This is a genomic window from Paenibacillus sp. FSL L8-0644 (assembly GCF_038008165.1).
Lineage (GTDB): Bacteria > Bacillota > Bacilli > Paenibacillales > Paenibacillaceae > Paenibacillus > Paenibacillus polymyxa_D.
The window spans coordinates 15,001-72,671 of the sequence record NZ_JBBOYN010000001.1 but is presented as its reverse complement, the minus strand read 5'-3'; the positions used below and the strand labels follow the sequence as shown (position 1 = coordinate 72,671).

56 protein-coding genes, 2 rRNA genes and 1 riboswitch (2 of these 59 only partly in view) are annotated in these 57,671 nt (G+C 47.5%); of the genes, 3 read left to right on the top strand and 55 right to left on the bottom strand.

Annotated elements, in window-relative coordinates; translation table 11 throughout:
- The 29 genes from folP to pth form a co-directional block, all read right to left on the bottom strand.
- Nucleotides 1-211, bottom strand: partial view of a dihydropteroate synthase gene (folP, locus tag NSS94_RS00340; RefSeq protein ID WP_029514634.1) — the beginning only. The gene continues 656 nt to the left of window position 1, outside the view; 211 of the gene's 867 nt are visible here — the first part of the coding sequence; the start codon lies at nucleotides 209-211; its stop codon lies beyond the left edge, outside the window.
- The gene (locus tag NSS94_RS00335; protein ID WP_341038274.1) at nucleotides 208-1,104 is read right to left on the bottom strand and encodes an aminotransferase class IV; all 897 of its coding nucleotides are present in this window, start codon (nucleotides 1,102-1,104) and stop codon (nucleotides 208-210) included. Before NSS94_RS00335 ends, folP begins: the two co-directional genes overlap by 4 nt.
- Nucleotides 1,105-1,107: 3 nt before the next feature.
- Nucleotides 1,108-1,683, bottom strand: a complete 576-nt coding sequence (pabA, locus tag NSS94_RS00330) for an aminodeoxychorismate/anthranilate synthase component II (protein WP_165150716.1) — start codon at nucleotides 1,681-1,683, stop codon at nucleotides 1,108-1,110.
- Between the two features lie 5 nt (nucleotides 1,684-1,688).
- Complete coding sequence (locus NSS94_RS00325; RefSeq protein WP_341038273.1) at nucleotides 1,689-3,311, bottom strand: anthranilate synthase component I family protein; 1,623 nt, start codon at nucleotides 3,309-3,311, stop codon at nucleotides 1,689-1,691.
- Nucleotides 3,312-3,437: 126 nt separating this feature from the next.
- Nucleotides 3,438-4,376 carry a cysteine synthase A gene (gene cysK / locus NSS94_RS00320; RefSeq protein WP_341038272.1) on the bottom strand — a complete coding sequence of 313 codons (939 nt, stop codon included), beginning with the start codon at nucleotides 4,374-4,376 and terminating at the stop codon, nucleotides 3,438-3,440.
- A gap of 239 nt (nucleotides 4,377-4,615) precedes the next feature.
- The gene (locus NSS94_RS00315) at nucleotides 4,616-5,560 is read right to left on the bottom strand and encodes a peptidyl-prolyl cis-trans isomerase (protein ID WP_341038271.1); all 945 of its coding nucleotides are present in this window, start codon (nucleotides 5,558-5,560) and stop codon (nucleotides 4,616-4,618) included.
- 20 nt (nucleotides 5,561-5,580) lie between these two features.
- Entirely contained in the window at nucleotides 5,581-6,465 is an 885-nt protein-coding gene (gene hslO, locus NSS94_RS00310; protein WP_025718327.1) for an Hsp33 family molecular chaperone HslO, read from the bottom strand.
- A gap of 217 nt (nucleotides 6,466-6,682) precedes the next feature.
- Nucleotides 6,683-7,450: a type III pantothenate kinase gene (locus tag NSS94_RS00305; protein WP_039274025.1), complete on the bottom strand. Its 768-nt coding sequence runs from the start codon at nucleotides 7,448-7,450 to the stop codon at nucleotides 6,683-6,685.
- 6 nt (nucleotides 7,451-7,456) lie between these two features.
- Nucleotides 7,457-8,347: a carboxylating nicotinate-nucleotide diphosphorylase gene (gene nadC, locus NSS94_RS00300; RefSeq protein ID WP_039274023.1), complete on the bottom strand. Its 891-nt coding sequence runs from the start codon at nucleotides 8,345-8,347 to the stop codon at nucleotides 7,457-7,459.
- Nucleotides 8,337-9,950 carry an L-aspartate oxidase gene (nadB, locus tag NSS94_RS00295; RefSeq protein WP_341040371.1) on the bottom strand — a complete coding sequence of 538 codons (1,614 nt, stop codon included), beginning with the start codon at nucleotides 9,948-9,950 and terminating at the stop codon, nucleotides 8,337-8,339. Before nadB ends, nadC begins: the two co-directional genes overlap by 11 nt.
- A gap of 277 nt (nucleotides 9,951-10,227) precedes the next feature.
- The gene (gene ftsH, locus NSS94_RS00290; protein WP_029514626.1) at nucleotides 10,228-12,267 is read right to left on the bottom strand and encodes an ATP-dependent zinc metalloprotease FtsH; all 2,040 of its coding nucleotides are present in this window, start codon (nucleotides 12,265-12,267) and stop codon (nucleotides 10,228-10,230) included.
- A gap of 97 nt (nucleotides 12,268-12,364) precedes the next feature.
- Nucleotides 12,365-12,904, bottom strand: a complete 540-nt coding sequence (gene hpt, locus NSS94_RS00285; protein WP_023986447.1) for a hypoxanthine phosphoribosyltransferase — start codon at nucleotides 12,902-12,904, stop codon at nucleotides 12,365-12,367.
- 47 nt (nucleotides 12,905-12,951) lie between these two features.
- A complete protein-coding gene (tilS, locus tag NSS94_RS00280; protein ID WP_165150730.1) occupies nucleotides 12,952-14,400 on the bottom strand; it encodes a tRNA lysidine(34) synthetase TilS in 1,449 nt (482 codons plus the stop codon).
- Between the two features lie 66 nt (nucleotides 14,401-14,466).
- Complete coding sequence (locus NSS94_RS00275; RefSeq protein WP_023986445.1) at nucleotides 14,467-15,405, bottom strand: protein kinase domain-containing protein; 939 nt, start codon at nucleotides 15,403-15,405, stop codon at nucleotides 14,467-14,469.
- A complete protein-coding gene (locus tag NSS94_RS00270) occupies nucleotides 15,389-16,138 on the bottom strand; it encodes a VWA domain-containing protein (RefSeq protein ID WP_029514624.1) in 750 nt (249 codons plus the stop codon). The genes NSS94_RS00275 and NSS94_RS00270 overlap by 17 nt, the downstream gene beginning before the upstream one ends.
- Before the next feature lie 127 nt (nucleotides 16,139-16,265).
- Nucleotides 16,266-18,773, bottom strand: coding sequence for a stage II sporulation protein E (spoIIE, locus tag NSS94_RS00265; protein WP_080710745.1), 2,508 nt, complete (start codon nucleotides 18,771-18,773; stop codon nucleotides 16,266-16,268).
- Nucleotides 18,774-19,279: 506 nt separating this feature from the next.
- On the bottom strand, nucleotides 19,280-19,804 hold the full coding sequence (locus tag NSS94_RS00260) for a S1 domain-containing RNA-binding protein (protein ID WP_014279051.1): 525 nt from the start codon (nucleotides 19,802-19,804) through the stop codon (nucleotides 19,280-19,282).
- 123 nt (nucleotides 19,805-19,927) lie between these two features.
- Nucleotides 19,928-20,257, bottom strand: coding sequence for an FtsB family cell division protein (locus NSS94_RS00255; RefSeq protein WP_029514621.1), 330 nt, complete (start codon nucleotides 20,255-20,257; stop codon nucleotides 19,928-19,930).
- Nucleotides 20,258-20,261: 4 nt separating this feature from the next.
- Nucleotides 20,262-20,840, bottom strand: coding sequence for a spore cortex biosynthesis protein YabQ (gene yabQ, locus NSS94_RS00250; protein WP_029514620.1), 579 nt, complete (start codon nucleotides 20,838-20,840; stop codon nucleotides 20,262-20,264).
- Nucleotides 20,837-21,121: a sporulation protein YabP gene (gene yabP / locus NSS94_RS00245; protein ID WP_025721693.1), complete on the bottom strand. Its 285-nt coding sequence runs from the start codon at nucleotides 21,119-21,121 to the stop codon at nucleotides 20,837-20,839. Before yabP ends, yabQ begins: the two co-directional genes overlap by 4 nt.
- Before the next feature lie 178 nt (nucleotides 21,122-21,299).
- Complete coding sequence (locus NSS94_RS00240; RefSeq protein WP_016818913.1) at nucleotides 21,300-21,578, bottom strand: RNA-binding S4 domain-containing protein; 279 nt, start codon at nucleotides 21,576-21,578, stop codon at nucleotides 21,300-21,302.
- Nucleotides 21,578-21,850, bottom strand: a complete 273-nt coding sequence (locus NSS94_RS00235; protein WP_007428028.1) for an HU family DNA-binding protein — start codon at nucleotides 21,848-21,850, stop codon at nucleotides 21,578-21,580. Before NSS94_RS00235 ends, NSS94_RS00240 begins: the two co-directional genes overlap by 1 nt.
- Nucleotides 21,851-22,183: 333 nt before the next feature.
- Nucleotides 22,184-23,683 (bottom strand): nucleoside triphosphate pyrophosphohydrolase, encoded by a 1,500-nt coding sequence (mazG, locus tag NSS94_RS00230; RefSeq protein WP_340931145.1) that lies wholly within the window; start codon nucleotides 23,681-23,683, stop codon nucleotides 22,184-22,186.
- A gap of 156 nt (nucleotides 23,684-23,839) precedes the next feature.
- Entirely contained in the window at nucleotides 23,840-25,498 is a 1,659-nt protein-coding gene (locus NSS94_RS00225; protein WP_341038270.1) for a putative polysaccharide biosynthesis protein, read from the bottom strand.
- 141 nt (nucleotides 25,499-25,639) lie between these two features.
- A complete protein-coding gene (spoVT, locus tag NSS94_RS00220; protein WP_029519371.1) occupies nucleotides 25,640-26,182 on the bottom strand; it encodes a stage V sporulation protein T in 543 nt (180 codons plus the stop codon).
- 167 nt (nucleotides 26,183-26,349) lie between these two features.
- The gene (locus NSS94_RS00215) at nucleotides 26,350-27,468 is read right to left on the bottom strand and encodes a peptidylprolyl isomerase (RefSeq protein WP_209950314.1); all 1,119 of its coding nucleotides are present in this window, start codon (nucleotides 27,466-27,468) and stop codon (nucleotides 26,350-26,352) included.
- Nucleotides 27,452-30,979, bottom strand: coding sequence for a transcription-repair coupling factor (gene mfd / locus NSS94_RS00210; protein ID WP_029519373.1), 3,528 nt, complete (start codon nucleotides 30,977-30,979; stop codon nucleotides 27,452-27,454). Before mfd ends, NSS94_RS00215 begins: the two co-directional genes overlap by 17 nt.
- Nucleotides 30,980-31,113: 134 nt before the next feature.
- Nucleotides 31,114-31,344, bottom strand: coding sequence for an anti-sigma-F factor Fin family protein (locus tag NSS94_RS00205; RefSeq protein ID WP_007428020.1), 231 nt, complete (start codon nucleotides 31,342-31,344; stop codon nucleotides 31,114-31,116).
- Between the two features lie 86 nt (nucleotides 31,345-31,430).
- The gene (gene pth, locus NSS94_RS00200; protein WP_341038269.1) at nucleotides 31,431-31,991 is read right to left on the bottom strand and encodes an aminoacyl-tRNA hydrolase; all 561 of its coding nucleotides are present in this window, start codon (nucleotides 31,989-31,991) and stop codon (nucleotides 31,431-31,433) included.
- 196 nt (nucleotides 31,992-32,187) lie between these two features.
- On the opposite strand from pth, the gene NSS94_RS00195 reads away from it, so the two are divergent.
- Complete coding sequence (locus NSS94_RS00195) at nucleotides 32,188-32,388, top strand: hypothetical protein (RefSeq protein ID WP_029519375.1); 201 nt, start codon at nucleotides 32,188-32,190, stop codon at nucleotides 32,386-32,388.
- Between the two features lie 67 nt (nucleotides 32,389-32,455).
- Here NSS94_RS00195 and NSS94_RS00190 read toward each other — a convergent pair whose 3' ends face one another.
- From NSS94_RS00190 to NSS94_RS00130, 13 genes are all read right to left on the bottom strand, one after another.
- On the bottom strand, nucleotides 32,456-33,409 hold the full coding sequence (locus tag NSS94_RS00190) for a ribose-phosphate diphosphokinase (protein WP_013308125.1): 954 nt from the start codon (nucleotides 33,407-33,409) through the stop codon (nucleotides 32,456-32,458).
- 59 nt (nucleotides 33,410-33,468) lie between these two features.
- The gene (gene glmU, locus NSS94_RS00185; RefSeq protein ID WP_165150744.1) at nucleotides 33,469-34,866 is read right to left on the bottom strand and encodes a bifunctional UDP-N-acetylglucosamine diphosphorylase/glucosamine-1-phosphate N-acetyltransferase GlmU; all 1,398 of its coding nucleotides are present in this window, start codon (nucleotides 34,864-34,866) and stop codon (nucleotides 33,469-33,471) included.
- 345 nt (nucleotides 34,867-35,211) lie between these two features.
- Nucleotides 35,212-35,499: a septation regulator SpoVG gene (gene spoVG / locus NSS94_RS00180; protein ID WP_007428016.1), complete on the bottom strand. Its 288-nt coding sequence runs from the start codon at nucleotides 35,497-35,499 to the stop codon at nucleotides 35,212-35,214.
- 175 nt (nucleotides 35,500-35,674) lie between these two features.
- Nucleotides 35,675-36,502 (bottom strand): pur operon repressor, encoded by an 828-nt coding sequence (gene purR / locus NSS94_RS00175; protein WP_341038268.1) that lies wholly within the window; start codon nucleotides 36,500-36,502, stop codon nucleotides 35,675-35,677.
- Between the two features lie 181 nt (nucleotides 36,503-36,683).
- Complete coding sequence (ispE, locus tag NSS94_RS00170; RefSeq protein WP_341038267.1) at nucleotides 36,684-37,538, bottom strand: 4-(cytidine 5'-diphospho)-2-C-methyl-D-erythritol kinase; 855 nt, start codon at nucleotides 37,536-37,538, stop codon at nucleotides 36,684-36,686.
- Nucleotides 37,539-37,682: 144 nt separating this feature from the next.
- Nucleotides 37,683-37,862, bottom strand: coding sequence for a small, acid-soluble spore protein, alpha/beta type (locus NSS94_RS00165; protein ID WP_007428013.1), 180 nt, complete (start codon nucleotides 37,860-37,862; stop codon nucleotides 37,683-37,685).
- A 162-nt stretch (nucleotides 37,863-38,024) separates the two neighbouring features.
- On the bottom strand, nucleotides 38,025-38,306 hold the full coding sequence (gene veg, locus NSS94_RS00160; RefSeq protein ID WP_013308120.1) for a biofilm formation stimulator Veg: 282 nt from the start codon (nucleotides 38,304-38,306) through the stop codon (nucleotides 38,025-38,027).
- Nucleotides 38,307-38,507: 201 nt separating this feature from the next.
- Nucleotides 38,508-39,404 carry a sporulation peptidase YabG gene (gene yabG, locus NSS94_RS00155; RefSeq protein ID WP_023986432.1) on the bottom strand — a complete coding sequence of 299 codons (897 nt, stop codon included), beginning with the start codon at nucleotides 39,402-39,404 and terminating at the stop codon, nucleotides 38,508-38,510.
- Between the two features lie 55 nt (nucleotides 39,405-39,459).
- Nucleotides 39,460-40,344 carry a 16S rRNA (adenine(1518)-N(6)/adenine(1519)-N(6))-dimethyltransferase RsmA gene (gene rsmA, locus NSS94_RS00150; protein WP_029519379.1) on the bottom strand — a complete coding sequence of 295 codons (885 nt, stop codon included), beginning with the start codon at nucleotides 40,342-40,344 and terminating at the stop codon, nucleotides 39,460-39,462.
- Nucleotides 40,345-40,351: 7 nt separating this feature from the next.
- The gene (rnmV, locus tag NSS94_RS00145) at nucleotides 40,352-40,897 is read right to left on the bottom strand and encodes a ribonuclease M5 (RefSeq protein WP_013308117.1); all 546 of its coding nucleotides are present in this window, start codon (nucleotides 40,895-40,897) and stop codon (nucleotides 40,352-40,354) included.
- Nucleotides 40,898-41,043: 146 nt separating this feature from the next.
- Nucleotides 41,044-42,192 (bottom strand): 3D domain-containing protein, encoded by a 1,149-nt coding sequence (locus NSS94_RS00140; protein WP_029519383.1) that lies wholly within the window; start codon nucleotides 42,190-42,192, stop codon nucleotides 41,044-41,046.
- A 271-nt stretch (nucleotides 42,193-42,463) separates the two neighbouring features.
- Nucleotides 42,464-42,746, bottom strand: a riboswitch (cyclic di-AMP (ydaO/yuaA leader).
- 201 nt (nucleotides 42,747-42,947) lie between these two features.
- The gene (locus tag NSS94_RS00135; protein ID WP_340953559.1) at nucleotides 42,948-43,718 is read right to left on the bottom strand and encodes a TatD family hydrolase; all 771 of its coding nucleotides are present in this window, start codon (nucleotides 43,716-43,718) and stop codon (nucleotides 42,948-42,950) included.
- Nucleotides 43,719-43,760: 42 nt separating this feature from the next.
- The gene (locus tag NSS94_RS00130; RefSeq protein ID WP_029519386.1) at nucleotides 43,761-45,044 is read right to left on the bottom strand and encodes an HD domain-containing protein; all 1,284 of its coding nucleotides are present in this window, start codon (nucleotides 45,042-45,044) and stop codon (nucleotides 43,761-43,763) included.
- A 331-nt stretch (nucleotides 45,045-45,375) separates the two neighbouring features.
- Here NSS94_RS00130 and NSS94_RS00125 point away from each other — a divergent pair, with 331 nt between their 5' ends.
- Nucleotides 45,376-45,630, top strand: coding sequence for an AbrB/MazE/SpoVT family DNA-binding domain-containing protein (locus tag NSS94_RS00125; RefSeq protein WP_007428005.1), 255 nt, complete (start codon nucleotides 45,376-45,378; stop codon nucleotides 45,628-45,630).
- Between the two features lie 124 nt (nucleotides 45,631-45,754).
- Here the strand turns inward: NSS94_RS00125 and rsmI are convergent, their stop codons facing one another.
- The 10 genes from rsmI to NSS94_RS00075 form a co-directional block, all read right to left on the bottom strand.
- Nucleotides 45,755-46,636 carry a 16S rRNA (cytidine(1402)-2'-O)-methyltransferase gene (gene rsmI, locus NSS94_RS00120; protein WP_029519388.1) on the bottom strand — a complete coding sequence of 294 codons (882 nt, stop codon included), beginning with the start codon at nucleotides 46,634-46,636 and terminating at the stop codon, nucleotides 45,755-45,757.
- Nucleotides 46,633-47,388, bottom strand: coding sequence for a tRNA1(Val) (adenine(37)-N6)-methyltransferase (locus NSS94_RS00115; protein ID WP_029519389.1), 756 nt, complete (start codon nucleotides 47,386-47,388; stop codon nucleotides 46,633-46,635). The genes rsmI and NSS94_RS00115 overlap by 4 nt, the downstream gene beginning before the upstream one ends.
- Nucleotides 47,389-47,479: 91 nt before the next feature.
- Complete coding sequence (gene yabA, locus NSS94_RS00110) at nucleotides 47,480-47,854, bottom strand: DNA replication initiation control protein YabA (RefSeq protein ID WP_025722558.1); 375 nt, start codon at nucleotides 47,852-47,854, stop codon at nucleotides 47,480-47,482.
- A gap of 27 nt (nucleotides 47,855-47,881) precedes the next feature.
- A complete protein-coding gene (locus NSS94_RS00105) occupies nucleotides 47,882-48,682 on the bottom strand; it encodes a PSP1 domain-containing protein (protein ID WP_013308110.1) in 801 nt (266 codons plus the stop codon).
- 138 nt (nucleotides 48,683-48,820) lie between these two features.
- The gene (gene holB / locus NSS94_RS00100) at nucleotides 48,821-49,816 is read right to left on the bottom strand and encodes a DNA polymerase III subunit delta' (RefSeq protein WP_341038266.1); all 996 of its coding nucleotides are present in this window, start codon (nucleotides 49,814-49,816) and stop codon (nucleotides 48,821-48,823) included.
- 161 nt (nucleotides 49,817-49,977) lie between these two features.
- A complete protein-coding gene (locus NSS94_RS00095) occupies nucleotides 49,978-50,421 on the bottom strand; it encodes a YaaR family protein (RefSeq protein ID WP_013308108.1) in 444 nt (147 codons plus the stop codon).
- Nucleotides 50,422-50,618: 197 nt separating this feature from the next.
- The gene (locus NSS94_RS00090; protein ID WP_007427998.1) at nucleotides 50,619-50,948 is read right to left on the bottom strand and encodes a cyclic-di-AMP receptor; all 330 of its coding nucleotides are present in this window, start codon (nucleotides 50,946-50,948) and stop codon (nucleotides 50,619-50,621) included.
- A 74-nt stretch (nucleotides 50,949-51,022) separates the two neighbouring features.
- Nucleotides 51,023-51,670, bottom strand: coding sequence for a dTMP kinase (gene tmk, locus NSS94_RS00085; RefSeq protein ID WP_029519390.1), 648 nt, complete (start codon nucleotides 51,668-51,670; stop codon nucleotides 51,023-51,025).
- 103 nt (nucleotides 51,671-51,773) lie between these two features.
- On the bottom strand, nucleotides 51,774-53,357 hold the full coding sequence (locus NSS94_RS00080; protein ID WP_341038265.1) for an aminotransferase class I/II-fold pyridoxal phosphate-dependent enzyme: 1,584 nt from the start codon (nucleotides 53,355-53,357) through the stop codon (nucleotides 51,774-51,776).
- Between the two features lie 142 nt (nucleotides 53,358-53,499).
- Nucleotides 53,500-53,685 (bottom strand): sigma factor G inhibitor Gin, encoded by a 186-nt coding sequence (locus tag NSS94_RS00075; RefSeq protein WP_023986422.1) that lies wholly within the window; start codon nucleotides 53,683-53,685, stop codon nucleotides 53,500-53,502.
- Nucleotides 53,686-54,085: 400 nt separating this feature from the next.
- Here NSS94_RS00075 and NSS94_RS00070 point away from each other — a divergent pair, with 400 nt between their 5' ends.
- Nucleotides 54,086-54,613 carry a hypothetical protein gene (locus NSS94_RS00070; protein ID WP_029519392.1) on the top strand — a complete coding sequence of 176 codons (528 nt, stop codon included), beginning with the start codon at nucleotides 54,086-54,088 and terminating at the stop codon, nucleotides 54,611-54,613.
- 364 nt (nucleotides 54,614-54,977) lie between these two features.
- Here NSS94_RS00070 and NSS94_RS00065 read toward each other — a convergent pair whose 3' ends face one another.
- The 3 genes from NSS94_RS00065 to NSS94_RS00055 form a co-directional block, all read right to left on the bottom strand.
- Nucleotides 54,978-55,397 carry a hypothetical protein gene (locus NSS94_RS00065; protein WP_013308104.1) on the bottom strand — a complete coding sequence of 140 codons (420 nt, stop codon included), beginning with the start codon at nucleotides 55,395-55,397 and terminating at the stop codon, nucleotides 54,978-54,980.
- Nucleotides 55,398-55,631: 234 nt separating this feature from the next.
- A 5S ribosomal RNA gene (rrf, locus tag NSS94_RS00060) occupies nucleotides 55,632-55,748 on the bottom strand.
- Between the two features lie 145 nt (nucleotides 55,749-55,893).
- Nucleotides 55,894-57,671: ribosomal RNA gene (locus tag NSS94_RS00055) — 23S ribosomal RNA — on the bottom strand (it continues 1,150 nt past the right edge of the window).

The window sequence follows — 57,671 nt, the reverse complement described above, 5'->3', positions numbered from 1 at the left end:
TAGACTCCCCGCCAATGTCAATGATATCAGCTCCATCTTCCACCAGCTTCAATGCATGTAAAACAGCAATCTCCGGGTTATAATGTAATCCTCCATCGGAAAATGAATCCGGGGTCACATTCAGTATACCCATGATCTGTGTGGAATGTCCGAGTGTAAGCTCGGCATCCCCCATTCGGTAACTACGTTGATAAAGGGTCGGTATGTTCACTTGATCCCTGCTTTCTGTCTATAATCGTGCAACAGCAAAGCTGTTATGGACTTGGGGTGCGTCAAGAGAACCGATACATGGTTGGTTGCTCCTCCCGGCTCCAACAACAAATCCACGGGCCGTATTTCTTGTATAGAGTTGGTCATAAAAATTTCATCAGCCTGTTTCAACTCGTCCCAGCGGTACAGGCCCTGCTCACAAGGAATGTCTCGCAGATGCGCCAGCTCCAAAATGAATTCACGCGTAATGCCTGGCAGAATCCCTGTAGACAAGTCAGGGGTATACAGCGTATTATTCCGCACAAAGAACAGATTGCTGACCATTCCCTCTGCCAGGAAACCATTGGCCGTAAGCATCATTCCTTCAGCCTTATAACGGACAGCTTCGGCATACTGCTGAAGTTCCCGTTTCGCAAGAATATTATTCATATAATGCAGCGACTTTAAGCGAACCTCACCCTCTGGAGTGTTTCTGGGGATTCGCAACAACTGAAGCGCCGATGGGGAAGTCGAGTGCCCGATTTGTGTATTGGTAGAGGGCAACGGTTTGGCAAACAAAATATGGTTGGGACGCGTATAGTCACCCGTCGGCAATCCTAGCACCTCTTCACCCGCTGATACGGTGTAGCGGATGTAGGCTTCATCCAACCCATTTGCCACCATCAGATGCTGAATGTGTTTCGTAAGCTGCTCCTCATCAGGTTGAAAAGGAATGCCAAGCATTCGGCAGCCTTCCTGTAGTCGATGCAGATGCCGATCCAGCAAGAATGGGGCACCCTTGTAGGTGCGGAATGTTTCAAACAAACCCATTCCGTATAAAAAGCCGTGATCACTTACGTGAACCACGGCTTTTGCGGCTTCCGTGAGGACGCCGTTGACTCCGATATATTTCATGAATCAAACGCCTACCTTGCGTTTTAGGAAATTGCGTAACAGCTGATGCCCGTAATCCGTAATAATGGATTCTGGATGGAACTGAACTCCTTCTACGGAAAATTCTTTATGCCGCAAACCCATAATTTCACCTTCTGCGGTTTCAGCGGTAATCTCTAGACACTCAGGCAGACTCTCGCGCTCTACCAGCAATGAGTGATACCGGGTTGCTGTGAACGGAGAAGGCAAGCCTTCAAATACTGACGTATTGTGATGAAGAATCGGTGAGGTTTTACCGTGCATGAGTCGTTCAGCCCGGATAACCTTACCGCCAAAAGCCTGTCCGATGGCCTGATGGCCGAGGCAAACGCCAAAAATCGGAATGCGACCTTTAAAATGGCTGATCACATCCAGTGATATCCCCGCCTCATTCGGCGTGCATGGACCCGGCGAGATCAAAATATGCTCTGGTGCCAGCTCTTCTATGCCTTTCACATCAATCTCATCGTTCCGTTTTACGGTTACTTCTTCGCCAAGTTCACCCAAATACTGAACAAGATTGTACGTAAACGAATCATAATTATCAATCACCAAAATCATACGACTCACCCTCCTGTGATACCGCTTCTGCTCAAAGCGGCTTCTTCTTCACCACATTGTACCGCCTTCATGACAGCTCTGGCCTTGTTCCGACATTCCCGATATTCCCTGTACGGGTCTGAATCAATGACGATCCCCGCACCTGTCTGTAAATAGGCAGTGCTGCCTTTAACAGCTAGTGTTCTTATTATAATATTTAATTCCATATTGCCGTTATAGTCAATCCATCCAAGGGACCCAGTATAAGGCCCCCGCCGGACAGGCTCTAATTCTTCGATGATTTCCATCGTGCGCACCTTGGGTGCCCCGGTAATGGTTCCGCCTGGAAAAGTAGCCGCAATTACATCTATAGCTGTACGACCTGAGGCTAACTTCCCCTCCACCTGAGAAACCAAATGCATAACGTGCGAATAATACTCGACAGTCAGCAGTTCAGGTACATGCACCGATCCGTATTCGGCAATCCGTCCGATATCGTTACGCTCCAGATCGACGAGCATAATATGCTCGGCGCGTTCTTTTTCGCTTGATAGAAGCTCTGCTGCCATAGCGGCATCTTCGTCCGGTGTTAGCCCCCTTCTTCTCGTACCTGCAATAGGTCGGGCGCTCACACGTCCATCCTCCAGCTTCACCAACAATTCTGGCGAGCCACTGACGATCCGTAAATCCGGCATACGCAGCATACCCATATAAGGGGATGGATTCAGCAGACGAAGCCATTCATATATATTCTCAGGAAGGGCTGCAAGCGTACGTTGCTGACGAATCGACAAGTTAACCTGGAATACATCCCCTTGGGCAATATATTCCTGCACACGTCTTACGGCCTGTTCAAAATCTTGTTGGCTGAATGCCGCTGTCCAACCTTCAGATTCTTGATGAGCAGCCTCTAATCCTTTTTCGGACAGCCGAGCACAACGGCGAGGATGAGCTGGATCAGTCTCTCCCGCATGTATGATGTTCTTCCACTGAGTCAGCATGCGTTCTGCACGTTGGACCGCTTCGGCATAAAGTTTGCCAAGTATCGATATGGTCTCATCCACCATAAGCTCATTAGCCAAATCAGTCTGGCTACTGAATTCACCGGAGCGGGCAGGATTGGGCATATGAACAGCACAATATATGCAGGATTTTTCGTGATCATAAATCCATAACTCATTCACCCTCATCCATACATAATCAGGTATGCCCGTATCGTCTGCAGCTTGAGATGGCAAACGCTCCAACGAGCGAGCTACATCGTATCCAAGATAACCTGCAAATCCTCCAGAGAAAAAGGGCATGCCAGGTACACGCGGTGCACGGTAAGGAGCGATCCAGTTATTCATGACTTTCAAAGGTTGACCATGTATATCTCCATGCTTCCCACTTTGCAAATCGGTCCAAACTGCATGTTCTCCCTTGCCTTCCAATACAGCAACCGGATTTAAGGCCAGATAGGTGTACCTCCCACCTTTAGCGCTCTCCAGCAAAAAGGCATATGGCGACGAATCCTCCCAAGCCTTCCGCCACGATGACGGTAGCCCTCCCACGGGTAATGGGTACTCAGCGATATAGGGAAGTATGCTCCAGCCTTCCTCCTGCCAAACCTGCCACTGCGCCTCCGTCACTCTAGCTGTCGATTTCATCCGTGTGTGCTTCCCCTTCCCTACTTTTCAATAAGTCTACATTCTCTCCTTAAAAAGAAACCCCCACTCCCCTGCAACAGGGAAATGAGGGAATCCTTACGTATAGTATACACAATTACGACATAATTACAGCTCGAAATTGTATAGTGGTGTACTCAGGTAACGTTCTCCATTACTTGGAATAATGACAACGATCCGTTTACCCTTGCCCAATTGCTTAGCAAGTTTCAAAGCCGCATGGACAGCCGCGCCAGATGAAATACCGGACAAAATGCCCTCTTCCTTGGCCACTTTACGTGCTACCTCGAAAGCTTCGTCGTTTTCTACATGAATAATTTCATCATAGATATCACGGTTTAAAATTTCAGGAATAAAGTTGGCACCCAACCCTTGGATCTTGTGGGGTCCTGGCTTACCGCCTGCTAACAGCGGGGAAGAGGCAGGTTCTACGGCCACAACTTTAATATCAGGGAATTCTTTCTTAAGCACTTCACCGGCTCCAGAAATGGTTCCGCCAGTACCTATTCCCGCTATAAAAGCGTCCAGAGTTCCGCCAATGGAACGAATGGCTTCCACAATCTCAGGACCGGTCGTTTCACGGTGAATTTTGATATTAGCTTTGTTCTTGAACTGCTCAGCAGCAAAATAATCCGGATTTTCACTCAGCAATTCTTCCATTTTCTTAACAGACCCGTTCATGCCTTCTGATCCTGGTGTTAACACAAGTTCGGCTCCATAAGCGCGCAACAAATTACGACGCTCTATGCTCATCGTTTCTGGCATAACGATGACTGCCTTATAGCCCTTCGCAGCAGCAACCATAGCCAAGCCGATTCCTGTGTTACCGCTAGTTGCTTCAATAATGGTACCGCCTGGCTTAAGCAGACCTTCACGTTCAGCTTCTTCTACCATACTAATCGCAATACGGTCTTTTACACTGGAGCCTGGGTTCTGATATTCCAGTTTCAAATAGATTTCGGCGCTATCTTCCGGTACGATCCGGTTGAGGCGAACGAGGGGGGTTTCCCCGATAAGTTCGGTGATGTTATTAACAACTTTAGCCATGATAATTCCTCCCTGACTGTAGATGATATATTAAAAAATGCGAAATCATATTGTAGATCATTCTTAGTCAATCAATTTAATTTTGTACCGTTCATTTAATTTCCGATAAAAATAGTGGGTTTTATACGCTAATCATAACAATCTTCAATTCCAATGTCAATACAAGTGAGTAAGCTGCGATGCTGTCAACCCGCGTTATCAGCATCGCGCTTCCTTCAAACCAATATTCTTTCACTACGTTACAGAGAAGCGGAGGATGCATTCTTTTCAGATAAAATACGCGCTCCATACTTATCACGCAGACTCTTCTCAACCTCTTCCAAAGGAGCGGCTTGTGCAAGCGCAAGAGATCGACGAATTTGCTGCCGGATCTGCTGCTTATCCGGAGAATTCTTCAACCGGACATCCTGTACATAAATGACAGCATAGCCATCGTTAACAGAGATTGGACCCGCAACATCCCCAGAGCTTAGCTCTCTCGCCGCCTTCATAATCGCCTCCGGTTGAAATGGATCATATTCATCCACCCATCCCAGCTGTCCACTGCTATCTTTGTCGAAAGGCTTACGTGAATGCTCTTGAATCAGCACATCGAAGCTCTCCCCCTGCTTAACCCGGTCTAGCAGCGCTTCTGCCTCCTCCGCATTATCCACATAAAGAGCTGCCAATTGGATCTGCTTACCGACGGCAAATTCCTCGGGATGCTGCTCCCAATACTCGTCAATCTCAGCTTCCCGAACTTGAATACCCTGCGTAGCTATTTTCTCCAAACCAATCCGGTATTCCGCTTCATTCCGCAAGTCAACCGGATCTAAGCCAAACTGTCGCTGCATTTCATCAAAGTAGGTATGATCTGAGTCATACCCTTTACTATCCTGCTCCAGCACCTGCTGTAAGTCCTCTTGGGTGATCTTGATACCGAGACGCTTGGTTTCAGCCTGCACGGCTTTACGATTCAACATTTGCAACAGCGTATTGGTTCCATATCGCTTTTTCAGTTCCGCTACCCACTGTTCCTCCGATATGCCTTCCTGACCCATCTCCGCCACAGTATGATCGCCGTCATCCTTGCTTACATCACCCGGCTTTGACAGCCCCCGAAGCATGATAAGACCACCCAAGGCGGCGACGCTAACGGTCAGAATAATGACAGCTGTCCATAATCCCTTTTCCCGTGTAGTCATCGCTTGCACCGCCCATCCGGTTAGGCTTTGGCTTGATCTAACAGATTTTGCAGCTCATCTTTATTAAACTGATAAGCCTCATTACAAAAGTGACATACGACCTCAGCCTGTCCTTCTTCCTCAATTAACTGCTCTAATTCGCTTTCTCCCAAACTGATCAATGTTTTTTCCACGCGCTCACGTGAACACTCACATTGAAAATGGATATCCAATTCATCGAGAATCCGAACGTCCGGCAACATCCAGCGCAGCATTTCATCAAGTTCCAACCCTTGATCCAGCAAAGCGGTAACGGGCGGAATGGAGCTGACTGCATTTTCGATCGCAGTTATCTCATCATCATTCAAGCCTGGAAGCAATTGAATAATAAATCCACCGGCCACAATAACCGAGTTATCAGTATCTACCAGCACACCCAAGCCCACCGCTGACGGGGTCTGCTCCGATTTGGCAAAATAATAGGTAAAGTCCTCACCCAGTTCACCGGAAATAATCGGAGTACTGCCGCGATACGGTTCTTTTAACCCCAAATCCTTGATGATATGAATGAACCCCTCTGTACCTACAGCACCCGCTACATCCAGTTTGCCCATACTATTGCTCGGCAAATGCACATGTGGTTCAGTAACATAACCTCGCACTTCCCCTACAGCATTGGCATCAACGACGATTTGCCCAATCGGTCCATCACCTTTAACTTGAATGGTTAATCGCTCTTTGCCTTTTAGCATAGAACCCATAATAGCTCCTGCTGTGAGGGTTCGCCCCAAAGCAGCGGTAGCCGTTGGATACGTATCATGTCTTCTCCGCAATTCCTCTACCAATTGAGTTGTCCGAACAGCAAAAGCTCTAACCCTCCCATCCATGGCTGTGCCACGAATAAGTCGATCCTGCTTATTTTCCATATTTATATCCTCCCCTATTCTCCAGGACAGCTATGCTGCTTATTTTCGTTGTATTGCTCATCATTGAAGCATAATTTCCTACTATATAAACAACCTGCATCGACAGATCACGCGAATTGTTCAAAAACGTAACATATTTCAGTATAGACGAAAAACGCCGCTAATCCAAACCGATAAGATCATCGGTTGGACGCAGCGGCAGCTTATATCCACTTTTTTATTCAGCGTTACGTTGGTAAATGATACGTAATCCTTCAAGCGTCAACATCGGCAACACTTTCTGAATGCTCTCTGTCTCTGATGCGATTAGCTCTGCAAGACCTCCGGTAGCAATAACCGTAGGCTCCGCCTGCATTTCTTCCTTAATGCGCCTCACAATGCCATCCACTTGCCCAGCATAACCGAAGATAATCCCAGCTTGCATGGCATGAACCGTATTACGACCAATAACCTTTTTGGGTTTCTCCAACTCGATACGGGGCAGCTTGGAAGCCCGTTGATACAGTGCCTCTGTCGAAATTCCGATACCCGGCACTATTACACCACCCAAGTAGTTCCCCTTATCGTCAATACAATCAAACGTCGTCGCGGTTCCAAAATCCACCACAACCAGCGGCCCGCCGAACCGTTCGACAGCCGCAACAGCGTTCACGATCCGATCCGCACCTACTTCACGCGGATTCTCATAACGCAGGTTAAGACCGGTCTTGATTCCCGGTCCGACGATTAACGGCGTTTTGCCTATGTATTTATCGCACATTTCTTCTAATACACGGACCAATGGCGGAACGACAGAGGAAATAATAACTCCATGGATGTCATCCTTTAATACGCCACCCATACTAAAAAGATTATGTATGAGTACGCCGTATTCATCTGCGGTTGCCTGTCTGGAGGTACTTATCCGGTAATGGTGCAACAGCTCCCGCCCTTCGTACATCCCCAGAACAATATTGGTATTACCTACATCCACTACAAGAATCAATGGGTGTCACCTATCTTTCTTTGCGTTAAGGTCAAGGCTGATATCCAGACTATGAAAGGAGTATGTCAGCCTGCCTACAGAAATCACATCTACGCCACTCTCAGCCATCTCACGCACTGTATCCAGCGATACATTGCCCGAGGCTTCTGTTTTGACATGTGGTGCCCGTTCCCGAATGAACCGAACGGCTTCCTTCATATCTGGGGCAGACATGTTATCCAGCATAATGATATCCGCCCCAGCTTCCAGGGCTTCCTGCACTTGTTTCATGTTTTCCGTCTCTACTTCAATCGTCATCGTATGCGGTATATTAGCACGCGCTCGACTCACAGCTTGTTCAATCCCACCTGCGCCCTTAATATGATTATCCTTAATCATAACAGCATCGTACAGGCCAAAGCGATGATTCGAGCCACCGCCTACACGAACAGCATACTTCTCCAGCAGCCGATGTCCCGGTGTTGTTTTGCGTGTATCCACCAAGCGGGTGGACAAACCATGCAATTGATCTATAAAAGCTCGAGTCCGCGTGGCAATGCCAGACATTCGTTGGAGCAAATTTAACGCCAGTCGCTCTCCAGTCAGAATCGCATGGGTACTTCCATTTACTTCAGCCAAAACGCTTCCCTTTTCAATCCACTGTCCATCGGTCACCAGCGGAGTGAACGACAAGGAAGGGTCCACTACCTGAAATACAAGGGCAGCCACGGGTAAACCCGCAACTACGCCGCTCTCCTTGGCATGAATGACAGCCTTGGATTGGTGGCCCTGCTCAATCGTCCAGCGCGTGGTCACATCGCCAGAGCCCGTATCTTCTCGCAGCCAGCTGCGAATTTGTGCCGTCAGTTCCTCCTGATATCCACTAAACTCTCCATAAAGCTCGCTGTTAGATGTCATGAACGTACTCCTCCGTTATCCCTTGATCACGTCGCTGCTGGACATGCTTTCGCCAGGCGCTATCATCTGTCTCAGGAAAATCCTCGCGATAATGCGCTCCCCGGCTCTCCTCACGCAGTAGCGCACCATCTGTTACTAATAAAGCACATGTGAGCAAATTGGCAAATTCGATCTCTTCCCGGCTAGCGATCACAGCCTTGAAAATAGGCAATTGCCCTTGCAGCTCATCTAATGCTGCTTGCAGCCCCTCGCCGTGCCGACGAACTCCAGCATAACGAACCATTGCTTCTTGCAGCTTATGCCGTTGCTCCGTGACGGATGAAGCCGGGAACTCTGTGCGGTTATCGCTATAAGATATCAACGTATGGCCGACCAGCGGTGGCAATGAATGCAGTCGCTCAATAATCCTGCTGGCGAATACAATAGCTTCAGATAATGAATTGCTCGCAAGACGATTAGCTCCGTGAACACCTGTAGAAGAGGTCTCTCCGCAGGCGAATAAACGCGCAATGGAGCTTTCCCCGTGTAAATTGGTCTGAACACCACCCATCATATAATGGGCAGCAGGCGCAATGGGAATCCAGTCTGTCGTCATATCCAAACCAAATGACAGACATGTCCGATAAATGGTTGGAAAACGTCGCTTCACCCGCTCAGGCGGCTCATGCGTAATATCCAAGTATACAAACGCAGCTTGGGTGCGTTCCATCTCATGAATGATAGCACGAGCTACGATATCTCTGGGTGCAAGCTCCTGCCGTGAATCATACTTGTCCATGAAGCGTTCTCCGTGAATATTGCGTAACACGGCTCCTTCTCCCCGTACAGCTTCGGAAATTAGAAACCTTGGAGCGCCCGGATGGCACAACGCCGTAGGATGAAACTGTATGAATTCCATATCCCGGACAATCGCCCCAGCACGATACGCCATAGCAATACCATCCCCGGTTGCAATATCCGGGTTGGTCGTATAACGGTATAATTGCCCGCTACCTCCTGAGCACAAAATCGTTGCATTAGCAGTGATATACGACCTTTCCCCACCTGGCTTTTGGACGAGGGCCCCAATACACTCACCATGCTCAGTCAGCAGGTCGACGACCATGCACTCTTCCCACACTTCGATACCGGGATGAGCAGCAACCTGCTTTGACAACGCACGAACAATTTCATAACCCGTAGCGTCCCCATTCGCATGCAAAATACGCCGATGGCTATGCGCTCCTTCCCGTGTCAATGCTAGTTCACCATCCACACGATCAAAAGCCGTTCCCATACGTATTAACTCTTGAATACCACCTGGACCTTCATGGACAAGCGTTCTGACCGCCTCTGGTTCGCACAAACCTGCACCAGCAATCAGGGTGTCCTGCATATGATAAGCAGGTGTATCCTCATCCGATGTGACAGCAGCAATACCGCCTTGAGCATAACGTGTGTTGCTTTCCATCAAAGTCTTCTTGGTGATCAGCAACACTTTCCGATTCTCTGCAGCCTTAATGGCTGTATATAAGCCCGCAATGCCCGAGCCGATAATTAACACGTCGGCTTCCAATCGGGTCAATTCCGCTACATCAAAATCAACTAGATATCTTGGAATCATGCCTTCACCTGATTTCACAGAAGAATAGCGCACACCATAGGTTCTACAGTATGCGCTCACGTATATGTTCAAAATAATAGAAAGTCGATTGCAGCAGCTGTTGGCTTTTATAAGCTAAGAAGACGACAGCCGTTTATTTAACAATAAATGTACACAACGTTCCGGTGTCTGTCAAATCACGTTAGCAATAATCTTCCATTTAAAAAGCTCCGGAAAACCAATAATACCTGGTTCCCCGGAGCTTGCATATAAGCTTATTCAACTATCCATTGAATGATTAGGTTGTTGTCGGTGGAGTACCACCGGAGTTGCCCGAATTGTTATCATCCTCTGGCTTTTGCAGATTAGGGATATCATTCGGTTGATCTGTTGTATTCTTAGGCTCTTCATCCTTACCTTGAATACGTACACGGACGTCTCCAATGTTGTCGATCACAGGCTCACCGTTTTCCGGTGTTCCTTCTCCCTCAGTCGTGCCACCATCCAAAGAACCTGTCTCAATCAAACGTTTGATTTGTTCAAGTTCCAAGGTTTCTTCTACCAGCAAGGTTTGAGCAATCAAATGAACCTCTTTGGAATACTTGGTCAGGAGTTCTCTAGCACGCTCATAAGATTCAGTGATGAAACGATTCATCTCCTGGTCAATCTGATAAGCGATCTGATCACTGTAGTTCTGCTCATGACCGATATCGCGTCCAAGAAATACTTGGCCTTGTGAAGTACCGAACTGCATCGGACCAAGTTTCTCACTCATACCATATTCTACGATCATGCTACGTGCGATGCTTGTTGCTTGTTGGAAGTCGCTATAGGCTCCTGTTCCGATTTCACCAATGAACAGTTCCTCGGATACGCGTCCACCCAACAATCCAGTGATTTTGTCCAGCAATTCCTGCTTGGTTGTCAGCATGCGGTCTTCCTTCGGAAGCATGATAACATATCCGCCTGCACGTCCACGTGGAATAATTGTTACCTTGTGAACCATATCGGCATTTTCCAAGAAGAAACCGATAATCGTATGGCCTGCTTCATGATAAGCAACAATTCGTTTCTCGCGGTCACTGATTACGCGGCTGCGTTTTTCTGTACCTACGATAACACGGTCGATGGCTTCATCTACTTCTCGCATCGAAATATCCCTGCGGTTACGACGAGCCGCCAACAAGGCAGCTTCGTTCAACAGATTTTCGAGATCAGCGCCTGTAAAGCCTGTTGTACGTTTCGCAATTACGTCCAATTTAACATCCTTCGTTAATGGCTTGTTGCGAGCATGTACATACAATACTGCTTCACGGCCTTTAACATCTGGACGGTCAACCGTAATTTGCCGGTCAAAACGTCCTGGACGAAGCAACGCCGGGTCTAGAATATCCGGACGGTTTGTAGCAGCTACGATGATAATACCTTCGTTTGCGCCGAATCCATCCATTTCTACGAGCAATTGGTTGAGCGTCTGCTCACGTTCATCATGTCCGCCACCCAATCCAGCGCCACGTTGACGTCCAACGGCATCAATCTCATCAATGAAAATGATACAAGGTGCGTTCTTCTTAGCGTTCTCGAACAAATCGCGAACACGGGAAGCACCGACCCCGACGAACATTTCTACAAAATCAGAACCTGAGATACTGAAAAACGGTACTCCAGCCTCGCCTGCAACAGCTCTTGCCAAGAGTGTTTTACCCGTACCTGGAGGGCCCACTAACAGAACACCTTTCGGGATACGAGCGCCCACAGCTGCAAACTTGCGTGGGTCCTTCAAGAATTCTACGACTTCGACAAGCTCCTGCTTCTCTTCGTCAGCCCCTGCCACGTCCTCGAACGTAACCTTCTTCTTCTCTTCGTTATACAGACGGGCTTTGCTCTTGCCGAAGTTCATAACTTTGCCGCCACCGCCCTGTGCCTGATTAAACAGGAAGAAGAACAACAGGAACATGATCACCAAAGGAATGATAGAAGTCAAAAACGTCAGCCAGATGCTCTCGCCTTCCATTTTCTTCTGTACATATTCAAACCCGTTCGTTTCGCTGGCATTTACCAGTTCACTTAGTGCTTGATCCGTTGGTGGAACATATACGGAAAAATTGGTCGATTTAGCATTAGCCGGCTGCTTCTTATATGCACCGGTTACAAGATAGGCGTAACCGTCAAATTGGACCGTTACTTTAGAGATGTTATTAGCTTTAACCTCTTGCCGTAATTGGTCATATCTAGGGAGATCGGAGGCTTCGTTACTGTTACTAACAAACTGAACGATACCCACCACAACTAAAAAAAGAATCAAATAAAAACCAGAATTCCGGATGAACCGATTCATCCCCTACCTCCTCTCGAGACACTTAAGTTATTTTACCATAGCCTGTAAGTCCTTCTCAACAAAGGGCCTTATTTAGTCCTAGGACTGGAGGCTGAGATTAGCTGGTATAGATTTCCGGCTTCAAAATCCCTATGTATGGGAGGTTCCGGTAGTGCTCGGCATAGTCCAGACCATAGCCGACAACAAACGCATCTGGAAGCGTAAATCCAGTATAATCTGCTTCAAGATTAACCGTCCGGCGTGCAGGCTTGTCGAACAAGGTTACGACACATACCGAATTGGCATTACGATTCTTGAGCAGTTCAATCAAATGTGTCAGCGTCAGGCCGCTGTCGATAATATCTTCGACAATCAGAACGTCGCGTCCTTCCACAGATGCGTCCAAATCCTTAATGATTTTGATGATACCTGAGGATTTTGTGGACGCTCCATAACTTGATACAGCCATGAAATCAAGCTCCAATGGCACTGTAATGGATTTAACCAAATCAGCCATAAAGATAAACGCACCTTTCAGTACGCAAATCACCAATGGATTTTTCCCTTCATATTTTACGCTGAGCTGTGCACCCAATTCCTTAATTTTACTCTGAATTTCTTCTTCGCTGATCAATATTTCCTGAATATCATTTTGCAACGGTGTAAACCTCCTAAGTTTATACTATGAAAGCCGTTCCTGTGCAATTACCGGTGCCCCGGACTCTCTCGTCTTTGCCATGACATATATATAACCGAAGACGTGTGCTCTTGCACCGCGGCATGTACAGAACGTCGTACGCCCGGAATCCAGAGAATAGCTCCAGAGTGGTCGCAGACGATGGGAATAACGGAACGCATTGAAGGAGGTATTTTTTCATTAATAAAAATATCTTTAACCTTTTTTCTTCCGTTTAATCCCATTACATACATGGTATCTCCAGGTAATCGCGAGCGTACAGTCAAAGGCAGACTCAATTGATCTGCGTCGAACCACGCTTCCTCCTTATTGGCCGGATGATCCCCATCCAAATAGGAAGCCCTTCGCCACCGAAGTATACCACCTGCCTCAGGCAACTCTAGCTCACCGGAAATAGGCAATACACTTAGTCCATAGCACCATTCGCCCATAACGACTTGCGTACGGTCAAACAAAACCGCTTGGTCATATTCGCGGACTCCAACCGCACCGCCTCCCAAATCCAAACTCCATGTAGACGATGCCTCTTGGAGAAGTCTTAGTCGAACGGTCTCAATTTTACGAAAATCAAAATTTTCACTGTCCGAAGGCAGATAATTTAATATTAGTTTAATCAACCTCCGTTGTAAAGCAACGGGTAGCTTACGGTATGAAGCGATGGGAAACATGTACCTGCCATTATCCAAGCTCACCATTTTCTCGTATACTGACAGCGTAGATGCCTCCATAAAGTCATTTTCGTCAGCCATCGTTTCGGCCAGCCGGTTCAGAGATGGTGTCAGTCGCTCATTATATTGCCCCAAAAAAGGAAGCACATCCATGCGGATGGCGTTACGGCGGTATTTGGACGATAAATTAGTGCTGTCTATCACGTAGGAAAGACCATACAAGTTACAAAACTCAATCAGGTCAGCCTTGTACATACGTAGCAGCGGGCGAATGAGTTGCACATTTTTTTCATTGCGTGCCAAACGCATACCCGCCAAACCTGCTGGGCCGCTACCACGCAGCAAGTGCAAGAGAACCGTTTCGGCTTGATCGTCGCCATGGTGAGCCATTGCAATATGCTGTGCTTCCCACTTTGTAGCCATATCATGTAAAAAGCTGTAGCGCAGCTCGCGTGCTGCTTCCTGTGGTCCCTTACCACTCTCCTTCATATAAGCGGGTACATCGACCCGAGTCATTTCAAATGGAAGTTCAAGCTTTCGGGCAATATTGCGTACCACTTCAGCCTCCGCATCCGATTCCTCTGGTCTGAATCCATGATGAACGTGAGCGCAGACGAGTTGTAAAGGCATATGTATAACGGATATTTCATGTAAAATGTGCAAAAGGGCCACCGAATCCGGCCCACCGGATACAGCAACCACAATGCAGTCTCCGGGGCTCCACAGTGAATGATCTCGCGCCAAGGCGAGCACTTCCTGTACAACACCGGTCGGTTTTGTTGTTCCCATTCCCGACCCTCTTTTCTTCCGACCGTAAAAATGATGATCATCTGTTATCTTATGTAAGTCATGCTGCTACCTTAACGCAATCCAGAGCGCTCCGGCAAGCAGCAAAAGCGATACCGTGAAAGCATATCCCAGCCAGCGTGGATTCCCTCTTTTGACCGACGATTGCCTGACATGTGCGGAAGCCAAACGTGACCAAGATCGGGCCGCTGCACGAGTATCGGAATATTCTCCACGCACTGCACCCAGTAGCCATTCGGCATAGGGGCGTAATACACGGCTGCGGCGAATGATGACCGTCAATTCTGCCGTATTACGCAACTGTGGCAGCCTGCTGGCAGCCGCCTTTAACGATTCGCTCTCCAATATATGAATCGTTAGAAGAGCGAAGGCAAACAGGTCATACTGGGAATCGGCATTTCGGCTGCCAGCATTCCAAAATCCCCTGTCATACCATTCTGTAAATTGTTTAACACTCCGGCCAGCAAGAGACACCCCACCGTAGTCAATTAATTCAGCCTCTCCATAGGCATTGACCAAAATATTCTGCGGCTTCAGGTCGCCAAACACCCACCCTGCCTGATGGAGATCCGCCAGACGATTCAGTATACCGGTTCCAGCCACGCCATACCATTCCGGCCCTTTGGCTGCCACAAAGCGATGAAGTGGATCACCCTTAACGTACCGCATAACATAAAAGGGTATCTCTCCGCTGCGTAACACTACATCATCCACCTCAAACAAAAAGGAAGGATTTCCATTTCGCTGGAGGGCGGCCTGAGTGCCCTGAGACTGCAATGTGGTCAGCACATTAATCTCCGATTGCAGATCAAGCGTGTTCTTCCCCATTTTCAGAGCAAATTGCCGATCGGCCTGTGCTTCTTTTACCAAATATACAGTTCCGTTCGCTCCCCGGCCCAGCAAGCGCTGGATGACATAGCTGCTCCGCTTCCACTTGCCCTTGATGACCGTTCCGGGTGCAAGAACGGGATCAGACGACGTAGTCACCGAGCATCCCTTCTCCTTTGCCATAGGATTCTTCCAGATCTTTCTGTTCCCCTAGTGTAACATATCGGTAATAATCAATCACTTGTAAAATGGCAGGACCTGTCGGCGTCGCCCCTTTCATCCGCAAGCGTCCAAATATCGATTTGATCTGGTTAAGCTCAGAGGTCCAACCGATATCCATGACTGCGTCTTCTCCCATTTTGCCGCCCGGAAAATGAAATACCGATAGACGGCTGTGTCCGCTTCTCGACTGCAAGCTGAGCAGCAAATCGCGAATGCTGTCCTCTACAGCAGGCAGCTTGGGCTTCATGCTCGCACTTGCATCAATGAGCAAGGCAATCTCCAGGGTGCTTGTTTCTGTCAGCTCGTCCATCACCTCAACTACTTGGGCTCGTTTTGCCGGAGGAAGTTCACCGATATGTTTGGCGCCACCCTCGCCCAAAATGTGCGTTAACTCTCTATTAACCGCCTGCTGAATGGTTTGAACCACCGTTTTGCGCGTCATCATCTGCATGGTCTGTGCCAACTGCTTCGTCCCAACGATTTGGCTAAACCCTCCCCCTGCTTTAGCAATTTCTTGAATCTCCGCGCTGCCAAGCTCGCCAATAGTTCCATAATCTATGACTCCGGCGACATTCACTGTAATACCTTCCCGTAGAGCTTGGGCAGCCGCCATGACTGGACTAACACCTACATTTGAGCACCCGTCTGTAATGATCAAAATTTGCTTCATCGTTTTTTGACCTCCGCTTCCTCTTAATCTATTCCGATAGATTCTATCTTTGCCTAATCCGGAACGATTCAAACGAAGGATGCGGATTTTTAAAAAACGAATAAGGAATTTCCCGGGCAATGTCGGATTAGCTCACCGTCCGTGGACGTTCCAACCACCTCATGCCAGGTACATGGAGAGTTGCCCATTCTGGGCGGAAGTGATCTATTTTACTAACGACTACTGTCATATCGTCATAGATTTGATTTTGTTGGTATCGAATAACCCGTTCTAGCAAACAGTCGGCCAACTGCTGAGGATCTTCGCTTTCAATTTCCTGAATCATGCGTTTCATCCATATTTCCTTATTAACCGCGTAACCCGGTGAGTCGTATATACCGTCTGTAATCATAATGAGAATATCACCCGGCTGGAGCTGCAGGGATACCAAATCAATTTCAATATCCTGTATAATGCCAATCGGCAAATTGCTGGCAGATACGGGAATGACCTCCTCTCCTCTTTTAATAAAGCTTGGCGTAGACCCAATTTTCATAAAGGTTGTCTGGGCCGTATACTGATCAATCAGCGCCATATCGACCGTAGCATACATTTCCTCAGGTGATCGCAGCATCAGGACAGAGTTAACCGACTTGATCGCCAATTTTTCGTCCATACCCGATTGCAGTAATTCCTCTAAAATGTTAAGTGCTGCACTGCTCTCTTGCTGCGCGCGCTCTCCGTTCCCCATACCATCGCTTAACGAGACTGCAAAAGTCCCGTTCCCTAGCTCCATCATGCTGTAGCTGTCTCCTGAGAAAAAATCGCCTCCTTTGGCGGCGCTAGCTACCCCTGTAGCAATCTCATACGTTTTAGCAGAGCCGAACATGACTGTAGCTAAGCCTTGGCGGCGATCTGCCTCCGTTTCGCGCATCACAGCTATATGCTCGTCCAGTATGTCCGACAGCAGTGGAGCAATGATTTTCCGACATTCATCAAATCCCCTTGTATAGGCATGGACAATCTCTATTTCTACCTGACCTGCATCCAGGTTAATAATCTCAATAGATTGGATGGACAATCCCAGTCTATCAAGAGCCTCTCGTATTTGCTCCTCCTGCCGATGCATGGTCTGCCCTTCCCGCTGAATTTCTCGCGCTAAATCCTCCATAATTTGTGATACACCCGATAGCTGGTCAGCAACAAGCTGACGACTATCGTATACTTGGCGCTTCCATTGCATATTATGTTGGTAGAGGCTATACTGCTGCTTCATCACTTGCAGGACAGCGCCCGTTTTAGCACATGCCTTGCTCCATTGCGGGGGAATCTGTTCCGGCTCCAAATCCGGGTTATCCTCAATGGCGCTCATCATTTCAGTCATATACTGATGGGTTTGCATGAACTTGCCGTCCCAGCACTGCTCACACTTGAAGCAGGAGGCACATGTCCCTTCCGCCACCGCATTCATAAAGTGTTCGATTTCACCATCCGACTTCGCGCCCTCACTTGCAGATATCTGGTGAAAGCTGCGGGATAGCTGACTGAATACACGGGAAAACTTCGTTACTCGCTCTGCGGTAAGATCGCGGACCCTTTTGGCATATTCATGCTGAGATTTAGCATGGTCCTGCGTACCGGGAACATAGGTAGAAACCGCTTTAAAGAAACTTTTTGGGGTCATTAAAAATAATAGAATCGCCGCACAGCTCTCCCAGGTTGATGTCAGCACGTCTCCGGTCCCATCCAAATAGATCGTCAGAATGGAGGAGCCTAGCAGCATCCCAAGCGCAACAGCACCCTTTTTCCCTTCACGCAGCATCCCTGCCAGCAAACCTGCAAAAGCGAGTAAACTCATCTGCACAATTGCAGACATATTGGCCAAGCTTAAAATTAAACCGGTAATGACACCGACCGATGCACCCAGCGAAGCACCTCCCACCAAAGCAAACACCAAGACCAAATATCGCGACAATACATGATCGACAGACAATGAATGAACAGTCCATCCTACTGCTCCTGTCATCACAGAGGCTAATAAAATAATAAGACATAAAATTTCCTCATTTTTGAGCTGGCTTGTCTTCTTGCGGTACGTAAACAACGGTATGGCCTGTGTGAATACCAGCGTAAGCATAAAGCTGAGAACCGCATCCGTTCCCACAATGATAAGTTCATACCATGTGAAAGTTGGAGCCATCACGGCGTTAAATAAATTGACCATAAACACAGACAAGAAAACCATAAGCGGAGCATAGGATAGTTCCAGACGATCGAAGGTTCGTAACCCGCGATACAGGAAATAAAATACCAGTAGCTCACCACCAATCATAAATAACGATGGGTAAGGAGCTAACAGGCTGCCTAACACAACGGATACAGCTACAGGCAGCATCAGGTCACGCCGAAGAAACGTAATGACCGCAAAATAAGCGAGGGCAAAAGGAGAAAGCTCGTCCAAAATAGTGGCGCGTCCCAGTAGAACTCCCATAGCCGACAATAGCAGCATCCATCTTTGCGCTGTTACCCATTGCACCACTTTATGTGAATCCAGCCGTTTTCTGAGTCTGGAAGACCAACCTTCCGTACGCTCTTTGGATTTGGACTTTCTAGATTTTAACCCCGGAAAATGTACCACGTTCCATTTCTCCATCATGCGTCAGGCACCCCATTCATCAATTTGATGTTCCCATCTTAAACCGGAACGACTGAGAAAGTTTGTCAGAACCCCACGTCTTATTCCAAGAAATTTCCGACAAAAAAACGTTCTGCGCGAAAGGACAGAGCATCACCTTGAACATCAAGCTACGCCCGTATGGAAGCAGATGGAAGTTGTGTCTCTTAACTCCTTGCTTGACCTCTCTATGTCGTCCATCACTATGACCAAGACTAGCGATTTGCACAGAAGATAGACGGAAAACCGTTGGAGTTTGTCGGACGATTATGTCCTCACGACAAAAAAAACATTCGCTTTCCAGCACGAATGCTTTCCTCGTCTTCATCAAAATTGCGAATCTCATAAAATGCATGTATAACGATAACCGGATTTATCGTCCACACCCATTGCATGTCGCATCTATTGTCGGTAGAACGCAAAAAAACCGTAGCAGTCTTTCGACTGTACGGTTTTCCGTGTATGGTTGATACGGTTGTCAAAGTGAATTAAACACGCTTCGCGCCGCGTCCTCCGCGTTTACCTTCGGTGTTCTTTTTCAGCGACGAAATGCGTTCCTCACTATCTTTCAGGAAGCGTGACATTTTATCCTCAAATGAAGGTTTACCCGGTGCAGGCTTGAAAGAACGGCCTCCACGATCGCGGTTGAAACCACCGCCACCACCACCGCGTCCTTGACTTGGACCTGAACCTCCACCGCCGAAACGGTCGCCTCCGCCTGGTCCTCCCGTACGCTCCGGTCTTGGAGCTCTTGGGGGACGGGCTTCACTTGCCGGCTTGTCAATCGTTTGCTTAATGGAAAGTCCGATTTTGCCATCTTTGTCAACATTAATGACTTTCACCGTCACGACATCATTAATCTTCAGGTGGTCGTTAACATCCTTAACATAGTTATCGGCGATTTCCGAGATGTGAACGAGACCCGTGACACCTCCAGACAAATCCACAAATGCTCCAAAATGCGTGATGCCTGTCACTTTGCCCTCTAACTTGGTGCCCACTTCAATTGCCATAGAATAAAATGATCCTCCCTTAAAATATACAACCGATTTTTTTGCAAAAAAATCCCGCTGTGGTGATTTGATTATACAAAATGGCGGAACCAAGGTCAACTAAGCATTGGCCCGATAATGTTCCTATTTCTGATCTCCGATGATTGGCGTCTCTTCCGGTTTGTAAAGACCGTACTTACTTCTGGCAATCTCGCCAATGTACTCAGGGTCCTTGAGACGATTCACTTCGGTTTGAAGCTGTTGTTCCGTTTGTGTAGCAGCTTGCTTCTGCTTTTCCTTCTGGATGAGCTGTTCATTTCGATCGGCCATAATCATGCCTTGAGAAAAAAAGGTAAAAATTGCCCAACTACCAAAGGCGGCAAGCGATAGCAACCAAATCATGATTCGCCTGCGCCCGCCCGCGTTGGACTTGGACGTAGAAGATGAATGGCGATCTACAGACGAATTACGCATGATACTACCTCCTTCCAAACCATCTTTTCGCTGTGTTTTTCAGTCTGATACCCAGCTTTACGAGCGACTCTGGAGTCCTCCAGCGCGCTTTAAGTGGACCGATCAGCCATAGGATCGGCTTCCAAACCGGCATCAGGATGTATATCAGCATCCTTCCCAGGAACACAATAAGTGCCCATGTCCATCCGACTAGCTTGCGTAACAGCCGATACAGCGCTAACACCGGAAGAACAATCAGGATGCGCAGTATGCTGTTCACGATCAACGTCAGTCTGCGAACTATCTCTAATAACATTACCACAAAACGTTGGGTTGTAACACTAAAGGCCCAAAAATAGAGCCAAACCCCCAAAAGTAGTCCTAAAAAGACATAAAACCGCAGCTCACCGCGATTACTCGCGTATAGCACACGGAAAATAAACAAAGCCGAGGCCACCCAGTACAGCACGTCCAATATATGAACGCTCCAGCGGGCAAAATGAAAGCGGATGGACAGCACCCGGTAGCTGTCAAACACCACTCCCATGGCTATGCCCGACACCAGCATCCACGTTAACGTCAGCCATTGCGTGTAAGGGTTCATTTGAAGATCTTGCCGAATAGGCTTTTTCCGTTTTTAGCCGGGGCCCCGGGCTCCAGGTAGACGAGGGAAGTAATCAGACCTTCAATGGACAACAGTCCCTCTTCTAGGCTGAGGTTTTTGATATGTAAATGTTGTCCGCGAATGGTGAGATGGCCCAGCTCGGTCTGAAGCAAAAATTCTTCACTGTCAAAGCTCTCCACATTGCTGACGCCTGAAATATCGAGTTGCTTGCGGCTTTGCATGCGCAGATCATGGTGCTTTGACTTCCCTTGTTCAATCATGGCATGTACCCCTCCTTCTGTTCTTAGCTTATGAAGGGGGCCGTATGATTTAGAACCGCTTTTGCTGTTAATCAGCATATGGTGGACGAAAACTCGTCATCTAAAGAAAAAAAGCACTCCTTCATAAAATAATGAAGGAATGCTTTCATGTACAGTTGTGAGAAAATCAGATGTCTGCTTACCAGTTTAAACCATTGTCCCTGGCAATAGGCTCTTCCTTTACCAACGTGTACATACTTGCAGCCTCGTCCTTGCGTGTAGTGTCGGCGAGCCGTTCCACTCGCACGGTCACCAGCTTCTGGCCAAACTGGACGGTAATTTCATCGCCTACTTTGACCGCACTGCTCGGCTTGGCTTCGCGTCCGTTCACCAGCACTCTCCCTTGTTCGGAGACGTCCTTGGCTACCGTACGCCGCTTAATCAGCCGCGAGACTTTCAAGAATTTATCAAGACGCATTAGTTAACGGCTTCTTTAAGCTTATTACCGGCTTTAAAAGCAGGAACGGTCGATTCTGGAATTTCAATCGTGTTACCGGTTTGTGGATTGCGGCCTGTACGGCTGGAACGCTTGCGTGTTTCGAAAGTACCAAAGCCGATCAGTTGCACTTTGTCACCGCTAGCGAGTGCATCTGTAATTTCACCAAGAACGCCATTCAATACAGCTTCAACGTCACGTTTGCTCAAACCGCTTTTGCTGGAAATATTGTTGATCAGATCTGTCTTGTTCATAAGATAAAAGCCTCCCAAATGTCAAAAAATAATCATCACGCTGCATGTCCATTGATGGAGCAGACGTGAGGTCCAACTGTGGCCGAAGCCCTTCTGAATGTCACTGTAACACGCTTAACTATAAGCTACAGTTATTTTCAGAATTACTACAAGTTATTCTGGCTTGTCCGTAAAAATCCTGCAATGACAGGCGTTTTTTTATTCGACCCCAGTTAAGCCAACATCCTACTACAAAACTCTGCCCATTGGCAAGTCCTCTCAAACTGGGCCTTCTTTCAACCCTGCATATGTCTCATTTTACTGTTCTGTGCAGCCAAAAGCGAATATGTGGAATCACGCTTTACCAAGGAGCTTTTTCGCTTCCTGCCAGTAAGTCTCCATTTCATCTACGCTGCTTTCTTCGGGACGACGCCCCTGCTCGCGTAATTTCTGCTCAATATACTGGAAACGGTCGACAAATTTGCGATTGGTAGCCGACAATGCCTCTTCCGGGTCTACTCCCATAAACCGGGCTGCATTCACGGCAACAAATAGCACATCGCCTAACTCCAGCAACTGGGCTTCCGCAGCATGCCCTTCACGAACCGCTTCCTTCAGCTCAGCCACTTCTTCGTCCAATTTATCGAATACGCCCTCAATGCTATCCCAGTTAAAGCCCACTTTAGCTGCTTTCTTCTGGAGCTTGTACGATTTCATAAGAGCAGGCAGATCTCGGGGAACCCCGTCCAGTACAGAAGGGTATGCCGCCGTCGTGCCTTTAAGCCGTTTTTCCTCAGCCTTCATCTGCTCCCAGTTTTGCAGCGCTTCTTCCGCATCATTCGCTTGATTGTCACCAAATACATGTGGATGACGGAAAATAAGCTTATCATTCAGCCCCTGGATAACATCATACACATTGAAGGTTCCGACTTCCTCTTCCATTTGGGCATGCAGCAAAATTTGCAACAACAGATCGCCCAGCTCTTCCTTCATATGCTCAGGGTCGTCCTCATCTATCGTTTCGATGACTTCATACGTTTCTTCGATCAGATTTTTGCGAATCGACTGATGTGTCTGTTCACGATCCCAAGGACAGCCTTCCGGGCTGCGCAAAATATCGACAATCTCGTGTAGACGGTCAAAAGAACGCCGTTTCAGCGCTTCATCTTCACTGCGAGGTATGTATACCAAGGATAGGTTCCCGTAGCCCTCTACTCGATCCAGCTCGTACAGCGGTACCTTGTGCACCGTTTCCTCCCCTTCTACCCCAAGGGCGTGACCGACATATACCTCATAATCGTCAGGATACCGCTCCATCAGGCACAGCTTCACATCAGAAGCCGTAAAGGTGTCATACACCTGTCCGATCAGTGTATGCAGCTGAGGCTGGAGCCAGCTGGCATCCAGTGTACCTGCGTCCAACAACTGAAAACCCTCAATCGGATCAAAACCAAGACGCACAAAAGCTTCATCCAGGAAACTTTCGCCGCCCAGAATATTCAGTTCAATCCCTTGCGCAGGACAACGCTCCTTAAGCAACTGCACCGCTGCTTCTGCCACCATAGGGTGGCCGGGAACCGCATAGACGATTTCGCTTCCGTCTGCCGCCTTAGCAGCCGTCGTAATCAATTGGCTGGTAATTTCCTCGTATACCTCTGGGAAAGACTCCTTTGTCTCATATACCTCGTCAAACGACTCAAAAGCCACTTCAAACTCATTTAGCACTTGAACCGCAGGATGCTCCTTGGTCCGCAGATACAGCGCTGAAGCGCCCCGCATTTTGTTCAATATCCCTATCGTAAGCTGATCCGGATCCCCCGAGCCCAAACCTACGACCGTTAATGTTACGCTCATATCCCATCCTCCGTTTCGCAGAAACAAGGCTCATGCTCGAAAAAATACACGGCCTAACCCCGCTTCCGCTTCCTTTGCTTTGGCATTACTATACCACAAAGTGGTATAGGCTCATAAAATGGTTGTCCCGATTCACGCCGTAAGCCGTATGCCTGGCTAAGCCAGTACACGTAGCCTGCGCAGCACGGCTGCCAGCGGGCGTCCGAGCTTGGGCACCGCCACAAGCTCGGCTTCCGTGATCAGCCTCAAGCGTGCGAGGCCGATCACGAACACTGCGGCGCCTGCGGCTACACCCAGCAGGCTCTCCACGGCTGCCGTGGCACGACCTTCGGCAGCCCACCCCAAGACACCCAGCACAGCGCTGGTGCCCCACATCGCTGCCCCGGCCGCACCAGCCAGGGCGATAAGCAGCGCCGCCGGCTTGAGCACGCTGGCGGACCAGCTCGCGCGCAGGCCTACCAAGCGAGCCAGCAGCACGATGTTGATCACTGCCGCCAGCAGATAGGCGACAGCCCCCGCAATGGCGGCTCCAGCCGTGCCTAGCTGCGGCACGAGCAGCCAGTTTAGCAGCGCCTTGGCTGCTGCGGCCGCGAGCATCGCCAGAGCCGGCGCGCGAACTGCGCCAAGCCCTTGCAGCAGCGCAGCCGAGATAATGCTGAGCGTGCCGCCTACGGCGGTTAGCGCCATCCAGCGCATGACCCCGCTGCCGGTGTCGTCCGCATACAGCATCACATTGACGGGCACAGCCAGCACGATCAAGCCTGTCGCAGCGGCCAGTCCCAGTAGCCAAAACCAGCGTAGCGATTGCTCGCACTGGCGACGTGCCAGTTCCGTACCGCCGGTTACCCGGGCCTCAGCCAGCGATGGAATGAATAATGCCGACAGGGTGGTGGCAAACATCATGACTAGCTGTACCAGCGGCAGACCTCGGTTATACACGCCAAAGGCCACCATAACCGCAGTATCGTCCAATCCCTCCTGCTTTAACAAGCGAGGTACAGTAAATGTGTCTACCAGGCTAATTAACGGAACGGCTAGCGCTCCAAGGCAAACAGGCAGGGCATAACGCAGTATCGCCTTTAACAAGGCACCATTGCTTTCCGCTGGGTGTAGCTCTCCAGCTTGTGCTTGCACTGTCGCCATGACCGTCCCTTGCCTTCTAAGCCTCTTCCTGTGATTTCGCCAATATAGCAACATGACGACCAAGCCCGCTGCTCCACCTGCTGCTGAACCAAACACGGCTCCGGCAGCAATCATATCTGCTCCCGCTCCTTGTGACAGCATGAGCAGCAACAGTATAATCATCACGCTTACCCTTATCGCCTGCTCCGTCACTTGGGAAACAGCAGTCGGAAGCATATTTTGCAAACCTTGAAAATATCCTCTCAGTCCCGCCATAACCGGCACGAACAAAAAGGCAAACGCCGCCGCCCTCACCGACGGAATGACGTGAGCATTGTCGATCCATTGACCAATGAGCGGCGCACACGTATACATCAGCACGCCCAGGATTAATCCGAAGACACCCAAGACAAGCGAAGATAACCGAGCAACACGTTGCCCCGCTGCTCGGTTTCCCACTGCCTCAAACTCAGCTACAAATTTGGATATTGCAGCCGGAAATCCAGCAGCTGCAATGGTAATGAACAGCGTATAAAAAGGATAAACCGTATTATAAATGCCAAACACGCCGTCGCCGCCGATATTCTGCAGCGGGATTTTTTGCACTGTGCCGATCAGCTTGCTCGCTACCGCTGCCAGTGTCAAAATGACAGCACCTCGTAGCAGCCGCGAAGCGGCGCGATTTTCCTGCATTCTCCGTCTCCACTCCCACCTGAAATATGCATCTTACCCGAGTCCTATTATACCGCCTCTTCTCACGGAAAGAAAAAAAACCCTGTGCAACGTAGGACGGCTTTCGCCATTCTGTACGTCATACAGGGGTGAAACGGGATGTTACTGTTCCATTTGTTTGCCCAGGAAGCCAGCGGCTGTTTCAGCCATTTTGACCTCCATTTCGGACATTTTTACATTTTCGTCCTTGTTCAACAATACAACGGAACCAATGGGATCACCACCGGAAACAATGGGAGCCGCCACAAAGGACGAGAGTGTTTCTTCGTGGTCTCGCGTTAGCTCATAAGAGCCGCTGGCTGTCTCCAGCACAGTTTTGCGATTATCCATACTACCTTCGATAATGCTACCGATTGGCTTGTCCAGAAACTCTTTTTTAGAGCCTCCAGCCACCGTAATAATGGTGTCCCGATCGGTAATCATTGTAATATGGCCCGTGCTTTCAAACAGGGACTCAGCATATTCTTTGGCGAAATCACCAAGTTCACCAATAGGTGAATACTTTTTCAAAATGACTTCTCCGTCACGATCCACAAAAATCTCAAGCGGATCTCCTTCACGAATTCTCAAGGTGCGGCGAATTTCCTTTGGAATAACTACCCGCCCAAGGTCATCAATACGGCGAACTATACCAGTAGCTTTCATTTCACATGTTGCCCCACTTTCTCAAGAAGAATTTAGTAAACTACTGACGGTATCGAAAGACGCTTCCACTCCCCCAGAAGCGGTCACGAAGAACGTCACGGTCATGGTGTTTATGGTGATATCTGACCATAGTATTCATCTGTTCCCAATTCCTTATGCATGTTCAGTTATTTACCTTCGTTTGTAGCTCCATCTTTGGCTGTTCCTGCCTTGGCATCGCCCGTACCGTTTGTTGTTGCGCCCGGTGTAGTTGTGCTACCGGCACCAGAAGTTGCACCGCTTTTCTCTTGCGTAGCTGGTACCTTCGGCAGATTGATTTTCAAATCAAGTTTCGTCAAATCATTTTCGGTAAAGTTTTGGATACTTTCCCCGGCCAATTTATTTTTCAGGGCAGCCTTTTCGTTGTCTTTCAATTTATCAAACGTTGGCTCATTGCGGGACTCCACTTTGATCACGTGATATCCGTATTCCGTTTCCACCGGCTCACCGATTTTGTTAATCGGTTGGGTCTCAGCGGCCTCTTTAAAGGCAGGTACCCATTGCGCTACGGATGCATTCTCATACAGACCTCCGTTAGACGCAGAACCTGGGTCTTCTGAATATTTCTTGGCAATCGTCGCAAAATCCGCTCCTCCGTCCAGCTTCGCCTTCACTTCTTTCGCCAGCTTGAGGGCATCCTCTTTTTTGCGCTGTTTCTTTGTTTTAGGATCTTGGAAGTTAATCAATACATGACGCACGGTTGCTGTCGTGAATTGATCTTTATTTTTCTCAAATTCCTGTTTTAGCTGATCATCTGTTACTTTGTTAGTTTCGCTGTTGATTACCGTCATTACACGCGTGAAGTAATCTTTCACACCTTGTTCAGTCAGTTTCTTATCACTCAGAAATGTCTTGAACTTATCTTCTCCGACTGACTTTTTATACTGCTCCAGTTGTTCGTTCCCTTCTTTGGCACCCTGCTCCTTGGCTTTGTCGTCCGCTTTAGCCGCCAGAAGCTTGTACACCACTTCCTGCTTTACAATTTGCTCTCGTACCTGATCCGAAGCTAACGCAGCCTCATACTCTGGGTACAGGAATTTCATCATACTGATTTCTTGGTTGAACTCATTTTCGGTAATCGTTCCACCCTTATAGGTCACGACAACCTTGCTGTTGTCCTTCGGTTCATCCTTGACCTTGTTCTCATCCGGTTGCTTCGTACATGCTGCCAGAACCGATATAGCTAGCAGCGCTGCCATTCCCAAGGAGAGCATTCTCCAAGGTTTTCTTTTATTTAGTTGTGGCATTTTGCAGTTCCTCCTTCAATGTGAATGCTTCTTTCAATGCACTCAAAAATTGTTCCAGCAGTTCTAGCAACTGTGGATCATTTAGACCTTTGCCCTTTATGCGTGCGCTCATAGATGTGCCCTGTTCAAATTGTACACGTCTTTCAAAGCGATTGCCAATCTCGGCAAGTTTGGCGGTCTGTACCGCCTGCTGACGCCCTTCATGGAATTTCAACACGATATTGTCATCCCGTTGCACTATGGACTCGATGCCATACATGCGTCCATATACCTTGAGGCGAGCCACGGCTAGCAAATGACGCACAGCCTCTGGCAGATCGCCAAATCGGTCGACCAGTTCATCCTCCAGTTCAGAAGCCTCGTCAAAGGTACTGACCGCTGCAACCTTTTTATAAATCTCAATTTTCTGGATGCTGTCATAAATATAGTCACCCGGCAGGTAAGCATCGACGCCTAAATCAATCGACGTACTCCAATTCCGATTGGACTGATCCTCTTCTCCAAGTACGCTGACTTTACGTTTATTAATTTCCTCAGCCAGCATCTGCGAGTAAAGATCAAAGCCGACGGATGCGATGAATCCATGCTGCTCAGCGCCAAGCAAGTTACCCGCGCCGCGGATGGACAAATCGCGCATTGCAATCTTGAAGCCGGAGCCCAGCTCCGTAAATTCTTTAATCGACTGAAGGCGCTTCTCCGCCACTTCCGTGAGCACCTTATCCCGCTGGTACGTGAAATAAGCATAGGCAATCCGATTGGAACGACCTACACGCCCACGCAGCTGATAAAGCTGGGATAGCCCCATTTTATCGGCATCATGCACAATGAGTGTATTCACATTGGGAATATCCACGCCGGTTTCAATAATGCTGGTGCTGACCAGCACATCATATTCGCCATCCAGGAAATCCAAAATAGTTTTCTCCAGTTCGGTTTCGGACATTTGTCCGTGACCCACGCCCACCTTGGCCTCCGGTACGAGCGCATTGATCTCTGCAGCCATCTCCTGAATGCCCTGCACACGATTATACAGATAGTACACCTGCCCTCCGCGTGCCATCTCGCGTTCAATGGCCTCACGGACTAGAGTCTGGCTATGCTCAACCACATACGTTTGCACTGGAAAACGGTTTTCCGGTGGCGTCTCAATGACTGACAAGTCACGTACACCCAGCATGGACATATGCAACGTACGCGGAATAGGTGTTGCCGTTAACGTCAGCACATCTACGTTCGTTTTCAGCTTCTTCAGCTTTTCCTTGTGGGTTACGCCAAATCGCTGTTCTTCATCGACAATCAGCATTCCCAGGTCCTTAAATACCAGATCCTGCGACAACAGACGATGGGTACCAATGACAATATCGACCGTGCCTTGCCGGACCCCTTTAATCGTTTCATTCTGCTCTTTGCGCGAGCGGAAACGGCTCAATACCTGAATATTGAACGGATACCCTGAAAAACGTTCACGGAACGTCTCATAGTGTTGCTGTGCCAAAATCGTCGTCGGTACCAGCACCGCTACTTGTTTGCCTTCAATAGCAGACTTAAAAGCAGCACGAATCGCAACTTCAGTTTTGCCGTAACCTACATCACCGCATAGCAAACGATCCATCGGGCGGCTCTGCTCCATGTCCTTCTTAATCTCTTCGATGGCCCGAATCTGGTCACGTGTCTCATCATACGGGAACATATCCTCAAACTCTTGTTGCTCCGGTGAATCCTTTTCAAAAGCAAACCCTGGTGCCGACTGTCGTTCTGCATATAGCTTGATCAAGTCATCCGCAATATCCTGAACCGAGCTGCGCACCTTACTTTTAACCCGTGTCCACTCATTGCCACCCAGTTTATAAATCTTGGGTTCCTTGTCCTCTGAGCCAACATATTTCTGAATCAGATCAATTTGTTCAATCGGCACTGACAGCTTATCTCCACCCGCGTAGAGGACATGCATGTAATCCTTATGGATACCGCCAACCTCCAGCGTGCCGATCCCCATGTACTTCCCGATCCCGTGATTTTGGTGTACGACGTAGTCGCCCACCTTCAGCTCGCTATAGCTCTTAATTCGTTCTGCATTGTCCACATGGCGGCCCTGCTTACGAGCTTTCCGCTGCTTCTGAGAAAACATTTCACCCTCGGTAATGACCGCCAGGTGAATAGATGGCATTTCAAAACCGCTTTGCAGATTGCCGATAGCCATCGTCGGCTCATCAATACCATAATCCTCAAGCACTCGGCGCATCCGGTCCAGACGTTCATCTCCACTCGCCAGCATCATAACCTGTGTGCCAGCTTTGCGCCAACGATCCATCTCCGCCTTGAGCACATTCATTTGGCCATGGAAATCCTGCATGCCTCGGCAGATGAAGTTCAAAATATTTTGCGGCTGGGTATGAGGAACCTGACGGAGGAAAATCGACAGGAACAACGTCTGAAATCTCCGGTTGTACAGCAGATTGTCCGCGTCGTCTGACAGTTCTAGCTGCGGTAACGTTTTACCGTTTTGAAGCAAATGCAGATTCCATTCTGACTCATCCCGTTCCAGTTGCTTGGCTGTTTCCAGCATACGCGCCGGTTCGTCAATAATCAGAATCGTATCTTCCGGCATATAATCTGCCAGGGTTTTACGTTCAGGATACAGCAGGGAGATATATTTATAGATTTCGTCAAAATACACATGCTCTCGCAGCAACTCAATTTCACGATGGATCTCTTCTTTCAGATGCTGCTTAGCTTGACGATCCGTCATTTTGCCCAGCTGCTCCTCCAACAAAATAGCAGCGGCATCTGCCGCCTGATCCATACGCTGGTTATTCGCAATAACTTCCTTACACGGCGTTACAGTAACGGCCTGAACCTTTTCCACCGAGCGCTGATCTTGCGGATCAAACTTACGGATCGAATCAATTTCATCGTCAAACAGCTCCACACGATAGCCCCAACGGGTTGTCATTGGATAAAAATCAATAATTCCTCCACGTACGCTCATCTCTCCACGTGATTCCACACGCTCTACACGCTGGTATCCCATCTCGACCATATGTAGCAAAAACGCTTCCAGCTGAATTGTTTCGCCTTCTTTCAGCTCAATACGAGCCTCACGCCATGTTTCCGCCATTGGCAATAAACGTCGAACACCAGAAAACGGCACGACAACAATCCCACGAAAACCCTGGGCGCAGCGTATCAATACATCAATTCGTTGGGATAAGGTCTCTGGACTGGATATGGCTGCTTCAGCAGCTACCAGCTCATTGGCAGGATACAATAAAACCTGATCAGGGGAAAGCGCTTCCTGTAAGTCATCTGCTATTTTTTGAGCGGCAAACATATTGTGCGTCATGACCATTAACGGTCGTCCGGTATCTTCGGCAAGCGCGGCCATCAGTACCTGTCGGGAAGAGCCTGATAAACCTGATATCAGTTGTTCCTTCATCCCTGATGATATGCCTGCTGCAATGGATGCATAATCAGCATCCTTCGTAAAAGCCTGAATAAGTGCTTGTAACAAAAAAGGCACCCCTTTATGCTTATAAATAGTTACATGTAAACCGAAAAAGAAGCCTCAGCAATGCTGCCAAGGCTCCATAAGCGGAATTGCCGCTTCACCTCTCAAGCTGGTACATCGGACCAGTTGAATACCTGTTATTGGAGCGGATTAACGAGCAGACTCAGCTCTGGATTATTCTCCAGTGCCTGACTGCAATGCTCGCAAATGACTTTGACGGTCACTTCACCGCCCGAATTATACGCTATTATATCTCTACGTTCGGCAGGGGTCAAGGAATGGAAGCCTAACCTTTCTTCGGTTATTGCCGCGGAATCAATTCGTCCCAAGAAAGTTCGACAATGTCTGCATACATAATTAACAACCATGTAATGTATATGCCTCCTGAAAGTTTTCTATACCTTTCAGTATGTCCAACAATCTTCCATTTAAGCCCGTCTGCCTACGTCTAAACTTACTTGTTGAATTCAGCCATCGTCCGTTCAAACGGATGACTCAAGCTGTATTCTAAGGCGTTGCACGTGTCCTCGATCATTCCGGCCAGCAATTCTTTTTCCTTCTTTGGAAAGGTACCTAGAACATAATCGACAATAGCATGTCCAGGCTCCGGGCGGGAAATGCCCATGCGAATCCGATTGAAGGACTGCGTGCCGGTATGTTGAATGATCGATTTAATGCCGTTATGGCCGCCTGCGCTACCTTGATAACGCAATCTTATTTTACCGACTTCTGTATCCAGGTCATCGTACACGACAACCAGATCTTCCATATCGGCCTTATAATAGTCCATATAAGCACGTAGAGACTCGCCTGATAGATTCATATAGGTCATTGGCTTAATCAGTACAGTTTTCACGCCACCAATGTGGCCCTCTCCAATCAACCCCTTGCATTTGCTTTGGTTAATCTGGATGTTATGACGCGAGGCAAGAGCATCCAATGCCATAAATCCGACATTATGTCTCGTTTTCTCGTATTGGGGACCGGGGTTACCCAATCCTACAATCCACTTCATAACCTTGACACCCTCTTTCACAGTCTGGATTTTTTGGTAAAATAGTTGTATTGAGGATTTTGCAAAAATCTAATAAGCGACTTTCAATGAACAATATATAGATCGAAATGGTCTAGTTCGTCTATATATTGCACTTTGGAGCGACTGGAATCGAATTTTGCAAAATCCTGTTATGAATAGGAAGGTGCGTGCCGGTATGCTCAATCAAGGTGATATCCTCTTATATGACAGCCATTTTCTATATCATTTAAAACATTCCGTTCCTGTCCAGGTTTATGACGGGAATGTACATATCCAGATTGGCATCGTTGCGCGTTTTAATGAGCATTTCGTCGAAATAGAGGACACACTATACAATCGTCAACGTTTCACATTCATATCTCGTCCAGGCTTTTAGCCTGACATGCTGATAGGGGTTACCTTTTCCACATGGAAAAGGCAACCCCTTTTTAATGAGCCAGCGCTTATTCGATTTCAAACAGTTTGCTGATCGACAATTCTTCATGCACACGGATGATAGCTTCTCCCATTAATGGAGCCACAGACAATACCTTCAGCTTGCTTGTCGGATTCGGGTGAACGATCGGGATCGTATCCGTCACAACCACCTCTTTTAATGGCGAATTCTCCAGTCTTTCCATCGCAGGACCAGACAATACGGCATGTGTACAACACGCATACACATCTTTTACGCCGCCTTCTTTAAGCGCATTTGCACCTAATACAATCGTTCCGGCTGTATCAATGATATCATCAATTAAAATAGCCGTTTTACCCTCAATGTTCCCGATGATGTTCATCACTTCACTGACATTTGGCTCTGGACGACGCTTATCAATAATAGCGAGCGGCGCACTCAGGAAGTCCGCCAGCTTGCGCGCACGAACAACCCCGCCATGATCGGGTGAAACGACAATCGGGTTCTCAATTTGCTTGGAACGGAAATATTGGGCCAGAATTGGTGCTCCCAGCATATGATCCACTGGAATATCAAAGAATCCCTGAATCTGCATCGCATGCAAATCCATACTGATTACGCGGTGAGCCCCCGCCTTTTCAATCAAGTTAGCGACAAGTTTCGCTGTAATCGGATCGCGTGAACGAGCTTTACGATCCTGACGAGCGTAACCGTAATATGGCATAACGACATTGATACTTTTGGCAGAAGCGCGTTTAAGTGCATCAATCATAACCAATAACTCCATCAAGTTGTCGTTAACCGGCAGACAAGTTGACTGCACAATATACACATGGCAGCCGCGTACGCTTTCCGACAGCTTAACCTGGATTTCACCGTCACTAAACGATGTGGTATGGGATTCCCCCATTGGGATGCCGATGTAGTCCGCAATCTGGTGGGCTAACTTCGGATTGGAGTTACAAGTAAATATTTTGAGTTTGGAATCGCAATAAGTCATTAATAGAAACCCTCCGTGCTGGTTCATTCATTACAGATTCAACAGCTTGCTGATTAAGGTCATTCCGATCTTTTCTTCTTCGCTTTGGCACGTGCGCGGATTTTGTCCGCATATCCGACTTTGTTCTCTTGACGTGGTCTGGCAATAGCCAGATCGTTATCAGGGACAGCATGTGTTACAGTGGAGCCTGCTACAACATAAGCACCTTTTCCAATCTTAATCGGGGCGATCAGATTCACGTTGCTACCAATAAAGGCATCGTCTTCAATTTCTGTAATGGATTTATTATATCCATCATAATTGACCGTTATTGCCCCGCAGCCAATATTTACATTTGTACCCACCTTGGCATCACCGACATAGCTCAAATGAGACACCTTGGAATGATCTCCAATGGTCGCATTTTTCACCTCAACAAAGTCACCAATTTTCACATGTTCGCCAAGCTTCGCGCCTGGACGCAGATAAGCAAACGGCCCCACAGATGTACTGCTTCCCACTTCCGCTTCGTTCAACACCGAATGTTTTACCGTTGCGCCTGAATGGATAATCGTATTCTGAATCTCAGCCTGCGGACCAATCACACAATCTTCTCCGATTTGTGTTTGACCATGCAGCCATGTGTTCGGGTACAGTACCGTATCGGAACCAATAACAACCTCGCTCCCGATATAGGTAGAAGACGGATCAATGACAGTGACACCATTTAGCATATGCTTGCGAACGATGCGCTCACGCATATAGCCCTCAGCTACCGACAAAGCGACTCTGTCGTTAACACCGATGGATTCAGACACATCATCTGTCAAATACGCCTCAACCTGTTCACCTTCACCATGCAAAATACCAATGACATCTGTCAGATAATATTCCTGCTGTGCATTGGTGTTCGTTACCTTGTCCAGCGCTGCAAACAGCTTGGCATTGTCAAAGCAGTACGTTCCCGTATTGATCTCCCGGACAGCATCTTCCTCAGGTGAACAATCTTTCTGTTCCACGATCTTGAGCACGGCCCCGGAAGCATCACGGATAACTCGTCCATATCCTTTCGGGTCGTCCAACTCAGCGGTCAAAATCGTCGCAGCTGCCCCACGGCTCTCGTGCAATTGCACCAAGCCTTCCAGCGTCTCCGCTGTGATCAAAGGAGTATCCCCACAAATGACAATGGTTGTACCTTTTTCCTGACCGAGCAAGTCCTTGGCTTGCTTAACAGCATGGCCCGTTCCCAACTGCTCTGCCTGAAGCGCATATTCTGCCGACGGTCCCAAATAAGACTGTACCGCCTCTGCTCCATGACCCACGACGACTACACTTCGGGACACACCGATTTCACGAACCGTGTCGAGCACATGCCCAACCATCGGTTTTCCGCACACCGGATGCAGAACTTTATATAATTTGGATTTCATACGTTTTCCCTGCCCTGCGGCAAGAATGACTGCCAACCTTTCCAACAAGTCCAACCTCCTATCCTGAAAATAACAGTTACCCCTTGGCTAAAACGTTAATTCCCAGATCAGATTTTGCTTAACTTTTCACAATCCTCCTGAAAAATAACGGCGAACCTTTGGTTAATGGCTATTTTTTCAGGCCAGCTTGTGCTGGACATTCATCCCCGGGACGCATCGCTGCCTAGTCCCTGTCTTATGAAAAAGCCGCTTCGGCAGCCCGGATGGCTCCAAGTTGCCTTAAAACTGACTGTTAACTCACTAAAGAATATATCTCATTCCAGACAAAAAGAAAAGAGAGCCACAGTTAGTGGCTCTCTTTTTCTTTTGTTCCCCAATCCTGCTTTAGGCGAATTAAGCGCCTTCTTCAATAGCAACTTCTTCATCCACAGCCGCACGTTCGTACTCAGTCAATACAGCAGCTTGGATCTTCTCACGGGTTCCTGAAGATATCGGGTGAGCGATATCGCGAAACTCTCCGTCTGGAGTTCGTTTGCTTGGCATAGCTACGAACATCCCGTTATTACCGTCGATAACTCGGATGTCATGAACAACGAACTCGTTATCAATCGTAATGGATGCAATCGCCTTCATTCTTCCTTCTGAGTTCACTCGGCGGAGTCTAACATCCGTAATCTGCATGTGTGTTTCACCACCTTTTTCCAAATAGGACTTGGTGTATACATTCCACACAGCAGTTCGAAATCCTTCTTTTTTTCGGCAATTCGTATCCTAAATTCAGGTAATTTTTTTGAAAAGATTTCTTTTCGACATATTTAGGTATTTTATGATGGATTGTGACAATTTACAGCCCTGTTCACTCACCAAAATAATTGCCCAGCTTGACCGTAATTTGCTTGCTTCGAGAATCGACTGCGGTCAGATTCGCCAGTGAAATATAATCGTGCAGCAGGCGCTCTTCGTTCTCCACCTCGCCCGATTCTACCAGCACACCTACACCGGCCACCTCAGCATCAAACTCAGCCAGCAAGTCGACCATCCCCTGAATCGTGCCACCGGCCTTCATAAAATCATCTACGATGAGCACACGCGATTTCTCACGCATCGCACGTCTGGATAATGACATCGTATGCAGGCTCTTTTGTGATCCTGAAACATAATTAATGCTTACAGCCGAGCCTTCTGTCACCTGATGATCACGCCGTACGAGAACGACTGGCAAATTCAGCTGTGCTCCGGTTGCATAGGCAAGTGGAATACCCTTGGTCTCCACCGTCATAACCACATCAATCTGACGATTGGCAAAGGCGGTCGCGAATATTTTACCAGCTTCGTTCATCATCGCAGGTTGGCCCAGCAAATCGGACAAATACAGGTATCCTCCCGGTAATATGCGGTCAGGCTGCTCCAGTTGCGCACACAGGTCGTTCGCAAACGCAAGCGCATGCTGCTTGGAAAGCCTCGGGATCAGTTTCACGCCCCCTGCCGCTCCCGCCAGCGTCAGAAGCTCGCCAGTACCTTCATCCTCAAATACTTCCTTGATGATGGCCAGATCCTCGCTTATGGACGACTTAGCTGCCCCGTAGCGATCCGCAAAATGAGTAAGAGGCACCAGCGTATGCGGCCGTGACAATAAAAATTGCGTCATTTCCACCAATCGTGAGCTTCTTTTAAGTTTTTTCACAACAATTCCTCGCGATCTATTCTCCTGCCGCCCGCTTCGTACAGTAAAGCACCGGCGGACTGGCCGGTTGCTGGCGGAATGTAAGTGATATAGTGAAATCCGAATATTTAATAGTAAATATATCATCTTCGTACGTATTTGTACAACAATTGCCACTATAATAAGAAAGAAATATCTAAAATCAGGTCAAAAGTCGTACTGCGTACACATCTTTACAAAACCCTCTTAGTCCATTGTAAATCCGTGGCACTTTGGCTTCCTTCGATACTAGTCCGAACACCGTAGGTCCACTACCTGACATCAGCACACCGTCTGCTCCTAAGCGGATTATGGAGTTTTTAAGATGCTCTACCTCTGGATACAGCTTTAGTGTTACATCCTCCAGTACATTCCCCAGTGCGTTGCATACATCGGTAAAAGAAGCGTTACGGATCGCATGCTCCATCTGGCGTGCAGACGGGTGGTGCGTAATCTGATCCGCTTTGACACGACCGTACACTTCAGCCGTCGATACATTAATCGGCGGCTTCGCAAGGATCACCCAGCATTGTGGCGGATTCGGAAGTGGCTTGAGCAGTTCTCCGCGTCCACTCGCTAAAGCTGTACCCCCTGTAATACAGAAAGGTACATCTGAGCCCAGCTCCGCACCCAGCACCCTTAATTCGGCATCCGAGATACCAAGCTTCCATAGCTTGTTCAGTCCACGCAGCGCTGCGGCAGCATCACTACTTCCACCCGCCAACCCTGCTGCCACCGGGATATGCTTATCCAGATGGATGTGGACGCCCGTAGACACGTTATAACGTTCTTTGATCAGACGCGCAGCCTGAAAAGCCAAATTCTTTTCATCCAATGGTATGTACCCGGCTTGACTTGAAATAATAATGGTATCACGCGGTAACTCAGACATCGTCAATCGGTCAGACAGATCGACCATGGTCATAATCATTTCGACCTCGTGATAACCATCGTCCCGTTTACGTAGAACATCAAGCATTAAATTGATTTTCGCCGGTGCTTTTTCATATATTTTCAAGGCGTTCACCCACCTTCAACTTTTCCCTCAAGACAGCTTAACATATTATATCAGACTCAGCGTGTCAAGTCATGAGGTTCAAAAAAGCGGAGATGACCCGGTCTAATTCCGGATATCCCCGCTTTTCATCAGCACCACCGATGGCTACGATTTGCGAGAAGCAGCCTGCTCAGCAAGCTGGATGGCCCGCTTGACCATATTGCCCGCATCCTTGGCTTTAATGCCTCCCCAGCCTTCTTCCTTGACCGTGTCGTAAAATCCAAGATCTTTGGCCAGCTCGTACTTTAGCTCCTCCGACATGACACTCCGTCTTCTTCGGCTCATACATACGCCTCCTTCGGCAATGGAATAAGGAAGATCATTCCCGGCTTAGTATGTGCAGAGATGTCATGCTTCATCCTGCTCTGTATATACAAAACGGCCCCGTCATTTGAAATGACGAAGCCGTCGTTAAACCTGCAAAGCTGGTATAAATCACGAAATGAATTAAGGTGTTTCAAAATATTCGACTACACTTGTATGGGAGTCGGGATCATATACGCTGACTTCCACCGACTCGGTAAGGATGTCAGCATAGCTGTAGGAGACACGTTTAAACGTCTGTTGCTCCTGATCCAGCTTGACGATAAAAACAGAAGGGTACGTTTCTTCCAAGACACCAGTTCGTTCGACGGTCTTACGGCGTCCGCCGTTAGCCCGCAGCAAAATTTTTTGCCCTACATGTGCGTCGAGACTGCGTTTGATTTCCAACAGCGTATTTTTAGCCATTGCCTAACGACCACCTCTTTCCTTGTCCATTATAACGAATTTTAGATGGATTGTCAAATCGAGCTAAATATTATAACAACACGAAAAATGAGTTGTCAATTTAATTTTTTGCGAACAGGAATAATTTATATAAAAAATGACAAAAAGCCTCTGAAAGCAGAGGCTTTTTGTTCAAGTCAATCCTATTGGCACATTTGAATCCTAGATTGCGGAAGGCGTTACTTTAAGCGTTGACAAATTTTCAAGCTTCGGCAGGCCGATGCGATAGCTTCCCCTGGTTTCAATTCCACCCACTCCGCGACTGCCGCTGATTGTCTGGTGAAACAGGTCCCCCATATTCACCGTATCTCGGATCGAAGTAAAGGCCGCCTTGGCAGCCACGTAAACGGGGTCCAGCGCGTGAATCAGGATACGCCCTGGTGAGCTGGCGAAGTTCGCTCCCGCACGCAGCAGCGCCTCAAAATGGGACTGGCACGCCCCCGCTACAATGGTCAGCGAATCCAGATGACGTTCATATTGTCTTGCTACCTGAATTGCCGCCACAAAATTTTGCGAATTTTTATAACTTTTCAAGCTGTACAAATCGTAAGGCTGTGGCTGCTTTAGCACGCCATCATGTCCGGTAATCACTACAATATCCGGACGGATACGGGGAAGCAGCCGGTACAACGTATCCGCCATTGCCGATTCATGAACGTGATGTCCCTCTGCAGGAACACGGAGCTGTTCATATAAACTGAGACATTTTTTCAAATAGCCGGGATCTCCATCCAGATGAAGAACCTTTCCCGGCATTTCAAAATACGTTGACTCGACTGGATCACTCCAGTCCCCAACCAGAGCTGCCTGACTACGAGCAGCTTGCTGCTGGCGTGCCCGTTGCAACAGATTAAGAGACTCACCAGCCTTAATGTGAGCCTGCTGAGTCTTACCGCTAATCTGGTCTGCAGGCACTCTGACCAGATCGTTCACCGGGGAATCGGCCAGCAACCGAAATTCTATTCCCTTAATGATCGCTTTATCCCGCTGGATGTCCTCAACGCGAAACGTGACATCTCCGCCGTACGATTTCCGAACGACCAAGTCTCCTAAACTCATCACACTGTATCACCCCTCGTATATCGTATGGGTGAATGCACAGTTTGGTTCCAGCTTAGGATATACCTGCTTCCACCAGAACAGCACTGAGACGCGCAAATTCCTCAATACTTAGCGTTTCTCCTCGACGGGAGGGTTCAATACCAGCTTGTTGCAACAACGGCTCCAACGTGTCCTTGTTCTCTTTGGTGAAAAATCGGCTTTTTAAGTTATTGGAAATCGTTTTACGACGCTGGGCAAAAGCAGCATGAACCACTTCAAAGAAGTGCTTCTCATCCACCACTTCCACCGGAGGGGCTTCCCGTACACGCAACCGAATGACTGCAGACTCCACATTTGGCTGGGGAATAAATACTGTATTCGGTACAATACAGACTAATTCAGGTTCGCTGTAATATTGTACTGCAATGCTCAGACTACCGTAATCCTTCGTTCCAGGAGACGCAGCCATACGCTCAGCCACTTCTTTTTGGATCATAACGACGATATTCTCCAAAGGGAGCTTGTCCTCCAGTAGCCTCATCAGAATCGGTGTAGTAACGTAATACGGCAGATTAGCCACGACACTTACTTTACTCACGTCTGCAAAATCAGCTGCAAACACCTCGCGTAAATCCAGCTTCAGCACGTCTCCATGACGTACCTTCACATGCTCATAAGGGGCCAACACTTCTTCGAGAATTGGCAATAGCCGCTGGTCAATCTCGACAGCGGTAACTACCTTGGCCGATTGCGCCAGCTTCTCGGTCAAAGCGCCAATCCCAGGACCAATCTCAAGTGCGCCCTTCGTCTCATCCAATCCGGCAGCATTCACAATCTTATTGAGAATATTTTGATCAATCAGGAAATTTTGTCCCAAACTCTTTTTGAACGAAAAACCGTGCCGTTGAATAATTTCCTTCGTACGCCGCGGTGTTGCTATATCTTGAATCCCTGTCATACGAATATCACAATCCTTCACTTTCAATTTGTGCCAGCGCTCCGGCAAATTCCTCGCGGCTGATCTGAAATACAGAGAGCCGTTTATGTAGCTGCTTTCCGTTACAATAACCAATACCCAGCACATTCCCTAAGGCCATACGGCGTGCAGCAGCATTGGGGTGGGTGATAAGTCCAGCATCAATCAGGTCCGCCCACTCAATCAGCGGATCGGCGCCTTCTACTGTCGTATGAACCCGTGCGAGAGCGTGTCTGATTGCTTCCGGTGAGGCATTCTCCACACCAATATCTCCTTTGCGCGTCGCTTCTGCCTCGGGTATAAAGGCCTGCTTGCAGCCGGGTACCTTGGAAGCGATAATCTTACGGATGCGCTCCCCTGCATGATCGGGATCGGTTAAAATGATGACCCCCCGCCGCTCCTGCGCCAATGCAATTTTACGCAGCGTCATTTTATTAATGGCTGAGCCGCCAGTTTCTATCGTATCCGCTTCAACAGCGCGGCGAATGGCCACCGTATCATCCCGGCCCTCTACCACGATCACTTCCTTGATCATTTGCATTTCCCTCCACTGCTACACAGCAAGCTATATTTATCTTTCCCTGCTTTTGAAAACAAAATAAGAAGAGGATATCCTCTTCTTAGCATGGCATAACTATGTTGTTAATACTATCGCATTGCCCTCAACATACACAACCTGTTTTAGTTGATTTCAGGCTTTACCGGTCCGATAACATATACGGTTTTACCGTGCTTACGACCAAATTGGTTGGCTCGGCTCAAACTCTCATAATACACATCGATTTTGTGGCCTTTAATCGCGCCACCGGTATCCTCCGCACGGCGGAAGCCCACCCCTTCGATATACACCCACCAGCCGATTGGAATTATACTCGGATCGACAGCGATGGTACGACCTTCCGTCACGCGCGTGCCGGATGCAGTACGTGTACCGATACCTGGCTCCTGTGAGGAATACGCCGTCATGGAGACATTTTGTAAAACTTTGCTATATTTAAAATTGACGCCTGCTTTACGGACAGCACTGCCCGAACTAACCGTTGTTGTCTTAACCGCATCATTGGGACCGACGGAAGCAGCAAGAACGACCGGCTTTTTCTTCGTTCCTACCGCAATAACCTTATCCACACGGTTCTGTGCAACTTCCTTGTTAACCAGCTGTTTGGATACCAACTTTCCATCATGATATACCTTTTGAACGTGCTGGACTACCACACCCGATTTGCCGCTTTGAATGACCCGATTATCGCCTTTATAAAGACTTGGATCGGCCGTTTTGATGACCTGATAAGGCACCTGTTTTTTCTGTTCGACCTGCTGTTTCTTCACACGGACGATTTTTATGTCCATGTTAGACGAAACAGAGGCATCCAACGCAGGATAAACTTTATCCGTTGACGATAATTTATAGCCCGAGGTACGAATGGCACCTTCTACTGTATTTTCTGTTGTGTACAGCTTTTTCGTCTCATTGCCTGAAGATACTTTAACTTGATTGGCACGTTTAATGACTACGCGGTCCCCATCCTGTACTGCTCCATTTAGCGGCATAGAAATTGTATCATGCGGCTGAAGTGAAATGGAATGCTCGCTCAGCAAATCTTGAAGCTTGGATTCCCGGGTTTCTACCGCAGATGCCTTGCCATCAATGACAAAAAAGACTTGTTTTTTAGATTGCGTGTACATCAGAATTGAAATCATAATCGTTAGCGCGATTAGAAAAATAGCAACCAAAGCAGCCTGGCGCACATTCTCTTGCTTCCAACGCAATACGTAAGACATGCTGGATGAGCGTGACTCATGGGTCTCCTCTTTTTGGAAAATGCCCATTTCCTCCGTCCTCCTTACATAGCCCGCCGTCTGGAGTAAGACATAGTTGAGATTTGACGTGACTATAACAGATTTTCTACAAGACAAGCCCAAACTGCGACTGTCCTGCACCATGTACCCGTCTTCGCGGCATGCTGTCCTCCCCTGTTTAACCACAGTATGATGACAGATTTTCTTTTATTCACAACAAAAAAAGCCAAAGAAAGAGACTAGAGAGCTCTTTCGTGGCTTCCGGCATGTGTGAATATGCGGGAAAACTCATGCACGAGATGGCTTCTCTCTTGTTACGCTTACGGGGTTAGCTGTCGGGTTCGGACGTAGAGAGTCGCCCTAGCTTGGGTCAACCGCTCATGGCGGTCGCCTTCACATTCACCCCGAAGACCCAGAAAGAAATCGAAATACGGCTCCTCCACCTGTTCAATCCCATCCGGGAAAAGAAATTAGGTCGAGCCGGCTGGCGGAAGGGACGTTCCCTTCTTGCACATACGCCGGACGTACTGTAAGCCATATCGGTTCCCCCGTTCCCTGTAAAAGGGACTCAGCGAGACTGGTTCATGAAATGACTTGTTGATGTTTACATTCAAACAACAATTCACTGAAAAGATGATATCCTGTTTCTATGCATGTTGTAAAGCAGGTTTCAAGTACATTTTTCAAAATATTCGGTTAAAATATTGTAATATTCTCGAGTTTCCTGCAACAAATTCATGATTAGCTTCGTCTATCTCTTTATTTTGATCGATTTCTTCGCTTTTTTATTGAATGTCAAATCGTTCCAAGGCATTTTGGGTCGTTATTGACACTAATTCCTCCACTGTAATCCCCTTAATTTGGGCTGCAGCCTCTGCTACCAGTCTCACATGCGCAGACTCATTTCGCTTCCCGCGAAACGGATGCGGCGTCAGGTAGGGCGCGTCCGTTTCAATGAGCAGACGGTCCAGTGGCACCTGTGCCAGCACCTCTTTTGGCTGCTTGGCATTTTTAAACGTAATAGGACCACCGAAGGAAAGGTGAAATCCCATATCCAGCACCATTTGGGCTGTCTCCCAGCTCCCAGAAAAGGAGTGCATGACTCCGCCAATCTCACTCGCTTTTTCCTCACGCAAAATCTTAACAATATCTTCATGGGCATCCCGGTTATGAATAACAATGGGCATTTTGAGCTCACGAGCCAGACCAATTTGATTTCGAAACACCCGATGCTGAACATCCTTCGGTGATGTATCCCAATAATAATCCAGACCGATCTCTCCGATGGCTACGACCTTCTTATGACTGCATAACGATGCAATCCATTCTAAATCTCCCTCTTGCATTGTAATCGCATCCTGCGGGTGCCATCCAACTGCCGCATAAATAAAATCATACGTCTCGGCCAATTTCATGGTGGATGGAATGGTCTCACGATTAAATCCGATATTGATCATCCGCGTTACTCCTGATTCGACAGCACGTGCTATAACTTCTTCACGATCTTCGTCAAATTGTGGCGCATCCAAGTGAGTATGAGTGTCGAACAAATCCAAGGTTTACATCTCCTTTTTTTACTTACATTTCTATATAGTTGTCTATTCTTTGACAAAATAATTCCTTATTTCGGCAGGAAGCCTGTCTTTTACCGCGTTCAATTTATTCTGGGGAAAATACATATGATATTTCCCTCGGTGAATACCACTTATGGAGCGCACAATTTCCGAAACTTCGGATATTTCACTCACCTCGCCCTGACGTCCAAGCAGTAAAATCTGGTTGTCCGTCGAGCCACCCTGCCGAAACACATCATAAGGAAGATCCGTCGGAAAATCAATTTCAAAATCATATTCAGGGTGCAAACCAGCCTCTTCCAAAGCTTTCCGAATACTGTCAATGGTATCTGTATCCATATTTTCAATCTCTACATATTTATACAATCTACGGTCCATAAAGCGGCTGCTCAAATCACTTAAAATTTCGTCCTTTTCTCGTTTCCACTGGCTAAATACGGTCTGAATTAATGACTCATCGAGCATCAGATATTGCTCTACTGTAAGCTCTCCTTTCAACAGATCCGGCAGCGGGTCCAGCAGAAAACCAAACTCATATCCGTTTTTAAACAATTCCTTTGCTCGCTTGAAAATTTTACGTAAAAGGATCTCCGAGCTGCGTGTTACAGGATGAAAATAAATTTGCCAATACATCTGATAGCGTGACATTAAATAATCCTCTACTGCATGCATGCCTGATTCCTTCACAACAATTCTCCCATTATGAGGACGCAACAGTCGTAAAATACGATCCAAATCAATCGTGCCGTAGTTGACACCTGTCGAATGAGCATCCCGCAACAAATAATCCATACGATCGGCATCTAGCGGACTGGTCACCAAGTTAACAACAATCGGCTTATCATACGTTTTGGCTATAACTGCAGCCACCTTTTGTGGAAGCTTCTCGTCGACTTGCCGTAGCACGGCGTTGATCTTCGTGTCTCCCAGTACAATGCGGCATGTCCAATCCTCATGGTTCATATGAAAGGCTTCCTCAATTGAATGTGAAAATGGGCCATGCCCCACATCATGCAATAGAGCTGCACACAGAGCAACCAGCCTTTCCTCTTTCGGCCAATCTGGGAAATCTCCACGTTCAAATTGAGAAATAATACTTCTCGTAATCTCATATACGCCCAATGAATGTGAAAAACGGCTATGCTCCGCTCCATGAAACGTAAGATACGATGTGCCTAACTGCCGTATGCGGCGTAAACGTTGGAACTCCGGCGTGTTGATCAACCGCCATATCACAGTATCCTGAACATGAATGTAATTATGTACCGGGTCTTTAAATACTTTTTCTTCACTGAGTGGCTGGTGCAAGATATCAGCTCCTTTAATATTCGGAATAATGGATTAAAATACAATAAAATCCTAAAGCATTTCCCTCATTCGACATTCTTTGTCGTAATATGTCGAATTATAGTTTTTCGACATTTCCAAATCGACAAATTGAATAAATCATCAATAAGATAAGGCAATGCACATGAGTAAAGCTCTTTAATCTAAATACTTTTGCATAATCAGACTGTTACTACATTTTTTAGGTTGACTGTTTTGGGAATCGTTGGTATAGTAAATATCAGAAAAGAGAAAATTTTGTCGAATCATGACACTTATATTATTTTAAACGGCGAGAGGAGCCTGATTTATTATGATGAAATCCACTGGTATTGTAAGAAAAGTCGACGAGCTCGGACGTGTTGTTATTCCAATCGAATTGCGCCGTACCCTGGGAATCGGGGAAAAAGACGCGTTGGAAATTTATGTTGATGGCGAACGCATCATGCTTAAAAAATACGAGCCTGCTTGTATCTTCTGCGGTAATGCTGAGAACGTAATTTACTTCAAAGGGAAAATTGTTTGCCAAGATTGCATTTCTGAAATCCCAACACCTGTGACAAACTGAGAATTTTAGTATATAATAGACTTATCAGATATTGTTAATTCTAACCTTTTTCATATACACTCCTTGTTGCCTTCCACGGTTTGAACCCAACCGTTGGAAGGCCCTTTTTTGTTTAGGCAGATATTCATAAGAGTGCGTTGTAAACATCTCTCTTGGAGATTGCACGATCTGTGGCTGTACGCTTCATTGCGTCCTTGCGTGTAAGTCCCTCTTGCTCGTAATGTGCGACGTGGGACTCCAAAGATAAGGACTGCCACCATGCCTGACGTTCCTGTTCTTCTTCCTCTTCGTCTTTTCCTTCAACCACTAGACAATACTCACCAATCGGTGGATTTTCCTCTAGTTTAGCAAGGCATTGCTCCACGGTTCCTCGTACCCATTCCTCATGCAGCTTGGTCAGCTCACGCGCAAGCACCACTTTGCGTGAACCTAATGTTTCCTTCAACACCATCAATGTCTTCACAATACGATGAGGCGATTCATAAAAAATAATTGTGCCGTGAGATACCTGAAACGATAGCAACAGCTTCTCCAGGTCCTTTTTCTCCCGTGGTGGAAAACCAGCGAAGGTGAACCTTTCTGTATCCAGTCCTGAGGCAATTAAAGCAGATAGTGCCGCATTCGCTCCTGGGATGGGGATGACGCTAATTCCCGCTTCCAGTGCCAGCTTGACCAGATCCGAACCAGGGTCAGAAATGGCCGGTAGACCTGCATCGCTAACCAGCGCCAAGTTTTTCCCTTCTATTATGTAACGTATCAGTTCAGGCCCACTGGCAACCTTATTATGTTCATGATAACTAAAGAGCATATCCGGTGTGATTTCGAAATGAGTGAGCAGTTTACGTGTCTGCCGCGTATCTTCGGCAGCGATAATACTACACGACTTTAAGGTGTTAATTGCCCTAAAGGTCATATCTTCCAGATTCCCAATAGGTGTTGCAACAAGATACAATTTTCCCCGTTCTTCTTCGCTGTTACTAAAGCTTTTTTGTACAGCTGCTTTCACACAGAATCCCCCTTGCTTACTTCTCCATAGATATCTCTTATCTCCTGAGTATAATTCCCATTTTCCTGATATACAATGAGCGGAGGCAACAAACGAACCTCGGGTTTACCGTCACGTAATGCTTCAACCAGTACCATATTGGCTTCCATATGAACTCGTGGGTGAACAAAACGTATTCTTTTGGGTTCCAAACTATGTTTACGCATCAAGGTTATAATCTCGCCCAGCCGCTGCGGGCGATGAACCATGGATACTTTCCCCCCATTACGGACAAGCCGGGTGGATGCCTGAATGACTTCTTCCAGTGTGCAGTTCACTTCATGACGGGCAATTGCCTGGTGAGGATTCAGCTTGATATCGCTACCATTTAGCGGCATATAGGGGGGATTCACGGTAATCGCATCATAAACACCATGTCCCGTGATGTGAACCAGCTCACGCAGGTCCCCTTCCCGAATCTGAATTGCTGCTTCTAATCCATTCAAGCTGACACTGCGTCTAGCCATATCTGCCAAGCGTGGTTGAATCTCAATTCCTTCAATAGACGCTTTTGTTCGTGTCGTTAGCAGCAGGGGGACAACCCCATTGCCTGTACACAGATCAAGAATCTTTCCACGCTGCGGAATACCAGCAAAACGTGCCAGCAAGACCGCATCCATCGAGAAGCTGAATACTTCATCACTCTGGATAATGCGCAAATTATGTGAAAGCAGATCATCAATTCGTTCAGACTTCTTTTCTTTTTCCTCCATAGTGCTCTCCCATCTTTTATAACCAAAGTCGCTTTTCACTCATACTTCCCTACAAAAAAAGCCGTAGGCATCTTGCTCCTACGGCTTGTTTTTATTTATTCAAAAATGACAGACAGAAGAGGCAATCGCCTTCCGTTCGCAAATGTCCGTAATACACGTTGCATATATGAAATCCTTCATGATACAGCCTTGCTAGATTGTCGTAGCCTTCGCCCACGACCTCACCCGTTTGCCCTTCATCCTTAATGACGATCGGAGGAGGAAGCTTCGGCTTGTTTGCCGTCTTTTCTTCTCCAGAGGTTTCACGTTTGAGCATCTTGCGCACCTGTTCGTTTTCAATCGTTAGTCGTTGATTTTCCTCCAGCAGCTCTTTAACTGCCAGTTTCAATTCACCCAGATCGCTATGCAACTGTCCCATTTGGGTTTCCATTTCGTGAATACGCGCAAAAACATTTAATTTATCCAAGTTTCCACCCCGAAGCAACCTAATGGTTTACTTGACGACTACATCGTCCATTGGAAGTTCCTTGACCTTACTGATCTCAAACAGTTGAACATGCACCGTGCGATGACCTGCATTCACACCTACGACTTTACCTTCCCCCAAAGAGGTGATAACCATCTTACCCACCTGAGGTAGCTCTTCTCGCATACTTTCGTAGTTATCATGTTCAAACTTGAGACAGCACATCAATCTCCCGCACAACCCGGAAATCTTCGTCGGATTCAGCGACAAACTCTGATCCTTCGCCATCTTAATAGATACCGGCTCAAAATCCCCCAGCCATGAGGAGCAACACAGAATACGTCCACAAGGTCCAATTCCGCCAAGCATTTTAGCCTCATCCCGTACGCCGATCTGCCGCAGCTCGATCCGTGTACGAAAAATACTGGCCAAGTCCTTTACAAGCTCTCGAAAATCTACTCGACCCTCTGCCGTAAAATAAAAAATGATCTTATTGCGGTCAAATGTAAATTCTACATCTACCAATTTCATTTTAAGGCCATGGTCTTTAATTTTATTTAAACACGTGCCGAATGCATCCTTGGCCGCTAATTTATTCTCTTCTACCACAAGAGCGTCATCATCCCCAGCAATACGAATGACTTTTTTTAAGGGCAGGACAACATCCGAATCATTTACCTCTTTTTTGCCCACTACAACCTTGCCATATTCAATACCGCGCGCGGTCTCTACAATGACACAGTTTTCTTTCTCCACTGGAAGATCCAGCGGATCAAAATAATAAGTCTTGCCCGCCTTCTTGAAACGGACACCCACTACACTATACAAAAATTAACCCCCTTGTATGCCACTAAACCTCATTTGAAGCCGACATTGTACGAATGGCCGCAATTGAAGTCTCACTGTCGCACAAACCGGGAACCTGGCGTCGCGGATTGTGCAGAGTGGAACAAGCGCGCCTTCCTGTTAGCCGGTGATAGAACCGCTTGTATCGGACAACCCAATCAGAAGCTGCTCCACGCATAACTGCCCGTTGACGTGAAAACGGAGCTTCTTCCTGCAATTCGCGGCCAAATCCATATAAGAGACCCATTGTTCCGTGCTGCGGGTGATTGCCAATTTGGAGACGGACTCCAAATGATCTATGAAAACAACGCTTTCGTGCCTTCCGTAACGGAAATGAAGCATATCCTTAAACCACAAATGAAACAGATGAAACAGAATATCCAGGTGTTCAGAAAGTCCAGTTTTAAAAATCTTCTGTTGAGCCAGAATAATAGACGAGCTCCCCCGACTCATGGACTCCTTCACTAATTGTAACACTACGTTTCTAATTTCTGCAAACCAATTCTGCTGGAGAATTTCTCTACATGATTCCAGTCCTGAAGCAATATGAACGACCGACCGGACAAGCCCTGCCGTATAGCCTTCCCCAATTAATGCCTGCATCATCACCTCCGGCTGTAAAGCGTGGAAAGGAACCTGCTGCGTCCGTGATTGAATCGTAGGCAGCAACGCCTGTCCATTTTCAGAAATGAGTATACCGACCACTGGAATTTGGGGCTCCTCCAGAAATTTAAGTAAGCTATTAGCAGCTTGCACTGTCATGGTATCCGCCTGTCGGATGATATATACCTTCGGATTGGAGCTTTCAGATTTGTAAGAAAATATACGTTGAAGCCCGCGAATCTGATCAATTTTAATCGTAGCTCCATCCGGCTCTACAATATGCAAATCTGGATGATTCCCGTGCTCTACCTTGCGGCATGACAAACACTCCCCACATGCATCGTCCGTCTGTCGCTCACAAAATAAAGCCTTAGCAAAGATCTGCGCCATGTTCATCTGCCCGCTTCCCGGCGGCCCGCTAAAAACATAGGCATGGTTGACCGTATGATTCCGTAGTGCACTTTGCAGCATTTTTTTGGCTACATCCTGGCCCATTATATGTTGAAAAGACATATTTCCTCACTTTCTCCACTGAAAACAACTGTGATCCATCGGCAAATCGTTGTTCTTCCAGGCATGTATATAGTCAAAAATAATCTGCCAGCATGATCAGCAAGCAGATTATTTCTTCGTGGCAATAGCCCGTCTGTATTCATTTATAACATAAGTCTGCATTAAAATGAGAGATTAATTAGCAATCCTCTGATCTCACCGACCCCTTGCAAAAGCTCAATCTTGCCTTGCTCGGTTTCGAGCAGTTCATCTGCCATTTTGAGCAACAGCTCATCCACTTCATCAATCAGCTTATAACGTTTGCTGCGTCCCCGGCGATCCCAGCCCTTCGTGTCCTTCATGGACACGCCTCGCCGAACGGTATCTTCCAAAAACCGTTTAACCAGCATCTTATAGGCCTTCAGCTCACGAATCGTCATTGAACGTGCAAGACGATCTCCCTGCATTTGTATTTCCTTAAAGCGCCGATTCAATTCCTCCTGCGAAGCTTGCTCACCATTTTGCTGCATAACGTCGGAGAAGCTCTTGGGCTGAATTGGCTTTGCACTCATTTCATTTGTAGACAATGTACTTTGTAAAGGGCGATAGCCCGGATTTATTTTCATATAAACCTGCTTTCTCCCCGGATGCTTCCACTTTCCCCCTTCATGAACAGTTCAACCTAGAACTCAGGGTTTCTTCGGCTTTCCGGGGACTGCGCTGTAGCGCTGCCGTTTTAGTAGATCTGCCCTCATTCCCATCATGCAGGAAGATACAGGCGATTCCCCTATCATATCGGCAGAATAGGCCCTATTGTGTAGATTCAGAAATGCTCGAAACGGTCTACAGGCATCACGAATACCGTCGCTCCACCCACCTGCACTTCAACAGGCAACGGTAAATAGGAGTCCGTCGTCCCGCTCATAGGGGTAACGGGTGTGACCAGCTGTTCACGAACCTTGCAACTGCTGCGAATGACGTTCATTAATGAGTCCACCTGATTGTCATCAACACCGATCATAAATGTCGTATTACCTGCACGCAGAAATCCTCCTGTGCTCGCCAATTTGGTAGCACGGAAATTAGCTTTCACCAGTCCGCTGGATAATCTATTACTGTCCTTATCCTGTACAATCGCAATAATCAGCTTCATCCTGTATTCCTCCTTCAAGTCATATTAGAGACAACCTTGTCCCTAGCTCAATTTTACCGTATATCCTTCGACAATTATATGCTAAAATTCTGAGCAAACCGTGTTTTCAGCAAATCCTTCAATACTTGCTCCACCTGCTCTGGCGCCGGAGATGCATCAACAATTGTAATTCGCTCCGGAAATTTGCGAGCCAACTCCAAATATGCCTCTCGCACCTTATGGTGAAACGATATACTCTCCATGTCGAGGCGGTCCATTTCTGCTCCTCGTGACGCACTAATTCTTGCCAATCCCAGTTCGGGCTCAATATCCAGATAAAATGTGACATCCGGCTCCCAATCATCTACCGCAAAGCGATTAATTGAAGCTACCTCTTCAATTCCGATTCCTCTTGCAAATCCTTGATAGACTAAGCTACTATCCACAAAACGATCACATAATACGATAGCTCCCTGTTCAATAGCCGGCTTTACCTTCTCCACCAAATGCTGACGCCGTGCCGCCGCGTATAAAAGTGCCTCTGTTCGAGCATCCATACTGGTATGAGCAGGGTCCAAAATGATAGAACGAATCTTTTCGGAAATTTCGATGCCACCCGGCTCCCTTGTCGTGATGACTGGATAGCCTTCTTCCTCCATAAACTTCGCCAGCCGTTGAATCATAGTTGTTTTACCGGAGCCGTCTCCCCCCTCCAGTGTAATAAAAATGCCTTTGCGATTCATGTTATTCCCTGCTTTCCTGTCTGAAAAATAAAAGTCACCCACAGGCTACGTATGCTTCTTTTATTCAGTCTTCTGTATTTGTTAAGTCTCTAGTATCTAATCTTTATTGTAAACGGAATACCCGAATTGTAAGCATACTTTCATCTGCTACCCCGTGCCATTTGGCTCCCAGCTTACGTAGACGACCCATCCGCAGTGCAATCGCTTCTGTGATCGTTTCTCCTGCATATAGCAGTGGAATACCTGGAGGATACGGGATAATCATTTCGGCCGCTACCCTGCCAGCGCATTCCTCTACAGGCACCGTCTCCATCTGATCGGGGTTAATCGGTCGAAGCCCAAACGGCACCGGAATAGAGTATCCCTTCATTCTATCATTGTTCCACGTGGAAAAATCTAATTCGAGTCTTTGCTGCTCTTTTTCCGTTGGCCCCGGCTCACCAGCCGTCTCCTTAAATCTTATATCATTATTTATATGCACAAGAGCCTGCAACAGGTGACTCGCATCCTTAGCCGTAGAGCCTAACGTAAACAATAAAACAACATGTTTTTCGTCGCTCATCTCTGGAACACATCCGTAAGTCTCCAATTCGTGCTTGAGTTCAAATCCATCCAGTATACCCCATGTATCATACAGCACCAATTTAAAGGGATCCTGGGTTGAATATCTGCTTATTCCCTCCTCAGCCCTTTCTAGGACCTCAGAGGTTCCCCTGTGAGCGTATTCCCCCTCTAGTGCCTGCTGTGTAGATTCTAACAAGCGAAAGCGCGGGAGCTGCTCCAGGCCCTTTCTAAAAGCATCTACTGCCGCTAAGCCCATGGTAAAGGCATCTGCTCCATATGCCTCTATATACCATCTTGCCAAATCCAATGAAGCCATTAACGGATAAGAAGGGCTAGAGCTTTGCACCATCGCCAGTCGCTGACGAAGTAGTTCCCGATGAATTCTCTTTCCCTGCACATGTAACATGGCCCCCATGGTCATGGCTGGGAGCATTTTATGTGTCGATTGGACGACTACATCAGCCCCGCAGGATAGCGCAGAGGCTGGCAAACGAGGATGCAGCCCATAATGGGCACCGTGGGCCTCATCTACCAATAGCGGCACATGGGCTGCATGACAGACCTTAGCCGTTGCCGTTAGGTCATGTCCCATCCCATAGTAATTAGGTAGTGTAAGTAACACCCCTTTTGCCGAAGGATATGTCTTCAGTGCAGCCTTTATTGTATCCGTCGTTGGGGCAACCGCCAATCCGCTCAGTGTATCTATTTCCGGATCCAGGAATACCGCATTAGCCCCTGACAGCATGAGACCGTTCAGGACAGATTTGTGTACATTTCTCTGTACCAGCAGTAGATCTCCCGGCTCCGTACATACAGTTAAAATCATAGCCAAATTACCGACCGTGCTTCCTCCAATTAGCCAAAAGCTCTCTTCAGCACCAAAACACTTTGCAGCCAGCTCTTGCCCTTCACGAATCACATCTTCTGGGTGATGCAAATCATCCAGTCCAGTAATTTCTGTCGCATCAATAGACATCACTTCTTGCAACAGAGATGCAATATTTTCATGCTCATATACTTGTCCATTTTTATGACCGGGCACATGGAAAGAAGCATTGCCCTGAGTCCGGTAACGTATTAGGGCTTCCATTAATGGTGCGTGTACCGCCTTTTTCCCCATCATTCTGCAATCCTTCCAAACAAAGCTTTATATCTACCTTATTTTATCGTAAAATCAAGCGGAATCCTACTTTTACTCACAGAAAAAAAGGCCCGTATCGACAGACCTTGAATGCCAATCCTTCAAAGACTAATTGCAAAGGATATTATGCATTTTTCTGTACCCAGATTTGCTTTAGTTGATCAATAAAAAAATGATATTTGGCATCAGTTGCATCCGTGTGTACCATTTCAGCTTCACACGTATCACAGATAAACTCGGAAACGATAAAAATGCCTTCATGCTTGTGCTGTCCGCATATAATACAGCGGTGGCCGCCTTGATCATGCATATCCATCCCACCTTGTTTCTTTTACTATTAGTATGGGGCACTTTCTACTATTTTAAACCTTTTCATAGCTCAGTTTGACGATATACTCTATATATATTCCTCCTGGGCCATTATGGTGTTTGTACCCCGTATGTTTAAAAAACAGCCGTCTATGCCGATATAAAAAGAAAAAGCTCTTATGTATGGATACCCTTTCATCGGAGCCTTGAACACTTCATCAGTGATAGCTTTTCCAGTAATTATAGAGTAGGCTAGCTAACACTGGATGTCGATCATTCTGTATTTCTACAAAAACGATTAAATGCTTATTTAAAGCGGCATGAGCGAAGTACCGTCCCTTTTTCCGGCTGTGGACGGGAAGCCACTTGTGATGCAGTAGATTAATGAAAGGACTGTTCGCATGACAGAGGAAACCGGAACCAAAGCTACCTACTATCACTACAAGCTCATTAAAAAAATCAGTATACCGCGTCAACTAGTATGGAGTCATATTTCACTGCCTATTATTATGCTTCTCTTTCTGCTTCTTGCCTTTTCCTGGACTAGCGTGTTTTTGTTTGCTCTTGCCTTTTTCCTTACCTTATGGGTACACTTCGTAATCTCACGATCTGTCCTATACATCGGTGGCGGAGCATCCTTCCGCAAACGTTGGGCATTCCACCGTAAGTTACCATGGCTAGGCTATATGACAGACCAGTACATAGGCTATAGCATCTTTCGTCGTGTGCACATACATACCCTCTGGATCGGTATCTGCTTATCAGGCGTATTCATTCTCTGGTCTCCACCAGCCTTTACGGTATCCTTACTCTTCTGGCATCTATGGCTTATTGCACCGCGTCTATACATCCTCAGTCGGCTTACGGGCGAGAGAAAAGACGGCATGTTGAAGTTTACCGATGAAGATGCCTCATATTATCAACAGTAAATCTAACCACTCATATCCGTACAGATAAAAAATCCGGATCTGAACTACCTACAACGATCTAGACTGAAGCAAAAAGGAGCAACCTCAATCGGTTACTCCTTTTTTTGCGACTTAACAACCATAATCGCTTTATTCTCTTATCAAGTAAACTTTTCCTCACCTTTATCCTCGTTAAATGTAGAGCAATTATTCAACATGCAAATATATAAAAGGAAGCTACTCCCTACTCAACGGCAGTTCTGAGTGCTTCCCCACATCCAATCTCATCATTCATCATTATACACAGCATACGATACGCTATGAGTTTACTATAAATATGATCTACATTAAGTCCTATGCTGCTTACCGGTTGAAAACCGTACTCCTAATTAAGATCCACGCTTTTGCTCTTCACAACAGCCTTTCTGTCTTTTGGAACCAATACAGTAAAAGAACCATCATGCACAGACAAATGCACCATGTGTTTATTTTTCTGAAACACCTTCTGATTGGAGGTGGATAGATTCGGTTCCTCAGTCCAGCCCCAAGCTGCAATCTCCTCTAGATAAGGAGCAGGTAGACTATCACTTTCCTTCAACGCTGGCAGTGCATAGCGAACATAGTCCATGTCCGAATTACTGCTGGCCCGATCGGTTTTACTAGCTTCCTTGGGAACCGGAAACGTCTTCTCGTTGGCAGCACCCTCAAACGATGTCCAAGAAGGCTCCTCTTCCACGCACCCGGTAAGAATCGCGACAGCGACACTGAATAGCACCAATAGAGCAAGCCATTTATTTCGCCGCATGATCTTCCCTCCTTACCAGCCTGATTGATTATACAAAAATCCTATGATGGAGTTTGCATAATTCTGCAACAATGCAGCGTGTGTGTATGGGATCCAATACCTATATTATACAGGGTTTACTCTTACATTCCGTAACAAAAATGTTACCTTCCTTTTGTAAGGATATTTCTAAAATATACATATATGCAAAAGAGGATCATGATCTCATTGAGATCATGATCCTCTTTACCTGTTGCTTGGCGACGTCCTACTCTCCCAGGACCCTGCGGTCCAAGTACCATCGGCGCTGGAGGGCTTAACGGTCGTGTTCGGGATGGGTACGTGTGGAACCCCTCCGCTATCGCCACCAAACATGAATCTGCTGAGCAAATTCTTTTTCAGGAATCAGCATCGCCAAATGCTGTGTGTTCGCTTGTTCCATATAAGCCACTTGTGCTTATACAATACAAAACTTACACCCTGAAAACTGGATCCGAAACTTATTTGCGTTTTATCTTAGGATAAGCCCTCGACCGATTAGTATTGGTCAGCTCCATGCATTACTGCACTTCCACCCCCAACCTATCTACCTCGTCGTCTTCAAGGGGTCTTACATACTGGGAAATCTCATCTTGAGGGGGGCTTCACGCTTAGATGCTTTCAGCGCTTATCCCTTCCGTACATAGCTACCCAGCGGTGCTCCTGGCGGAACAACTGGTACACCAGCGGTACGTCCATCCCGGTCCTCTCGTACTAAGGACAGCTCCTCTCAAATTTCCTACGCCCACGACAGATAGGGACCGAACTGTCTCACGACGTTCTGAACCCAGCTCGCGTACCGCTTTAATGGGCGAACAGCCCAACCCTTGGGACCTACTTCAGCCCCAGGATGCGATGAGCCGACATCGAGGTGCCAAACCTCCCCGTCGATGTGGACTCTTGGGGGAGATAAGCCTGTTATCCCCAGGGTAGCTTTTATCCGTTGAGCGATGGCCCTTCCATGCGGTACCACCGGATCACTAAGCCCGACTTTCGTCCCTGCTCGACTTGTAGGTCTCGCAGTCAAGCTCCCTTCTGCCTTTGCACTCTTCGAATGATTTCCAACCATTCTGAGGGAACCTTGGGGCGCCTCCGTTACTCTTTAGGAGGCGACCGCCCCAGTCAAACTGCCCACCTGACACTGTCCTCGCACCGGATTACGGTACCAAGTTAGAACCTAGATACGATCAGGGTGGTATCCCAAGGATGCCTCCCTTCAAGCTGGCGCTCAAAGTTCGACGGCTCCCACCTATCCTGTACAGATCGTACCCAAATTCAATATCAAGCTGCAGTAAAGCTCCATGGGGTCTTTCCGTCTTGTCGCGGGTAACCTGCATCTTCACAGGTATTAAAATTTCACCGGATCTCTCGTTGAGACAGCGCCCAAGTCGTTACGCCATTCGTGCGGGTCAGAATTTACCTGACAAGGAATTTCGCTACCTTAGGACCGTTATAGTTACGGCCGCCGTTTACTGGGGCTTCGGTTCATAGCTTCGCCCCGAAGGGCTTACCACTCCCCTTAACCTTCCAGCACCGGGCAGGCGTCAGCCCGTATACTTCGCCTTGCGGCTTCGCACAGACCTGTGTTTTTGCTAAACAGTCGCTTGGGCCTTTTCACTGCGGCCCCCTCGGGCTATTCACCCTACCGAGGCACCCCTTCTCCCGAAGTTACGGGGTCATTTTGCCGAGTTCCTTAACGAGAGTTCTTCCGCGCGCCTTAGAATTCTCTTCTCGCCTACCTGTGTCGGTTTGCGGTACGGGCACCTTCTCCTGGCTAGAGGCTTTTCTTGGCAGTCTGAGATCATGACCTTCGCTACTACAATTTTCGCTCCCCATCACAGCCCAGCCTTAACGATATGCGGATTTGCCTACACATCAGCCTCACTGCTTAGACGGACATCCATCAGTCCGCGTCACTACCCTACTGCGTCACCCCATCGCTCATAACGGATTACGGTGGTACAGGAATTTCGACCTGTTGTCCTTCGACTACGCCTATCGGCCTCGCCTTAGGTCCCGACTTACCCTGAGCGGACGAACCTTCCTCAGGAACCCTTAGGCTTTCGGCGGATCTGATTCTCACAGATCTTTTCGTTACTCATACCGGCATTCTCACTTGAATGCAGTCCAGCGCTCCTTACGGTACACCTTCAACCCGCATTCAACGCTCCCCTACCCCTGATGCAAGCATCAAGCCATAGCTTCGGTGGTGTGTTTAGCCCCGTTACATTTTCGGCGCAGAGTCACTCGACCAGT

Coding starts and splice junctions, on each gene's coding strand:
- NSS94_RS00335 (WP_341038274.1), bottom strand. CDS start 1,104: ATGAAATATATCGGAGTCAACGGCGTCCTCACGGAAGCCGCAAAAGCC.
- pabA (WP_165150716.1), bottom strand. CDS start 1,683: ATGATTTTGGTGATTGATAATTATGATTCGTTTACGTACAATCTTGTT.
- NSS94_RS00325 (WP_341038273.1), bottom strand. CDS start 3,311: ATGAAATCGACAGCTAGAGTGACGGAGGCGCAGTGGCAGGTTTGGCAG.
- cysK (WP_341038272.1), bottom strand. CDS start 4,376: ATGGCTAAAGTTGTTAATAACATCACCGAACTTATCGGGGAAACCCCC.
- NSS94_RS00315 (WP_341038271.1), bottom strand. CDS start 5,560: ATGACTACACGGGAAAAGGGATTATGGACAGCTGTCATTATTCTGACC.
- hslO (WP_025718327.1), bottom strand. CDS start 6,465: ATGGAAAATAAGCAGGATCGACTTATTCGTGGCACAGCCATGGATGGG.
- nadC (WP_039274023.1), bottom strand. CDS start 8,347: ATGACATCTAACAGCGAGCTTTATGGAGAGTTTAGTGGATATCAGGAG.
- nadB (WP_341040371.1), bottom strand. CDS start 9,950: ATGATTCCAAGATATCTAGTTGATTTTGATGTAGCGGAATTGACCCGA.
- ftsH (WP_029514626.1), bottom strand. CDS start 12,267: ATGAATCGGTTCATCCGGAATTCTGGTTTTTATTTGATTCTTTTTTTA.
- tilS (WP_165150730.1), bottom strand. CDS start 14,400: ATGGGAACAACAAAACCGACCGGTGTTGTACAGGAAGTGCTCGCCTTG.
- NSS94_RS00270 (WP_029514624.1), bottom strand. CDS start 16,138: ATGAAGCAAATTTTGATCATTACAGACGGGTGCTCAAATGTAGGTGTT.
- spoIIE (WP_080710745.1), bottom strand. CDS start 18,773: ATGATGGAGAAATGGAACGTGGTACATTTTCCGGGGTTAAAATCTAGA.
- NSS94_RS00260 (WP_014279051.1), bottom strand. CDS start 19,804: ATGGCAATTGAAGTGGGCACCAAGTTAGAGGGCAAAGTGACAGGCATC.
- NSS94_RS00255 (WP_029514621.1), bottom strand. CDS start 20,257: ATGCGTAATTCGTCTGTAGATCGCCATTCATCTTCTACGTCCAAGTCC.
- yabQ (WP_029514620.1), bottom strand. CDS start 20,840: ATGAACCCTTACACGCAATGGCTGACGTTAACGTGGATGCTGGTGTCG.
- yabP (WP_025721693.1), bottom strand. CDS start 21,121: ATGATTGAACAAGGGAAGTCAAAGCACCATGATCTGCGCATGCAAAGC.
- NSS94_RS00240 (WP_016818913.1), bottom strand. CDS start 21,578: ATGCGTCTTGATAAATTCTTGAAAGTCTCGCGGCTGATTAAGCGGCGT.
- NSS94_RS00235 (WP_007428028.1), bottom strand. CDS start 21,850: ATGAACAAGACAGATCTGATCAACAATATTTCCAGCAAAAGCGGTTTG.
- mazG (WP_340931145.1), bottom strand. CDS start 23,683: ATGAGCGTAACATTAACGGTCGTAGGTTTGGGCTCGGGGGATCCGGAT.
- NSS94_RS00225 (WP_341038270.1), bottom strand. CDS start 25,498: ATGCAGGAAAATCGCGCCGCTTCGCGGCTGCTACGAGGTGCTGTCATT.
- spoVT (WP_029519371.1), bottom strand. CDS start 26,182: ATGAAAGCTACTGGTATAGTTCGCCGTATTGATGACCTTGGGCGGGTA.
- NSS94_RS00215 (WP_209950314.1), bottom strand. CDS start 27,468: ATGCCACAACTAAATAAAAGAAAACCTTGGAGAATGCTCTCCTTGGGA.
- NSS94_RS00205 (WP_007428020.1), bottom strand. CDS start 31,344: ATGGTTGTTAATTATGTATGCAGACATTGTCGAACTTTCTTGGGACGA.
- pth (WP_341038269.1), bottom strand. CDS start 31,991: ATGAAGTGGATTGTAGGATTGGGTAACCCCGGTCCCCAATACGAGAAA.
- NSS94_RS00195 (WP_029519375.1), top strand. CDS start 32,188: ATGCTCAATCAAGGTGATATCCTCTTATATGACAGCCATTTTCTATAT.
- NSS94_RS00190 (WP_013308125.1), bottom strand. CDS start 33,409: ATGACTTATTGCGATTCCAAACTCAAAATATTTACTTGTAACTCCAAT.
- spoVG (WP_007428016.1), bottom strand. CDS start 35,499: ATGCAGATTACGGATGTTAGACTCCGCCGAGTGAACTCAGAAGGAAGA.
- NSS94_RS00165 (WP_007428013.1), bottom strand. CDS start 37,862: ATGAGCCGAAGAAGACGGAGTGTCATGTCGGAGGAGCTAAAGTACGAG.
- veg (WP_013308120.1), bottom strand. CDS start 38,306: ATGGCTAAAAATACGCTGTTGGAAATCAAACGCAGTCTCGACGCACAT.
- yabG (WP_023986432.1), bottom strand. CDS start 39,404: ATGAGTTTAGGAGACTTGGTCGTTCGGAAATCGTACGGCGGAGATGTC.
- rsmA (WP_029519379.1), bottom strand. CDS start 40,344: ATGACAGGGATTCAAGATATAGCAACACCGCGGCGTACGAAGGAAATT.
- rnmV (WP_013308117.1), bottom strand. CDS start 40,897: ATGATCAAGGAAGTGATCGTGGTAGAGGGCCGGGATGATACGGTGGCC.
- NSS94_RS00140 (WP_029519383.1), bottom strand. CDS start 42,192: ATGGGCATTTTCCAAAAAGAGGAGACCCATGAGTCACGCTCATCCAGC.
- NSS94_RS00125 (WP_007428005.1), top strand. CDS start 45,376: ATGATGAAATCCACTGGTATTGTAAGAAAAGTCGACGAGCTCGGACGT.
- NSS94_RS00115 (WP_029519389.1), bottom strand. CDS start 47,388: ATGGAGGAAAAAGAAAAGAAGTCTGAACGAATTGATGATCTGCTTTCA.
- holB (WP_341038266.1), bottom strand. CDS start 49,816: ATGTCTTTTCAACATATAATGGGCCAGGATGTAGCCAAAAAAATGCTG.
- NSS94_RS00095 (WP_013308108.1), bottom strand. CDS start 50,421: ATGAAAATAAATCCGGGCTATCGCCCTTTACAAAGTACATTGTCTACA.
- NSS94_RS00090 (WP_007427998.1), bottom strand. CDS start 50,948: ATGAAGCTGATTATTGCGATTGTACAGGATAAGGACAGTAATAGATTA.
- tmk (WP_029519390.1), bottom strand. CDS start 51,670: ATGAATCGCAAAGGCATTTTTATTACACTGGAGGGGGGAGACGGCTCC.
- NSS94_RS00080 (WP_341038265.1), bottom strand. CDS start 53,357: ATGATGGGGAAAAAGGCGGTACACGCACCATTAATGGAAGCCCTAATA.
- NSS94_RS00075 (WP_023986422.1), bottom strand. CDS start 53,685: ATGCATGATCAAGGCGGCCACCGCTGTATTATATGCGGACAGCACAAG.
- NSS94_RS00070 (WP_029519392.1), top strand. CDS start 54,086: ATGACAGAGGAAACCGGAACCAAAGCTACCTACTATCACTACAAGCTC.
- NSS94_RS00065 (WP_013308104.1), bottom strand. CDS start 55,397: ATGCGGCGAAATAAATGGCTTGCTCTATTGGTGCTATTCAGTGTCGCT.